At 41.4% G+C, this 57,671-nt stretch carries 54 protein-coding genes and 1 pseudogene (1 of these 55 running past the window's edge); 24 read left to right on the plus strand and 31 right to left on the minus strand.

The window, feature by feature from the left end; all coding sequences use genetic code 11:
• Positions 1–620: the 3' end of a flagellin B gene (locus LBC_RS07465; protein WP_221253816.1), read on the plus strand. The gene continues 889 nt to the left of window position 1, outside the view; only the last 620 of its 1,509 coding nucleotides appear in the window; its start codon lies off the left edge, out of view; it ends in the stop codon at positions 618–620.
• Positions 621–1,407: 787 nt separating this feature from the next.
• On the opposite strand, the gene LBC_RS07470 is transcribed toward LBC_RS07465, so the two are convergent.
• From LBC_RS07470 to LBC_RS07530, 14 genes and pseudogenes are all read right to left on the minus strand, one after another.
• Positions 1,408–3,324, minus strand: a complete 1,917-nt coding sequence (locus LBC_RS07470; protein WP_260173361.1) for a motility associated factor glycosyltransferase family protein — start codon at positions 3,322–3,324, stop codon at positions 1,408–1,410.
• A 165-nt stretch (positions 3,325–3,489) separates the two neighbouring features.
• Complete coding sequence (locus LBC_RS07475; protein WP_221253817.1) at positions 3,490–4,101, minus strand: MarC family protein; 612 nt, start codon at positions 4,099–4,101, stop codon at positions 3,490–3,492.
• Between the two features lie 15 nt (positions 4,102–4,116).
• Positions 4,117–5,055 carry a formate dehydrogenase subunit gamma gene (locus tag LBC_RS07480; RefSeq protein WP_221253818.1) on the minus strand — a complete coding sequence of 313 codons (939 nt, stop codon included), beginning with the start codon at positions 5,053–5,055 and terminating at the stop codon, positions 4,117–4,119.
• A 120-nt stretch (positions 5,056–5,175) separates the two neighbouring features.
• Complete coding sequence (gene fdh3B, locus LBC_RS07485) at positions 5,176–5,751, minus strand: formate dehydrogenase FDH3 subunit beta (RefSeq protein ID WP_221253819.1); 576 nt, start codon at positions 5,749–5,751, stop codon at positions 5,176–5,178.
• Positions 5,751–8,483, minus strand: a complete 2,733-nt coding sequence (locus LBC_RS07490; RefSeq protein WP_409240996.1) for a formate dehydrogenase subunit alpha — start codon at positions 8,481–8,483, stop codon at positions 5,751–5,753. The genes fdh3B and LBC_RS07490 overlap by 1 nt, the downstream gene beginning before the upstream one ends.
• 12 nt (positions 8,484–8,495) lie before the next feature.
• A pseudogene (locus tag LBC_RS09225) lies at positions 8,496–8,717 on the minus strand (twin-arginine translocation signal domain-containing protein); the annotation flags it as partial.
• A gap of 8 nt (positions 8,718–8,725) precedes the next feature.
• A complete protein-coding gene (locus tag LBC_RS07495; protein WP_221253821.1) occupies positions 8,726–8,932 on the minus strand; it encodes a Tat pathway signal protein in 207 nt (68 codons plus the stop codon).
• A 221-nt stretch (positions 8,933–9,153) separates the two neighbouring features.
• Positions 9,154–9,930 carry a UDP-N-acetylmuramate dehydrogenase gene (locus LBC_RS07500; protein WP_221253822.1) on the minus strand — a complete coding sequence of 259 codons (777 nt, stop codon included), beginning with the start codon at positions 9,928–9,930 and terminating at the stop codon, positions 9,154–9,156.
• Complete coding sequence (gene fliQ / locus LBC_RS07505) at positions 9,927–10,196, minus strand: flagellar biosynthesis protein FliQ (RefSeq protein ID WP_260173367.1); 270 nt, start codon at positions 10,194–10,196, stop codon at positions 9,927–9,929. The genes LBC_RS07500 and fliQ overlap by 4 nt, the downstream gene beginning before the upstream one ends.
• Positions 10,193–11,056, minus strand: a complete 864-nt coding sequence (locus LBC_RS07510; protein ID WP_221253824.1) for a menaquinone biosynthesis family protein — start codon at positions 11,054–11,056, stop codon at positions 10,193–10,195. The genes fliQ and LBC_RS07510 overlap by 4 nt, the downstream gene beginning before the upstream one ends.
• 128 nt (positions 11,057–11,184) lie before the next feature.
• Positions 11,185–11,811 carry a DUF2147 domain-containing protein gene (locus tag LBC_RS07515; protein WP_221253825.1) on the minus strand — a complete coding sequence of 209 codons (627 nt, stop codon included), beginning with the start codon at positions 11,809–11,811 and terminating at the stop codon, positions 11,185–11,187.
• Positions 11,812–11,909: 98 nt separating this feature from the next.
• On the minus strand, positions 11,910–13,130 hold the full coding sequence (locus LBC_RS07520) for a molybdopterin molybdotransferase MoeA (protein WP_221253826.1): 1,221 nt from the start codon (positions 13,128–13,130) through the stop codon (positions 11,910–11,912).
• Positions 13,127–13,573, minus strand: coding sequence for a molybdenum cofactor biosynthesis protein MoaE (locus LBC_RS07525; protein WP_221253827.1), 447 nt, complete (start codon positions 13,571–13,573; stop codon positions 13,127–13,129). Before LBC_RS07525 ends, LBC_RS07520 begins: the two co-directional genes overlap by 4 nt.
• A gap of 1 nt (position 13,574) precedes the next feature.
• Positions 13,575–13,796, minus strand: a complete 222-nt coding sequence (locus tag LBC_RS07530) for a MoaD/ThiS family protein (RefSeq protein WP_221253828.1) — start codon at positions 13,794–13,796, stop codon at positions 13,575–13,577.
• Between the two features lie 79 nt (positions 13,797–13,875).
• Between LBC_RS07530 and nspC the strand changes: the two genes are divergently transcribed.
• The 10 genes from nspC to selD all read left to right on the plus strand — a co-directional run bounded on the left by nspC (position 13,876) and on the right by selD (position 24,858).
• Positions 13,876–15,009: a carboxynorspermidine decarboxylase gene (nspC, locus tag LBC_RS07535; protein ID WP_221253829.1), complete on the plus strand. Its 1,134-nt coding sequence runs from the start codon at positions 13,876–13,878 to the stop codon at positions 15,007–15,009.
• A 491-nt stretch (positions 15,010–15,500) separates the two neighbouring features.
• Positions 15,501–17,501 carry an FTR1 family protein gene (locus LBC_RS07540; protein ID WP_221253830.1) on the plus strand — a complete coding sequence of 667 codons (2,001 nt, stop codon included), beginning with the start codon at positions 15,501–15,503 and terminating at the stop codon, positions 17,499–17,501.
• Entirely contained in the window at positions 17,498–18,019 is a 522-nt protein-coding gene (locus tag LBC_RS07545; protein ID WP_221253831.1) for an iron transporter, read from the plus strand. Before LBC_RS07540 ends, LBC_RS07545 begins: the two co-directional genes overlap by 4 nt.
• A gap of 40 nt (positions 18,020–18,059) precedes the next feature.
• Positions 18,060–19,412 carry a Fe-S-containing protein gene (locus tag LBC_RS07550; protein WP_221253832.1) on the plus strand — a complete coding sequence of 451 codons (1,353 nt, stop codon included), beginning with the start codon at positions 18,060–18,062 and terminating at the stop codon, positions 19,410–19,412.
• Positions 19,412–20,683 carry an FtsX-like permease family protein gene (locus LBC_RS07555; protein ID WP_221254995.1) on the plus strand — a complete coding sequence of 424 codons (1,272 nt, stop codon included), beginning with the start codon at positions 19,412–19,414 and terminating at the stop codon, positions 20,681–20,683. The genes LBC_RS07550 and LBC_RS07555 overlap by 1 nt, the downstream gene beginning before the upstream one ends.
• Positions 20,670–21,803, plus strand: a complete 1,134-nt coding sequence (locus LBC_RS07560) for an ABC transporter permease (protein WP_221253833.1) — start codon at positions 20,670–20,672, stop codon at positions 21,801–21,803. The genes LBC_RS07555 and LBC_RS07560 overlap by 14 nt, the downstream gene beginning before the upstream one ends.
• Complete coding sequence (locus LBC_RS07565) at positions 21,803–22,486, plus strand: ABC transporter ATP-binding protein (protein ID WP_409240981.1); 684 nt, start codon at positions 21,803–21,805, stop codon at positions 22,484–22,486. The genes LBC_RS07560 and LBC_RS07565 overlap by 1 nt, the downstream gene beginning before the upstream one ends.
• Positions 22,483–23,007: a TlpA disulfide reductase family protein gene (locus tag LBC_RS07570; protein WP_260173374.1), complete on the plus strand. Its 525-nt coding sequence runs from the start codon at positions 22,483–22,485 to the stop codon at positions 23,005–23,007. Before LBC_RS07565 ends, LBC_RS07570 begins: the two co-directional genes overlap by 4 nt.
• A gap of 118 nt (positions 23,008–23,125) precedes the next feature.
• Entirely contained in the window at positions 23,126–23,836 is a 711-nt protein-coding gene (yedF, locus tag LBC_RS07575; protein ID WP_221253834.1) for a sulfurtransferase-like selenium metabolism protein YedF, read from the plus strand.
• A 56-nt stretch (positions 23,837–23,892) separates the two neighbouring features.
• Positions 23,893–24,858, plus strand: coding sequence for a selenide, water dikinase SelD (gene selD / locus LBC_RS07580; protein ID WP_409240997.1), 966 nt, complete (start codon positions 23,893–23,895; stop codon positions 24,856–24,858).
• Positions 24,859–25,323: 465 nt separating this feature from the next.
• Here selD and LBC_RS07585 read toward each other — a convergent pair whose 3' ends face one another.
• From LBC_RS07585 to LBC_RS07600, 4 genes are read right to left on the minus strand one after another with little or no spacing between them, the layout of a single operon-like run.
• Positions 25,324–26,463 (minus strand): glycosyltransferase, encoded by a 1,140-nt coding sequence (locus LBC_RS07585; RefSeq protein ID WP_221253836.1) that lies wholly within the window; start codon positions 26,461–26,463, stop codon positions 25,324–25,326.
• Positions 26,460–27,542, minus strand: a complete 1,083-nt coding sequence (locus LBC_RS07590) for a glycosyltransferase family 9 protein (protein WP_221253837.1) — start codon at positions 27,540–27,542, stop codon at positions 26,460–26,462. The genes LBC_RS07585 and LBC_RS07590 overlap by 4 nt, the downstream gene beginning before the upstream one ends.
• Positions 27,539–28,591, minus strand: coding sequence for a glycosyltransferase family 4 protein (locus LBC_RS07595; RefSeq protein WP_221253838.1), 1,053 nt, complete (start codon positions 28,589–28,591; stop codon positions 27,539–27,541). Before LBC_RS07595 ends, LBC_RS07590 begins: the two co-directional genes overlap by 4 nt.
• Positions 28,588–29,517 (minus strand): glycosyltransferase family 9 protein, encoded by a 930-nt coding sequence (locus LBC_RS07600; protein ID WP_221253839.1) that lies wholly within the window; start codon positions 29,515–29,517, stop codon positions 28,588–28,590. Before LBC_RS07600 ends, LBC_RS07595 begins: the two co-directional genes overlap by 4 nt.
• A 64-nt stretch (positions 29,518–29,581) precedes the next feature.
• On the opposite strand from LBC_RS07600, the gene LBC_RS07605 reads away from it, so the two are divergent.
• From LBC_RS07605 to dapE, 6 genes are read left to right on the plus strand one after another with little or no spacing between them, the layout of a single operon-like run.
• A complete protein-coding gene (locus tag LBC_RS07605) occupies positions 29,582–30,622 on the plus strand; it encodes a glycosyltransferase family 4 protein (RefSeq protein ID WP_221253840.1) in 1,041 nt (346 codons plus the stop codon).
• Positions 30,623–30,641: 19 nt separating this feature from the next.
• A complete protein-coding gene (gene murC / locus LBC_RS07610) occupies positions 30,642–31,952 on the plus strand; it encodes a UDP-N-acetylmuramate--L-alanine ligase (protein ID WP_221253841.1) in 1,311 nt (436 codons plus the stop codon).
• Positions 31,949–32,317: a hypothetical protein gene (locus tag LBC_RS07615; RefSeq protein WP_221253842.1), complete on the plus strand. Its 369-nt coding sequence runs from the start codon at positions 31,949–31,951 to the stop codon at positions 32,315–32,317. The genes murC and LBC_RS07615 overlap by 4 nt, the downstream gene beginning before the upstream one ends.
• Entirely contained in the window at positions 32,307–34,514 is a 2,208-nt protein-coding gene (locus tag LBC_RS07620; protein WP_221253843.1) for an endonuclease MutS2, read from the plus strand. Before LBC_RS07615 ends, LBC_RS07620 begins: the two co-directional genes overlap by 11 nt.
• Before the next feature lie 46 nt (positions 34,515–34,560).
• Positions 34,561–36,534: an EAL domain-containing protein gene (locus LBC_RS07625; protein ID WP_221253844.1), complete on the plus strand. Its 1,974-nt coding sequence runs from the start codon at positions 34,561–34,563 to the stop codon at positions 36,532–36,534.
• Positions 36,521–37,687 (plus strand): succinyl-diaminopimelate desuccinylase, encoded by a 1,167-nt coding sequence (gene dapE, locus LBC_RS07630; protein ID WP_221253845.1) that lies wholly within the window; start codon positions 36,521–36,523, stop codon positions 37,685–37,687. The genes LBC_RS07625 and dapE overlap by 14 nt, the downstream gene beginning before the upstream one ends.
• Before the next feature lie 1,431 nt (positions 37,688–39,118).
• Here dapE and LBC_RS07635 read toward each other — a convergent pair.
• The gene (locus LBC_RS07635; protein WP_221253846.1) at positions 39,119–39,427 is read right to left on the minus strand and encodes a c-type cytochrome; all 309 of its coding nucleotides are present in this window, start codon (positions 39,425–39,427) and stop codon (positions 39,119–39,121) included.
• An 87-nt stretch (positions 39,428–39,514) separates the two neighbouring features.
• Between LBC_RS07635 and gmhB the strand changes: the two genes are divergently transcribed.
• The 5 genes from gmhB to LBC_RS07660 are packed head-to-tail and all read left to right on the plus strand — an operon-like array spanning position 39,515 to position 43,713.
• Complete coding sequence (gene gmhB, locus LBC_RS07640) at positions 39,515–40,030, plus strand: D-glycero-beta-D-manno-heptose 1,7-bisphosphate 7-phosphatase (RefSeq protein ID WP_221253847.1); 516 nt, start codon at positions 39,515–39,517, stop codon at positions 40,028–40,030.
• Entirely contained in the window at positions 40,027–41,016 is a 990-nt protein-coding gene (gene rfaD, locus LBC_RS07645) for an ADP-glyceromanno-heptose 6-epimerase (RefSeq protein WP_221253848.1), read from the plus strand. Before gmhB ends, rfaD begins: the two co-directional genes overlap by 4 nt.
• Positions 41,013–42,407: a D-glycero-beta-D-manno-heptose-7-phosphate kinase gene (rfaE1, locus tag LBC_RS07650; protein WP_221253849.1), complete on the plus strand. Its 1,395-nt coding sequence runs from the start codon at positions 41,013–41,015 to the stop codon at positions 42,405–42,407. The genes rfaD and rfaE1 overlap by 4 nt, the downstream gene beginning before the upstream one ends.
• Positions 42,394–42,960, plus strand: coding sequence for a D-sedoheptulose 7-phosphate isomerase (gmhA, locus tag LBC_RS07655; RefSeq protein ID WP_221253850.1), 567 nt, complete (start codon positions 42,394–42,396; stop codon positions 42,958–42,960). The genes rfaE1 and gmhA overlap by 14 nt, the downstream gene beginning before the upstream one ends.
• A gap of 15 nt (positions 42,961–42,975) precedes the next feature.
• Positions 42,976–43,713 (plus strand): tetratricopeptide repeat protein, encoded by a 738-nt coding sequence (locus tag LBC_RS07660; protein ID WP_221253851.1) that lies wholly within the window; start codon positions 42,976–42,978, stop codon positions 43,711–43,713.
• A 286-nt stretch (positions 43,714–43,999) separates the two neighbouring features.
• Here the strand turns inward: LBC_RS07660 and LBC_RS07665 are convergent, their stop codons facing one another.
• The 5 genes from LBC_RS07665 to LBC_RS07685 form a co-directional block, all read right to left on the minus strand.
• Entirely contained in the window at positions 44,000–44,716 is a 717-nt protein-coding gene (locus LBC_RS07665) for a M15 family metallopeptidase (RefSeq protein WP_221253852.1), read from the minus strand.
• A 7-nt stretch (positions 44,717–44,723) separates the two neighbouring features.
• Complete coding sequence (locus tag LBC_RS07670) at positions 44,724–44,990, minus strand: heavy-metal-associated domain-containing protein (protein ID WP_221253853.1); 267 nt, start codon at positions 44,988–44,990, stop codon at positions 44,724–44,726.
• A complete protein-coding gene (locus tag LBC_RS07675) occupies positions 44,983–45,291 on the minus strand; it encodes a hypothetical protein (protein WP_221253854.1) in 309 nt (102 codons plus the stop codon). Before LBC_RS07675 ends, LBC_RS07670 begins: the two co-directional genes overlap by 8 nt.
• Positions 45,288–46,379: a transglutaminase family protein gene (locus LBC_RS07680; RefSeq protein WP_221253855.1), complete on the minus strand. Its 1,092-nt coding sequence runs from the start codon at positions 46,377–46,379 to the stop codon at positions 45,288–45,290. Before LBC_RS07680 ends, LBC_RS07675 begins: the two co-directional genes overlap by 4 nt.
• Positions 46,380–46,761: 382 nt before the next feature.
• Positions 46,762–47,826 (minus strand): glycosyltransferase family 9 protein, encoded by a 1,065-nt coding sequence (locus LBC_RS07685; RefSeq protein ID WP_221253856.1) that lies wholly within the window; start codon positions 47,824–47,826, stop codon positions 46,762–46,764.
• 57 nt (positions 47,827–47,883) lie between these two features.
• Here LBC_RS07685 and LBC_RS07690 point away from each other — a divergent pair, with 57 nt between their 5' ends.
• Complete coding sequence (locus LBC_RS07690) at positions 47,884–49,203, plus strand: hypothetical protein (RefSeq protein ID WP_221253857.1); 1,320 nt, start codon at positions 47,884–47,886, stop codon at positions 49,201–49,203.
• A 270-nt stretch (positions 49,204–49,473) separates the two neighbouring features.
• Here the strand turns inward: LBC_RS07690 and LBC_RS07695 are convergent, their stop codons facing one another.
• The 6 genes from LBC_RS07695 to waaC all read right to left on the minus strand — a co-directional run bounded on the left by LBC_RS07695 (position 49,474) and on the right by waaC (position 53,998).
• Complete coding sequence (locus LBC_RS07695; RefSeq protein ID WP_221253858.1) at positions 49,474–49,725, minus strand: hypothetical protein; 252 nt, start codon at positions 49,723–49,725, stop codon at positions 49,474–49,476.
• 437 nt (positions 49,726–50,162) lie between these two features.
• Positions 50,163–51,245, minus strand: coding sequence for a putative lipopolysaccharide heptosyltransferase III (gene rfaQ, locus LBC_RS07700; RefSeq protein WP_221253859.1), 1,083 nt, complete (start codon positions 51,243–51,245; stop codon positions 50,163–50,165).
• Positions 51,242–51,937, minus strand: coding sequence for a glycosyltransferase family 2 protein (locus tag LBC_RS07705; protein ID WP_221253860.1), 696 nt, complete (start codon positions 51,935–51,937; stop codon positions 51,242–51,244). Before LBC_RS07705 ends, rfaQ begins: the two co-directional genes overlap by 4 nt.
• A complete protein-coding gene (locus LBC_RS07710; RefSeq protein ID WP_221253861.1) occupies positions 51,931–52,140 on the minus strand; it encodes a hypothetical protein in 210 nt (69 codons plus the stop codon). Before LBC_RS07710 ends, LBC_RS07705 begins: the two co-directional genes overlap by 7 nt.
• Positions 52,137–53,039: a lipid A biosynthesis lauroyl acyltransferase gene (locus tag LBC_RS07715; RefSeq protein WP_221253862.1), complete on the minus strand. Its 903-nt coding sequence runs from the start codon at positions 53,037–53,039 to the stop codon at positions 52,137–52,139. Before LBC_RS07715 ends, LBC_RS07710 begins: the two co-directional genes overlap by 4 nt.
• Positions 53,036–53,998, minus strand: coding sequence for a lipopolysaccharide heptosyltransferase I (waaC, locus tag LBC_RS07720; protein WP_221253863.1), 963 nt, complete (start codon positions 53,996–53,998; stop codon positions 53,036–53,038). The genes LBC_RS07715 and waaC overlap by 4 nt, the downstream gene beginning before the upstream one ends.
• 61 nt (positions 53,999–54,059) lie before the next feature.
• Here waaC and LBC_RS07725 point away from each other — a divergent pair, with 61 nt between their 5' ends.
• On the plus strand, positions 54,060–54,827 hold the full coding sequence (locus tag LBC_RS07725) for a polysaccharide deacetylase family protein (RefSeq protein WP_221253864.1): 768 nt from the start codon (positions 54,060–54,062) through the stop codon (positions 54,825–54,827).
• Positions 54,828–54,975: 148 nt separating this feature from the next.
• Here the strand turns inward: LBC_RS07725 and LBC_RS07730 are convergent, their stop codons facing one another.
• On the minus strand, positions 54,976–56,586 hold the full coding sequence (locus tag LBC_RS07730; RefSeq protein ID WP_221253865.1) for a class I SAM-dependent methyltransferase: 1,611 nt from the start codon (positions 56,584–56,586) through the stop codon (positions 54,976–54,978).
• Positions 56,587–57,671: the final 1,085 nt, after the last annotated feature.

The following is a 57,671-nucleotide window of genomic DNA, read 5'->3' on the forward strand; positions in this document are numbered from 1 at the left end:
TGGTGCTAACTAGCCGTGATGGTCGCGCTATACAAATAACTGGTACAGATATATCAAAAGGTCTAGGTGGCAAAGGTGTAGCTGCTGCTGGTAGCTCGCTAACAGCAGGCTTTATAGGTCGTCTAAACCTAGTGCGCCTTGATGGTCGTGATATAAAACTAGGTGGCACCAACTTAATAGGCTTAAGCAAGGCTTTCACAGCTGCTGGTGGCGCTCAAGAGTCTGTATCACTACGTGATGTACGTGGTCAGATAGATAAAGACAGAGCTACTGCTATGGGCTTTCAGCGTATGAGCAAAAACATGAGCTCAAACCAAGCTGCTGGCGTAATGACACTACGTGGTGCTATGGCGGTAATGGATATAGCTGAGAGTGCACAAAAGACACTTGACTTAATCCGCTCTGACCTTGGTTCTGTACAAAATCAGCTTGTAGCTACTGTGTCAAACATCACTGTAACTCAAGTAAACGTAAAATCAGCTGAGAGCCAAATCCGTGACGTTGATTTTGCTGCTGAGAGCGCAAACTTCTCTAAGCGTAACATCCTAGCTCAATCAGGAAGCTATGCGATGAGCCAAGCTAACGCTGTACAACAAAACGTACTAAAACTACTTCAGTAGTTTAACTTAGCGCTCATCTTACAAGCTAGCCTTTGGGCTGGCTTTAGCCCCCTTTTATGGGGGCTTTTTAAATTTAATGATAGTACTTATGTGAGTAATGCTGCTACGCAAATATCATGAATTAAAAAATCCACATTAGGATTAAAGCTATTAGTTTTTTTAAATTTTAATTACAAAATTTAAGCCACTTTACAAGCTTAGCACTACTAATTTGTGTTAGAAACCTGGGTATTACCGTCATTACTTTACAATGTTGGCACTTTTTGATACTTTACAAAGCATGACATAAAAATCTGTGAAACGTCCTTAGGACGCAGTTTTCCTTGCTAGGCCACTGCTAAAGTCGACATAGCTAATTTTCTATGCTACTTTGTCTTTTTAGTCCATTTAACCTAGGCGCAGTAAGACAAAATAACATTACCAAACATATCGAGCAACTATAAGTATTGCCCTTTAAATTTAAAAGCTCTATTTTAAAAAGCAATGCTTTTGCACATTATGAAAATCTAGTATCACAAATTCGTGCAAGTAGCTTTTAATATTACTGATGCCACAAAGCAATATCTGCACGATTGATAGCTTACGCCAGACACAGCTAAGCAAGCCTATTTTTACTATGAGTGATAGATGTGTATTTATACACAAAATGAGATTATTTTTAAAATTTATAAAGTAATAATGCATATAGGGGGTGGGTAAGTTTAATAAAATTTGTGAAAAATAAAAAAAAGGGGGGGGGTTTAAATTTAAAAATTTAAACCAAAGACATCAGGAATACCAAAAAATCCTAAAGTACGCCGTATTTTTGCACTGCGCTGTCTAATATACCACGCACTTTCATAGCACGTTTTAGATTTTGCGACGCTTTTACAGTCGTTTCAATGTCTGCATTTAGCCCGCCAGCTATGCTAAAGAGCCAGTATTTATGCACGATGACCCACTCGAGCAATTTGTCCGTTTTCTCCTCTGCGGTGTCGCTTGGCGCGAGAGCTATTTTGGCAAGCTCAAGCTCTTGGTAAAAAATAGAAATTTGTACGATATTTTCTATATATTTTCGTAAGCTATCTTTAATAACCATAGCTTTGACTTTGTCTATTTTTTTGGATATGGTCAGGAGCTTGCTAAAGTGCTTTACGCTGACTTTACCCTGCTCTTTTAGGGCTATCATCTCATCTATGTGCGGTGCGACGTCTAGGAAAATATCCTCTATGCGTTGCTTCACTACCCTTTGTGTGGCTACTTTTTTTTGTATGCGTTTATAAGCTTGCATGAGGTATTTTTCCACATCGCTCTGTTTTAGCCTATTTATGTCTGGGAGTCTTTTGGGTTTTAGCCCATGTGTTAGCTCCTCTATAGTCTCTAAAAACGGCTTTTCTATTGCTCCATTTATCCTAGCTCCGCCCTCGGTGCAGTTATAAGTCGTTATGCCATCTTTTTTGGAATTTTCTATGTCTGCTTCGTATTGATTTTTAAATTTTTCCCACACGTAAGTAGTACGCACCTCGCCCTCGCCACCATAAGCTACAGTATAAAGATACTCATCAGCCTGAGCAAACGCATGCCCTGTAGCGTGACTTTTGCCATCTGGGGCATAGGCTAGGTCTTGTCCGATTAGGATTATATTTTTATGCCCTAGGACGTAGGCTAGCTGGAAGGCTTGATTTGCCGTTGAATGCCCTATCCCCAGATATCCAAAACGGCTCATATCTAGCATTAGCTCCTCGGTTTGTGGGCGCATAGTTAGAGTTAGGCGGCGGTTTTTTAAATTTTTCACAGTCTGCTTGTGAGTAACTGAAGCAACAATAAAATACGCATCAGCGTCTATACTTTTATGAAGCGGCTTAAAAAAAGTAGAAGTCGCCTCAACACGCTCTATAGATGTAACATAATCAGGCTTTATGCCGTGCTTAGCCAAAATCGGCAAAGACGCATCAAGGCTAATAACACTAACATATGGGGCATATTTTTTAAGCGTATCTAGCTGCTTATCTAAGCTTGGCCCAGTCGCTACTATAATGGCAGTATCCATTAGCTTATGGCGCTTTTTGATTAGGTCTCTGTATGGATAGCCCTCTAGCATAGCAGGGATATTTTCAGTGTGCTGCCTAGTGCCTAAAAGCACGTCGTCTATACTGTTGCCGTGTCCGACAACCATCTGAGCTATGGCTGTCGTGAAGTCTTTGTTTATGCGTTTATAATCATCTGCAAAATTATCATAAAAATCGGTATGAATATGAAGCTCATAAGTCCTAGCAAATATCGTATATTCAGTCTTTGAAACTAGATGATAAAGCTGTGCGTAGGTCGTAAACTTAGAAGCAAATAATACTAAACGCTCATTAATTAGCTCCTCATACAAATCAATAAAATGTAACACAATATAAATTATCTCTATATTTGGCTCCACTACGACTATACGCTCATGGGTTTTATTATGCAAAAGCCCCTTATAAAGCACACCGTTTCCTAGCCCATAAAAATACATCACAGGGTAGCGCTTGTACTTATCCTCTATGCTTTTTAAAAGCTCCTCGACTTCAGATACTGCGTTGCTGTATATGCTAAGCCCACTTTTTTTATCAACTATATTTATATCGATAGGGTCATCGCCCAGTCTAACATCAAAATACCCCTGAGAGCTCATACCAAAAAGCTTTGCAGCTAGAATTTCATCTTGCTGAAAAAGCGCCTTTAAATTATTCATAAAACGCTTTTTCCTTGGATCATTGATGTGCTTTATATTGTGGCTACTTTGTGCAGCTAATATATTTAATTCTTTTGTAATTTTGTTATAGTCTGTGTTTTTCATATGCGTTCCCTGCATTAAATTTAAACTTGCTAAAGCAAATTCCATTCCCTATTATAAAGACTACGAAATACTAAACGCTCCTTTTATGCCAGCTATAACCATCTGTACGCCTATAACAGCTAGGATTAAGCCCATCATGCGAGTTATGACACCCATTACGCTCTTGCCTATTATTGCAGTAAGCTGTTTAGCGCATCTAAAAAGTGCGTACGTAATAAGACAAAGCAGTCCAAAAGAGGCAATAGTGCTAATTGCCGCACTAAATCCAGAGCTTGATAAATTTATAGCCGTAGCTATCGTACCAGGCCCTGCCAAAAGTGGCGTACCGAGCGGAGAAATAGCCACATCGGTAACGTCGCTAGCACTAGCCTGTACGCCTTTATTTACTGGAGAGTGGTTGCCATTTAGCATATGAAAGCCTATCATAAACACCAAAAGTCCACCAGCTATGCGAAGTGCGTCTATGGTGATACCAAACATAGTAAAAATATAACCCCCTGCAAGGGAGAAAATGCAGACTATGATAAAGGCTATGGTTAGCCCCTTTTTGCCTATCGATTTTGCCGTTATCTCATCATCAGCTGAGGTAAGAGACATGTAAACAGGTAGACTTGAGACTGGGTTCATAATAGCAAAAAAGGCCATAAAAGATAGGAAAAAGTGAGATAACATGCTTGCCCTTTAAATTTAATGCCCCTTATTCTCAGTAGGAGAGTATGGCTCTATCTTGCCCTCTTTTAAAAGCTCCTCATACCAGTAATGGTGCAGGTAATAAACCTCCTCCTCCTCTTTATAGCCGCTTATCATCGAGTGTATCGCGCCTTTAATAGCAATGGCTGACATATAAATATGCACTAAGAAAAATATAGCACAAACCACACCAAGGCTACTATGCACTATAGCGCTTAGCCTTAATAAATTTATCTGACTCATATCAAGACCAGCACTAACCACGCCAAAATCTAAAAAGTACATGGCAGCACCCGTGGCTATCATCACAAGCCCTCCTGGTATGGCTATCCAGTACCACATTTTCTGTCCTGCGTTAAATTTACCAGCTGGGACTGTGGCTTTTTTCTTGCTTAAATAGCCGCCGACTATGATAAGCCACTTTATATCATAAATTCGTGGAAGCATCCTGTAAAACCAAGAAAAAAGCAGAGGCAAAACAGCGACGGCAAATATTATTGTCGCAAGTCCGTGCATATTCTTAGCCCCCCTTATAAACGCACCTCCGCCTAGCACATCTCCCCAAAGCATCATCACTCCAGTTGGCACTAGCACTATCCAAGAAATCGCAGCCAAAGCATGCGCCACACGCACGATTAGGCTAAATGCGAATATTTTCTTTCCATCATGGCTAAAATGCTTCGGCCCTACAAGCAGGTAATGAAGTACAAAAGCACCCACTACAAGCATGGCTATACTAAGCACGCCGTAGCTAAAAATTCTCTCGCCTTGTAGTTTGGTAAAAAGCTCTCCAAGTCCTGGGTTTTGCCCCCAAGTGGTAATATTTTCCACTCTTTGAGCTGCCCAAATCGCACTATCATACTGATTAGTACCAGCAGGCTGTTCTATGCCAAAAGCAGACATCAGGGTAGCTGCTAGCAATACTAAAAATTTCATTCATTTTTCCTTATGCTTTTATCCGCCCTTGCTAGCATAGTCAAAGGCTACTATAATATAGCGCTTGAGTTTGCTAGAAAAGGGCAAAGTGGGCAAAACGCCCACTAAAATAAGCAGGCATTATAGCCCTACATCGCCCTTTCTAATAGCGGCATTGCGTCCTAGCACGCGCTTGCGGTAGACATTGCTTACCTCATCTGCGTCACCGACAAGCAAGGCATTGCTAGAACAAACCGCAGCGCACATAGGCACTTTGCCCTCTGCTATGCGATTTTGTCCGTATAGTTCGCGCTCCTGTGGACTATTTGTAGGCTCTGGACCACCAGCGCACATAGTGCATTTATCCATCTCGCCCTTAATACCAAAAGCCCCATCTCGTGGGAATTGTGGCGCGCCAAAAGGACAAGCGTACAAGCAGTATCCGCAGCCTATACACTTAGCCTTATCATGAAGCACAATGCCGTCCGCTCGGATATAAAAGCACTTTACAGGACAGACTTGCTCGCAAGGAGCGTCGGTACAGTGCTGACAGGCGAGCGTTGTGCTTACCTCTTTGCCGACTATACCGTCATTTAAAGTGATGACTTTACGGCGATGAGTGCCGACTGGAAGCTCATGGGCGCTCGAGCAGGCTACCTGACAAGCAAAACAGCTCGTGCAGCGATTTGTATCTACGAAAAATTTCATTCTAGCCATTATACACTCTCCCCATACTCTTTAAAAAACTCTGTCTTAAAGCCCATATCATCGGCCTTTTCTATGCGGCAAAGCCCTGCGTTAAACTCCGAAATTTGAGTAACTGGGTCAAAGCCATAGTTTGTTATGGTGTTTGAGCTTTCGCCTATCACATAAGGCTTAGTGCCCTCTGGGTAGCGCGCGCTTAAATCCACGCCCTGTAGCACACCAGCGAAGTTATACGGAAGGCAAATTCTATCTGGCGTTACGCTGTGGCTGTGGTAGCATTTTACCTTGATTTTTGTGCCTTGTGGGCTGTGAATCCACATCATATCGCCATCCTCGATGCCGTATTTTAGGGCTAGTTCTGGGTTTACATTTGCAAACATCTCTGGCGTAATGCTGCTTAGATATTTGCTCGTCCTTTCAATCATGCCAGCACCGCTTAAATTTACTAGGCGCATTGAGCTTACGATTGTAGGGAAGTCCTTGCTCCAGTCTTTTGCTGTTTGCTCACTGATAAATTTAGTAGCCACACGGAAGTTTCTAGATTGATCGTCAAATGTAGGGTATTTTTCCACCAAATCCTGACGAGGGCTGTGTATAGGCTCACGGTGCTTTGGAATTTGATCGATAAATTCCCAAACTATCGTCCTTGCCTTTGCATTTCCATAAGGCACTACGCCAGCTTCTCGGCATTTTTGCACGATAATACCGCTATAATCCATAGTCCAGCTAGAGCCTATTTTTGCCCTTTCATCGTCTGTTAGAGTAATACCTAATACTGCTTCAATGTTATCTTTTGTGATTTGCGGATAGCCACCTTTTATCTTTGAGCCTTTGATGGTTACACTCTCATCGGCTAGCTGACTTACGCCGTCATGCTCTAAGCCAAAGCGATTTCTAAAGCCGCTTCCACCCTCGGCAAATGGCTTGCTCGTATCATAAAGTATAGCAGTGCCTGGGTGCTTCTCGTCCCAGCAAGGCCACGGAAGTGAGTAATATTCGCCCTTAACATCGCCTGCGATACCCATTTGTGTGTCTGGGTCGAAGTTCTGCCAGTTGGCTTGATGCCGACGCAATCGCTCTGCGCTCCAGCCGCCAAGTCCGATAGTCTGAGCTATCCTAGCCATTTCGCTAGTCGCGTCATCAGGCCAGACAAAGCTATCTTTTACCTGCTTTAGCTCGCCATCTACGCGTGATAGCTTCATACCGCGCGTATACTCCTCATAAAAGCCAAATTTCTTAGCAAATTCAAACATAACCTCATGATCGCCCTTGCTCTCATAAAGTGGCTCAACAACTTTACTACGCCACTGTGCAGCACGGTTTGTCGCTGTTACTATGCCCTCGTTTTCAAACTGCGTAGCTACAGGCAGGATATAAATTCCATCGCTTCTATCATTGAGTATCGCTACCTCATTTACAAAAGGCTCTGCGATAACAAGCATCTCAAGCTTGCCTAGGGCTTCTTGAATTTTAGCCACCTGGGTCATCGAGGTAATGCCAGTACCTTGTACCCAAAGCACACGTAGCTCGCCACTTGAGAAGGTATTTTCCTCCTTAAGTACGCCCTGCCACCATTTTGAAAGCGAATAGCCCTTTTCATTGCGCCAGTTTCTATCCTCTGGATTTTTAGGATCGTGGTAAAAATACTCTTTGAAATTTGTCCCTTTTACACTCTCTCCGCCTTGCTTTGGCTCTTTTACTGAGACTGCAAAACGCTTTACAAACTCATCAAAGTTAACGCCCCAACCAGTACAAAAATGCTGCCACGCCGCATCACCTAATCCGTAATAAAACGGCAGTGTATCGGCTAGGTTACCCATATCAGTGGCACCCTGAACGTTGTCGTGTCCGCGGATTATGTTAGTACCACCGCCTGGCTTGCCCATATTTCCAAGGACTAGCTGAAGGATAGATAAAATTCTCGTATTTGAGCTACCAACTGAATGCTGAGTAACACCCAAAGCCCATGCCACCGTAGCTGGCTTAGTGTTTGCAAATATAGTAGTGATTTCTATAAGCTGATCAACTGGTACACCAGTAACATTTGAAGTTTCTTCTGGAGTCCACTTTTTAGCCTCGGCTATAATTTCGTCCATGCCGTATGTACGAGTGCGGATAAATTCCCTATCCTCCCAGCCATTTTTAAAGATAATATGAAGCATACCATAAACAAATGCTATGTCAGTACCAGGGCGTATGCGTACGTAGTGATCTGCGTGCGCTGCCGTTTTTGTAAAGACTGGATCAACTACGATTAGTTTGCAGTTGTTTCTATCCTTTGCCTGCAACATATGCTTAAAGCCGATAGGATTTGCTACGGCTGAGTTTGCGCCTATTAATAGGATAGCTTTTGAGTTTGCTGTTAAATCACCAAAGTGATTTGTCATAGCGCCATAACCCCAAGTATTCGCCACACCGGCGACTGTTGCGCTATGTCAAATTCTTGCTACGTGATCTATGTTATTCGTGCCCCAAAAGGCTGCAAATTTACGAAAATAGTAGCTCTGTTCGTTGTTAAATTTAGCCGAGCCTAAAAACTCCACGCTATCTGGGCCGTGCTCCTCGCGTACTGCTAGCATTTTATCACCGATTTCATCAATAGCCTGCTGCCAGCTTATGCGCTTCCACTTGCCGCCCTCTTTTTTCATTGGATATTTTATGCGTTGCTTTGATTTGGTTAGATCGATCTGATCTATACCCTTACAGCAGTGGCTGCCTTGGCTTATAGGGTGGTGTATAGCCATATCTTGGCGTACCCAAACGCCGTCTTTGACTTCCGCTTCTATGCCACAACCTGCTGAACAGATGCTGCATATAGTTCGTACCATTTTTGAGCCTGGATACGGATCGCTCGCCGTATAGCTCTCGTCTTTTTTATCAAGCACCTCGTTTTGTGTAGACCCAAAAAGTGTCGCACCGCTTGCACCTATTGCCGCAAGCTTTAAAAACGAGCGTCTGCCTACTTTTGCTTCGCTCATACTCTCTCCTAATACGCTATTTTGTAGTATTTTTCCCAAACCTTGCTCTTGTGATAAAGGATCTCTTTTTTATTAGAGTGTCCCAAAACCACGCCATTGCCGTCAGCTTGGTGTGCTGGAGCTATGCTAGCACTGGCATTAGTGCCAGCAGCCACGCCCACTACGGCCGCACCTTTTAAAGCTTTTTTTAAAAAGCTTCTCCTATCTTGCTTCATCTCTCTCCTTTTTGTCTAGCTATCTAGACGAAATATCGAAACTTTAGCACAAGAATTTACAATTATTTTTAAACTTTTGATTTTAAATTTAATACTTAAAGAAATATCAAAAATATTATATTTTATACTTTAAATAAGAAGTGGCTTTTTGCCGATATTTAGGAAATTTTAATGAATTTTTACTATGTGATAATAAATATTTATATAGCCGATAATGTTACTTATTGTAACACACAAACTTCAGTTTCAAGCTCTATACCGAAGTTTTCTAAAACTCTTTTTTTAGCTAGAGATATTAAATTTATCGCATCAAAAAAGCTTGCATTATTAAAATTTATCAAAAAATTTGCATGCGTTTCACTAAATTTAGCTCCACCTACAGTCTGCCCTTTTAGTCCCACAGCTTCTATAAGCCTACCAGCAAAATCGCCTTTTGGGTTTTTAAAGCAGCTCCCAAAACTAGCCCCTCTTGGCTGGTTTTTACGCTTATTTGACAGCTCAGTGGATAAGGTCTGATTAAATTTATCCTGCAATAAAAATCTAGCAGCAAAAACTGGCTCAGTAATACCGCTATGGCGGTAGCTAAAGCTAAACTCGCCTTTATCCATCCAGCCCCTTGGGGTTAAAACCTGCACTAAAGTATCGCTCATAGATAGCCCCATAAGCCCTGCATTCATAAACACAAGTCCGCCTATTTGCCCTGGAATAGAGCGGATAAACTCAAGTCCGCCTAAATCATTTGATCTCAAATAGCTAAAAAGCGTGGCTGCTGATGTGGCAGCGCCTACTTCTAGCATGTCCTCATGCTTTTTGATATAATCAAATTTTTTCGATAATACAGCCACAGCTGGTGGATTTGGCGAGACTAAGAGATTACACCCAGCCCCTATGATGCGCTCATTTTCAGCCAAAGCGCAAACCTCATCAAGCACCCTAGCCTCGATTACGCCGCCTATTCGCACGGAGGTGTATTTAGCAAAATCTATCCTGCATGTCATCTTACAAACTCTGGGATAAAATTTATCATCTTTGTGGTAAACTCAACCATAAGCGAAACCATCCATGGCATCAAAAATATTATAACCGCAACGACAAGTATTATCTTTGGCACAAAGCTTAGGGTGGTTTCGTTTATCTGCGTCGTAGCTTGGAAAATGGATATTAAAAGCCCCGCTATAAGCCCACACAAAAGCATAGGCAAGCTTAAATAAAGCGCAGTCTTAAAAGTCTCAATACCTAAAGAAACAAGCAGACTTTGCATCAAGCATGCCTAAAATCAAGATATTCAGTTGGGATAAAATTCTCCTGAGCTAGGCACGGCTTTGAATAAAATCCTCTATCATAGCCTATCTTAAATAGCGTATTTAAAGAATTTATAGCAACATCATCCATTAAAATAGACCGCTCATTTGCATACATACTTAGGTATGTTTTAAGTTTTTCTTTATCGACGCGTACAAGATTTCGCTCAAGAAGCATATGCGATAAAAAAGGCTTATGAGAAGTCGCCACTCGCACAGCTTCGGTTAAAACCCTCTCCGCTTCAATCGCATCAGTTAGCACCATACTGCGCCTAAGAACCATCCCTCCAAGTGGTAGTGGCATCTCATTGCCCGCTAATTCACACCACACGTCCCATATCTCACGCTCCACGCACAGGCTGCTATCGACGCTTAAAATATCCTCATGTATCAGCACTCCAGCGTCGACTTCGCCGCTAAGAACAGCTCTTTGAATGTCTAAAAAATTATAATATTTTACCCTAGCCTCTGGATATGCCATGCGAAAAAGCATCGCATTTGTAGTATGTGCGCCACTTAGCGCGACCGTGAAATTTCTACGTAACTTAGCGCCATTTTTTTTAATGAGCTTTGGTCCATATCCCTCACCAAAGCTAGCCGCACACCGCAAAAGCGCATAGTCATCTTTAATCAGCGGATAAAGCCCAAACGATATAGCGCTCACGTCATAAATCCCACAAATCGCCTCATCATTTAGCGTCTGAATATCAAGCGCAGTGTTAGAAAAACTTAAAGTATCGCTACTTACCCAGCCAAATTTAATAGCCATATACATAAAAATATCATCTGCGTCAGGAGAGTGCGCGACACTTATATTTTTCACGTGCGTCCTTTGATTGAATTTAAAGTTCTGATTTTGCTAATGGCGGATTATAATTTAACTCCAAAGCTATTTAGGATAATTTTATCAAATTTGTTTTAAATTAAGCCAAAAATGGGTAAAAATGTGCGTTAAAATATCGAATCCCTAGCCGATGCTTTGCGCGACATCGGTCTAGGCTGAGGGACTTTTTCTATATTTTTTGCCTGCTTCATTAGCTCTTGCTCTTTTTGACTGCGCTCATTTAAGATTTTGGCATTTTCATCTCGTGCTTTTGCCAAATCATCGACTGATACACTCTGCCAGAATTGATTTTTCCCACGCAGTTTTGAAAATAGTCCTCCAGTGCTTTCTCCCCGCACTTTTAGCTGGCTTGGCGCACCATTTGATGGTGGGATATAATCGATATTGCACTCATAGACTTTGCCTGTGTCTGGGTCTATTAAATAGCCATCACTCCAGCTGCCCTGATGTACTAGCTTTAGCCCGTATATAAATGGAGTGCCTATTAGCGGGATTTGCTTGCCCCTTGTATCGTATGGGAAATTTTCATAATAATCATCGCAGTTTTTACACACGCTTGACTCATCAGCACCTATCATCAAAATAAGCTCTCCATAAAGCCTAAAATCCCTTTCATATATAGTCCAAAATCCAGTTTCTTTCCTACTTTCATTCACGCTTTTCCACATACCTATGACTGGGTCTGCGCAAAAAGCCGAGATAGCAAAGATGAGCAGGCTTAGTATTACTCTCATCAAAAGTCCTCATAAGAAAATATTAAATGCAAATATACCCTAAAATTGCTTATTATAAGCTTCTGCACCTGATTTTATTGTTTTAAATTTATAATATTTTAAATCATTTTTATTATCTGCACGCTTTCGCCTACTTTAATATCGCGCTCTAATACGCAAAGCCAAGCTTCATTTAATAAATTTACGCTCACTGCAGATGAGCCGATTTTTTTGTCCTTTGTAGAAGCAAAAAGCGTGCCTTTTTCATCGCATCTAATGCTACAAGGGATAAATTCAGTCAAATCTCCCCTTTTTTTGCACTCATCCTCAAGCACCGCATATGTCGCATTCTCGCTATTATGGCTTAAAATTCTAAGTAGTAATGGGCGCGCAAAAAGTACAAATGTAACAAGCGCAGAGTAAGTAAACCCAGGCAGAGCAAAAAGCAGCCTATCGCCAGCATCAAAGTCTATACTATCGCTTTTGGCATTGTGGCTTATTTTTGATATTTTTATATGTCTACCTGGTTTTATAGCGACTTTATCTATAATAGGCTCAAACTCCCTAGCAAACTCGCGCATAAAATCATAATCCCCCACACTAACCCCACCTGTACTAATAACAACATCAGCCGAGGCAAGCGCCATATCTAGGGCTTTTTTTAGCTTTACTGGGTCGTCATTTACAATAGGCAAAAGCACGCTCTCACAGCCCATTTGATTAAGCATAGCAGCTATTGCTACGTGGTTTGAGCTATGAATTTGTCCCCTATACTCAAGGCTTTCTCCTAGATCTTTTATCTCGCTCCCAGTAGCTAGCACAGCTACTTTTGGGCGGAGCTTGACGCCTACATTAGATATGCCAAGCTCAGCAAGAACTGCGATATGCGCATACGTGATGCGCTCGCCAGCTTTTATTAGCACATCGCCCTTATGATAACTCTCCCCCACATTTCGCACAGCAAAACCCTTGCGCACTGGGCTATTTATCACTACTTTATCGCCGTTTATGCTCACATTTTCCACTGGGATTAAGGTATCACTGCCATCACTCATAATAGCGCCAGTAAATGTCTTTACGCACTCGCCAAAACCAAGACTAAAGTTCTCACTACCCCCAGCAGCCAGCTCGCCAACCAGCCTAAGCTCGCTTAAGCTCTCATCAAATTTAAAAGCATACCCATCCATCGCCGCAGTATCGCTCTGTGGGTAGTTAAAAGGCGCTATAATATCCTCAAAAATATACCGCCCAAGAGCTTGCGTAAGCGCCACTCGCTCGCAGCGATTAAAGATAGTTTTAATCCCATCTATACGCGCCCTAGCCTCTTTATAGCCTATCACGCATCATCCTTTGCCAAAAGTCCAGCCGATCTTAGCGCGCTTGAGCGTGTAGCAGCATAAATTTTCTCGCCGTTTATTATGTCATATTTCCATATCGGCGCAGAGGCTTTAAAATCCTCCACAAACTCATCAATCATCTCAAGCGCAACTCGTCTTTTTGGGCTTTTTACCGCGGCTACATACGAGCTTTGCCCTATTAGTACATCGCCTGTTGAATGGGCAAAAAACACCTCAGCTCCCCTTGTTCTAGCACGCTCTTGCCAACCTTTAAACCACGCCTTTAAAAGCGGCTTATAAATTTCAAAGCTAAGCCCACTAATGCCACCCTCATCGCGAACTATGCCAACAAAACTAACAAGCGCGCCGCTTTTACCATCGCAGCTTTTAGCATACCAGCTGCTTAAAATTTCATCTACGTTTAAAGACCCACTATAAATTTGCACCCTAACCCCCACACACAGGCGGCAAAAGGCTCACCCTATCGCCATTTTTTAGCTCAGTGTCAATATCGCTTACTAGCTCATCATTAACAGCCACAGCACAGCTTTTTAGCCACTCTTTAATCTCGCTATCTTTTGCTAAAATATCACGCAGCTCACGTAAATTCGCAGCCTCCACGCTAATGCTTTCTCGTGCTATGGGCCCTAAAAACTCAACTGTTACCATTATCTCTCCTGAAAATTAGCCCACAATTGTAGCAGATTAAATTAAATTTGATACAATTGCAAACATTAAGGAGTAAATAATGAAAGAACACGAAATTCCCACCCCAGCCTACGTATGCGAAGAAAGACTCCTACGTAAAAACCTAAAAACCCTAGCCAAAGTTAAAGAAAAAAGCGGCGCAAAGGTTCTTGTAGCACTTAAGGGCTTTGCTTTTACTGGCGCCATGGATATAGTTAGCGAGTATCTTGATGGTGCAGCTTGTAGCGGACTTTGGGAGGCGGAACTAGCCAAAAAATATGTAAAAGGTGAGGTGCATACTTATAGCCCTGCGTTTAAGGATAGCGATTTTACTCGCATAGCGCAGATTAGCAACCACGTAGTCTTTAATAGCCCAGCCCAGTGGCATAAATTTAAAAGCGTCGCAGATAAGCACGGACTTTTCTGTGGACTTAGACTAAACCCACAAACTTCGCGCTCACCAGTGGATACTTACAATCCTTGTGCGCCGTTTTCTAGGCTTGGCACGACGGCTGAGAATTTAAAGCCTAGCGATTTAGAGGGGCTTAGCGGGCTTCATTTTCATGCGCTTTGCGAGGAGAGCGCAGAGAGCCTTGAATATGTACTAAATGGCTTTACGGATAAATTTGGAGAGTATTTTAGTCGCATGAAATGGATAAATTTTGGCGGCGGACACCACATCACTCGCGCTGGGTATAACGTGGATTTGCTAATTAGGCTTGTAAGCGATTTTAGCCAAAAATACGGCGTGCAGGTCTATTTAGAGCCAGGCGAGGCCGTGGGCTGGCAAACAGGCTATCTCGTCTCAAGCGTGCTTGACATAGTCGAAAATGGTGAAAAAACGGCGATTTTAGACATTTCAGCCGAGGCTCACATGCCTGATACTTTGCTAATGCCATATCGCCCAGCTGTGCGTGGGGAGAGCAAAAATGGAGCATATGCATATCGATTTGGCGGCAATACCTGCTTAGCTGGAGATGTGGTAGGGCTAGAAGCTGGCGAGCCAGTGTATAAATTTGATACACCATTAGCGGTTGGAGATAGAGTGATTTTTGAGGATCAAATCCACTACACCATAGTAAAAAATACGACATTTAACGGCATAATGCTGCCAGATTTGATACTTTTAAAGGAAAATGGAGAAGCAAAATATTGCCGTAAGTTTGATTTTAGCGCATACGAGCTAAGAAATTAACGTTAAACCATAGCCTGCAAAAGTGGCTTAGAGATAATAATTTTGAACTCTTTTAAATAATAACGTCGTTTTAATTATAAAAATTTAAGCCATTTTGCAAGCCTAATACCACTAATTCTTGCCATTGGCTTTTAATATTACCTCCATTGCTCTGTAATGTTGGTACTATTTTAGCACTTTGCAAAGATTGGCGTAAAAGTCTATGGGGTGTCTACAAATTGTTGGATTTGGCAAGTCTACTGCTAGGCTTGCATGCCATAAGCGAAACTAGATGTTAAAGAGCATATGACGACTACTCATATGCGTGTGTAGGGCTAGTTTTTATTGTTTAAAGAGCCAATAAATTTTATTTCCATTCATACAAATATCTGTAAAAAATAATAAATTTTAGCTTTTTAAATTCAATTAGTTATTTAGTTGATAATAGTTTTTATTTTTTTAAGGTTACAGATAATATACTTTCACAAACTTTTAAATTTTTCGAGGAATGAATGAAAAAACTTTTAATATTATTTTTACTGCCTTTTATGCTTTTTGCTAAAAGCGAAGACATGGAGCAGACTATATCGGATATAAAAAATGCGCTAAATACGGTCGTAGCAGAGTATAAAGCAGGAGAAGCAGACAAAGCTAGGTCTGAGGTACAAAATGCGTATTTTGGACTTTTTGAGGATGTAGAGGGCGCTATACGTATAAATATATCGTCTAAAAAAGCCTACTCTATGGAGAAGCAATTTGGCGATATAAGAAAAGCGATAAAAAACGGCGAGAGCGTGGAGCAGATACAAGATAGGGTCGATAATCTAAGTCGCGAGCTTGATGAAGTCCTACCTATAATACAAAGCGGTCATAAGCTAGTAGGCGAGTATCAAGACGGTAGCCAAAAAAGCCTAAAAGAACACGCCTCTCAAAGCTATGAAAACTCAGCAAACGTGATAAATTCGGTAGCTAGCACAGAAGCTGATACAATAAAAATCCCACAGTGGCGCTACGTGATGGATAAGATTACAAATAGCCTAAATACAGCAAAACAATCATACGCCTTAGGCGATAGTGAAAACGCAAAGCGTGCTATCGAGGAGGCTAAATTTGTAAATTACCGCAACACAAAGCTTGAGCGTGCAATACGTCAGTATGTAAACGACGGTCAAAATATAGATGCTCAAATACAAAATAAAATGGGTAAGGCAATCACCCTAGTAAACGAGCAACCCCCAAAAGAGGAGATTGATGCTAAGATAGATGAAATTTTATCACTCACTAAAAGCGCAGTACTATCCCTTGGCGAGCAAACTGCTAGCATAGCTGAAGTAACCCTTCCTGATAGCTACCTAGCAAGCGAAAATAGCGAGCAAAATGGGGCTGATTATAAAACAGTAGTAAGCAACATAAAAGATAAAATGCTAGCCGTATTAAAAGCATACACAGATAAAAATAAAGAAGGCGCTATGGGTGATGCGCAGGATATTTATTTTGATGAATTTGAAGCTAGCGGCATGGAAAATAGCGTAGGCGCAATCGATATAAATTTAAAAACAAGCATAGAAAGTAGCTTTAGTCATATAGTAGCGCTTATGAAATCTGGCGCAAGTGAAAATGAGGTAAAATCCGCTATGGGCGAGCTAGACACAAAGCTAGCAAAAGCGCTTGAGACGCTTGATAAAAAATCAAGCGGAGGTGGACTATTTTTATTCATCTCAGCTCTTACTATCATACTGCGAGAAGGTTTTGAGGCGCTTATCATAGTTGCGGCCATTGTCGCATATTTGCTAAAAACAGGAAATGCAACCAAAATCCGCACAGTAGTATATAGCTCGGTGGCTGTAGCTGTGGTGCTTAGCTTTGGTGTGGCTTGGGTGATGAACTTAATCTTTGAAAATGCTGGACAAAAGCGGGAATTACTTGAGGGCATTACCATGCTTATAGCCGTTGGTCTACTATTTTACGTGGGATTTTGGCTACTATCAAACTCAAATGCCAAAAAATGGACTGCCTATATAAAAGAGCACACAAACGAAGCCTTAGCGCAAAATTCCATACTAGCACTTTGGTTTACGGTGTTTTTAGCCGTATTTAGAGAGGGTGCCGAGACTGTATTATTCTATCAGGCTTTGATATTTGAAGCACACACAAGCAGTGAAATAGGCATGGTACTAGCGGGGCTTGTCGTGGGTATCGCAGCACTTTTAATAGTTTACTGGATATTTAAAATTTTTGCTGTAAAAATACCTATAAAAGAGTTTTTCATAGTAACCTCAGCCATTATATTTTACATGTCTGTGGTATTTGTCGGCAAGGGCGTTATGGAGCTAGTTGAGGGTAAAGTATTTGTCCCTACTATAATAAAAGGGCTAAGCTTTCCTAGCTGGGCTAGCGACTGGCTAGGACTTGTGCCATATTATGAGAGCTTGGTGCCACAAGCTTTAATGATAATAGCGCTCATCTTTGGCGTGATATATATAAAAACCAAATCTTATAAGGAGAAAGTATGAATAAATTCATTAGTTCTGCGTTAGCGCTTGCGCTAGCTAGTAGTGTAGCATTTGCTGGAGAGCATCCCATAGGCGAGCCAGTTGAGATTAATGGCATGGAAATAGCTGCGGTTTATCTTCAGCCAGTTGACATGGAGCCAAAAGGCATAGATCTAGCCCCTAGTAAATCAGACATTCACCTAGAAGCTGACATTCACGCTATTAAAGGCAACAAAAACGGCTTTGGCGAAGGTGAGTGGATACCGTACCTAAAGATAGGCTACGAGCTTAAAAACCTAGACAACGGTAAGGTAAAAACAGGAACTCTAATGCCTATGGTAGCTGATGATGGTCCTCACTACGGTGCAAACGTAAAAATGGACACAGGCGTGGGTAATTATGAGCTTAAATTTAACATCCAAAGCCCAGAAGCAAACGGCTTTGGTCGCCATGCTGATAAAGAGACAGGCGTGGGCAAATGGTATGAGCCATTTACTACAACTTATCAGTTTGCTTGGACTGGCGCACCAGTTAAATAATCCCAAACGGCGGACTTGCTCCGCCTTTTTTAGGTAAATTATGTCTATATATTTCGTTCACATTATCCTAGCATTTTTTGCTATTACTCTATTTGGCGCCCTAACAGCCAAAAGGCAGATTTTTCTACATACCTTTGCACCAGCCGTACTTGGCGCAATCATCGGCTTAGTCATATTTAAATTCGCAAGATACTATCTACTTGATGCTCCAGCTAGACTATTTTTTGATGGGCTTGGAGTAGTGTTTTTACTACTTAGCTTTAGTGTAGTATTTTTTGAGTTTAAATTTAAATGGCTCATATTTGGCTTTTTAGGCATTAGCTATGGAGCAAGTTATGGAGCTATTAGCGCACTGTTTCCTCTTTTTGGTGCAGAGCTTTTAGATACACAGTCTATAATTAGCGCATTTTTGCTTTTATTTGCAGTTATTATCCTGATAACTCTATTTTTTGCTGCTAATTTGCTAGCGCAAAAAATCCCACCAAAAGCCATTAAAACGCTATCTCTTTTAACACTTTTAACTATGCTTGTATTTAAGCTTAGTGGATTTATTTTAGAGCTTATGAGAAGTGGAGCTATAAACACAAAGCCTGAGCTTCTTAGCCTAGTGGCAAAGGGAATGTATATATCGATCTTTGCACCATATATTTTTAGCGCCATTTTAGCCGTACTTTGTATTATGGCGATATCTTACCGTCCAAAAGCCCTTAAGAAAAAAGACGGTCTAATACCTTATAGATTTAATCTAGCCTTAAGACGCCTAGTACTATCTGCTAGCACGTATGCTTTGCTTGGAGTTAGTGCCATTTTAGCCTTTTCACTCTATTATGATTTAGTAGCTTCTCGCCCACCGACTCTAAGCGAGCCTGTCTATCTTGAGCCTAAGAATGATAAATTTATCATAGACACAGAGGTGCTAAAAGACAATGACCTCCACAGATATGCCTATATCACTGATGAGGGGCGTGTGATTAGATTTTTCCTCATTAACCGCTACGAGGACAAACCCTCAGCCGTAGCAGTCTTTGACGCTTGCTCCATATGCGGAGATGTGGGCTATGTAAAAAATGGCAGCGAGCTAATCTGCGTCTCTTGCAACGTGCGTATATTTTTACCTTCAGTTGGCAAAGAAGGCGGCTGCAATCCTCTGCCATTAGAGCATACATACGACGGCAAGACAATCACCATAAGCCTTGATGCGCTACTTACTGGAGCAAATCAGTTTAGCACCATAGTAGAAAAAGAGGTACTTGATATAGTAGGTGGCGAAAAAATCAGCAATAAAAGCAAATTTAGCTACAGGTACAACAACCGCACATACTTTTTCAAATCCAAAGAAAACCTAGAGCGTTTTGAGGCAGATCCAGATAAATTTATAGGAGCCGTAAAATGATGAATGCTAGAATGATTACTCGCTCCATAGCTGGTTCTAGCGTGCAAAAAATAATGGCATTTGCCACTATTGCGCTAGCTAGCATGCTTATAGCCTGCATGCTCAATATCACGCTAAAAATAGGCGACGAGATAGCCTCAGAACTTAGAAGCTACGGCTCAAATATCATCGTACTGCCACGTGGAGAGAGCCTAAGCATAGAAATAGACGGACGAAGTTTTACTCCGCTAAAATCCCAAAATTTCCTACCTGAGAGCGAACTTTATAAGATAAAAGAGATATTTTGGCGAAATAATATAGTTGCGTTTGCGCCATTTTTAGATGGGCTTGCACGAGATGACAAAGGCGAGCAAATCGCAGTAGTGGGTACATATTTTGATAAAAATATAAATTTAAAAGATGAACCTGATTTTACAACTGGGGTAAAAAATCTCTACGGATACTGGCATATAAACGGACGCTACGCAAATGATAATAAAGATAATGAGGTCGTGCTAGGCGATGAGCTAGCTAGCAGACTTGGTTTAAATTTAGGCGACACTTTAAGCCTAAACCAGCACACCCTAAAAGTCGTAGGCATAGTAAGTGGAGCTGGAGATATGAGCAAAAAGGCTCTTATTCCGCTTCATTTAGCCCAAAAGATGTTTAATCATGATGGAGAGTATTTTAAAGCCGAAGTATCGGCTAAAACCATACCGGAAAACGACCTCTCTCTAAAAGCACGCAGAAATCTTGACGAGCTAGATAGCGCAGAGTATGACCAGTGGTACTGCTCGGCATATGTCGGCTCCATCGCATTTCAAATAGAAGAGGAGTTAAAAGGAGCAAGCGCAAAGGCAAGTCTGCAAGTAAGTGACGCAGAAAGTGGTATAGTAAAGAAAATTCAAAGTCTAATGGGCATAGTAAGCATAATCGCCCTAGTAGTCTCAGCCATAGGCATAACATCTCTAATGACAAGCGAAATTCATCGCCGCAAAAAAGAGATAGGGCTACTTAAAGCCCTAGGAGCTAGCAATCTATCAATCTACGCACTATTTGCTAGTGAGTCCATGACAGTAGCATTTGTGGCTGGCATAGTAGGCGCAATACTAGGGTATGGGCTAAGCGAGCTTTTAGCTATAGCGATATTTGGACATAGTATAGGAGTGGCGATTATTGTGCTACCTCTTAGCTTATTTTTTGCGCTATTAATTAGCTTTTTTGGCTCACTTATGCCTATGAGAAGTCTTGTAAAACTCCTACCAGCAGAGGTGCTTTATGACAGAAAATAGACTATTTTTTATAAATTTAATCCTAAAAAGCCTAAAAAACGGAAGCGCTAGAGTAGCCGTCATAGCCATATCTATAATGCTAGGCGCTAGCGTATGTGCGGCGTTTATAAACGTCTATCTTGACATTGATGCAAAGGTAAGTCGCGAGCTAAAAAGCTATGGAGCAAATTTAGTCATCACTCCAGCAAATGGTGGAGAGTTTATGAGCGAGAGTGGGCTTGATAAAGATATGAAAAAAGTTATTAAAACGGTGCTAGGATATAGTGGGTATTTATTTACTCAAGCTAGTATAGGCACAACTGAAGCTATAATCATGGGAGTTAAATTTAGCTCACTAAAAAGAACAAAACCGTTTTTAGAGATAAAAGAGGGAGATTATATAAACTTTGACTTTGATGATAAAAACGTCCTAATAGGCACGGATTTAGCCAAACAATCAGGCTTTAAAGCAGGCGATGAGATAGAGCTCAGAGCCCTTGGAAGTAGCGACGTGATAAAGGTGCGCATAAAAGGCATAGTAGCAAGTGGAGATAAGGAAGATGCGCTACTTATCACCTCCTTAAACTTAGCTCAAAAGCTAGCCAAAAAGCCAGATATGATAAATTATGCAGACGCCGTGATACTTGGGGATTTTGACGAGGTAAAGGCAATATCTCAAAAGCTAAGCAATAAAGAAATATCAGCCAAAATAATAGCCAAAATAAGCAAACAAGAAGGCTATGTCCTAGCCAAAATCAAACTCTTAATGGCGCTAGTATCGTTTGTGATACTGCTTATTACCTCACTTTGCGTTAATACCACGCTAAGCGCCATACTGCTAGCTAGAAGTAAAGAAATAGCCCTGCTTCGCGCGCTTGGAGCAAGTAAGAAAAATATATTAAATTTATTTAGCGCAGAGATTTTTATGCTAGCTTTTAGCTTTGCGATTATTGGTTCTTTGCTAGGATATGGGCTGGCGCAAATTTTAGGAGAGGCTATATTTAACGCCCATATTGATTTTAGATTTATGTCCGTGCCGATAGCTACGATACTAGCACTTGGCTTTGCTACTTTAGCGGCGATTTATCCGCTAAGGCGCGCACTTAAATTAAATATGGCAGATATTTTAAGAGGTGAATAATGAACGCAATAGAACTTATGAGCATAAAAAAACAATTTGGCTCAGTTATCGCACTTGATGAGATAAGCTTTAATGTAAAAAAAGGCGAGTGGGTATCTGTGATGGGGCCTTCTGGCTCAGGCAAATCAACGCTAGTAAACATCCTTTCGCTTATGGATTTTCCCACAAGCGGCAGATATATCCTAGGCGGAGATGACGCAAGCGCGCTTAGCGATGAGGATACACTCAAGTTTCGCCGAGAAAAGATAGGGCTAATTTTTCAGCAGTTTCACACAGTGCCATATCTAAATGCCCTAGAAAACGTCATGATAGCCCAACACTATCATAGCTGCGTAGATGAGGAGAGTGCTAAAAAAGCCCTAGAGTTAGTTGGACTTTCTCACAGGCTAGATCATCGCCCTAGCCAGCTAAGCGGAGGTGAGCAGCAGCGCCTTTGTATAGCAAGAGCACTCATAAACGACCCAGAAATCCTAATCGCAGACGAGCCAACAGGCAACCTAGACGAGGCAAATGAGCGCATTATACTAGAGCTATTTTGCAAGCTAAAAGCCGAGGGTAAAACCATACTTTTAGTAACACACAACCCAGACTTAGGCGAGTACGGAGATAAGATAGTCTACCTGCGCCACGGTAAACTTGAAACGATAAAAGAGATAACAAATCCAAAAAGAGTAGAAAAATGATTAAATTTAAAACCACACTAAAAAAATCTCAACTTTTTATATTTTTTATGCTTTTTGGCGCCATGCTAGCTGGCTGTGTAGACCCGCTTAGCAGGCATCATATCGCCTTAAATGACGAAAAAGGCATAGATACGCGCTTTGATCCAAAGCAAAAACAGCTAAAGCTAGCAAGTGATGAGCCTTTTGTGCTGTTTTTTTATGACACAGACTGCGGAGCTTGCAAAGCCCAAATCCCAGATATAGAAGCGCTAAGCCATGAGTATGCAGGTAGGGTTAAATTTATAGGCATTTTAGGCGGTACGCAGGGCTTTGATAAGGATATGAAGCTTTTAAAAGAGCATAACGTAAGCTTTATAACCATATCAGACCCAGTTTCAGTGCAATATTTTGACACGGCTGTAGGCGGAGTAAATGGAGTACCAGTAACCTTCATATTTAATAAAAATGGAGAGCAAGCAGGCAAGACTCTAGGCTATACCCCACGAGCTGCGATAAATAAAAAAATTCTATCCGTTTTATAGTTTTTAAGCTATAATTGTAAAAACGCTTTGCTAAAATAGTGGTATAAATTTATAATAAACCCACCTGGCAAAGCCAAAAGCTTTAAGGTTTAAAGAGTAAAAATTCTAAAGGCAAAATATGAGGATTGATTGTAAAGGGCTTGAGTGTCCCCAACCAGTAATACATACTAAAAAAGCTCTTGAGGGCATGGCTGTTGGCGAGTGGCTAGAGATTGAGATAAACTCCAAAATAGTGCTAGAAAATGTGCTTAAGTTTATAAACTATTCTGGCTATGAAGCAAGCGTAGATAAAGTAGATGAAAATAGCGAGATTTGTATCATAAAAGTGCAAAAAACTGATGGTACAGGGCACACCGCTCCACTATCGGCTAAGCCATCAGAAAAATCAAACATATCCACCCAAAATAGGCTAAATAGTGATAGCATAGACCTAACCCTAGCACCACACGAAGAAGTCAGCCTAGAGCCAAAACCTCAATCAAAGCTAACCCATAGCGCAAGGAAAAAAGTCATCTACCTAAACGATGATAGAGCAGGAAACGGAGAGGTCGGACTTAGCTTGCTTGCAAAGCTGCTTAGCTCGTTTGCTTTACTAAGCGAGCATATAGAGGCGGTCGCTTGCGTAAATAATGGCGTTTTTGTAAGCACGACACGCTCTCACCCAGCCCTAGCCTCACTAAAAGAACTAGAGCAAAAAGGTGTGCGCATAATAAGCTGTGGTGCGTGCCTTACAAGCTATAAATTAACTGATAAAGTCCTAGTCGGAGAGATAGGTAACGCCTACGAAATAGCGCAACTTTTAGTCGAATTTGATGAGATAAAGCTATGAATTATCGCAACATGGGGCTACTTAAGCACGTACGCACCTCTGGCTGAGCTGCAAAAATAGACCCGTCGGGTCTTTACAAAGCCGTAGCAGGGCTAGATATGAGCCACCCTAAAATCCTAACTGGCACCAAAAATAGCGAGGACGCTAGCGTATTTGCCATAGATGACAAACTAGCCATAGTCCAGACGCTTGATTACATCACGCCAGTTGTGGATGATCCTTACATCTACGGACAAATAGCCGCAGCAAATGCGCTAAGTGATTGCTTTGCCATGGGGGCAAACGCCATAACAGCGCTGAATATCCTAGGCTTTGATGAGTGCCATTTTGATAGCGAAATAGCAAATGAAATAATGGCTGGAGGGGCTAGCAAAATACGCGAGTGCGGGGCTGCGCTAGTAGGCGGACACAGCACAAGCTCACCTGAGATGTTTTATGGCTTAAGCGTAACAGGGATAGCCAAAAATGGCAAATTTTGGGCAAATAATACCGCTAAAATCGATGATGTATTAATCCTTACAAAGCCGCTTGGATTTGGCGTGCTAGCCACTGCGATAAAGGCAGGACTCGCCAAAAACGTACAGATAAAAGAGGCAAGTAGGCTAATGAGCCAGCTAAACTACTACGCCCTAGCTGCGCTTAGTGAGATAAACGTAAACGCTTGCACGGATGTTACAGGCTTTGGACTGTTGGGGCATCTTTACGAAATGACGCGAGATGAGATTAGCGTAGAATTAAGCTTAAAAGATATTCCACTGCTTTTAAGCGCACAGGAGTTTAGCGCCATGGGGCTAATCCCTGAGGGCAGCTATAAAAACCGAGAATTTGTAAGCGAGTTTGTAAGTGGCGAGGCCGACATGCTACTTTATGACGCACAAACCTCAGGTGGACTACTAATTGCAGTATCACAAAAAGACGCTAACATCGCACTAAAAAAGCTAAAAGAAGCAGGCTACGAACATAGCGCAATAATCGCCCACATCACAAAAAGCTATAGCAAAGAAAAAATACGAGTGGTTTGAATTTAAAGCTAAGTTAAAAATACCAAAAAGCCACAATTTTATAAAAAAACCAAATAATTTTTGTAGCTTTTATTATCCTTTAGTGTCTATAAATTCACGATAATTAACTTTATCTTTTAGCTAACTATTAAATTTTATCTTATTCTCGAGCCTTTTTATAATGCACTTTATCTATAATTTTAAAGAGATATACTTTTTATCAAATGAAATCATTTTAAAACAGTGTCATTTAATATTATTAAAAGCTGTTTATTTGGGCTTTATATACTTTTAAAACAACATAAATTTAAAAGCTTTTGGAACATATTTAGGATAAAAACGGACATTTTGGGATTATATGGATTTTTTTATTTAAATTTTACTACGTTTCTTAATTATAAATGGTCTTTAATATTATTAGACAAATTGTTTAAAAATAACATATTTTTTAATATTTTCTCAAGAAAGCTAGTTATAAAACTCTATCTAAGCCAGTCCCAAATCCTTATAAACTCTAACAACCCCATCTTTATACGTACGTAGGCTAAAAGCCTCTATGACACCCTTATCTGGTGATTTTATAAGTGGCTTTAGGGTGCTTAAAAGCTCACTTAAGGCTTGCGAAGTTCTTTTACATAGATGAAATTTATCCTTATTTGTGCAAAGTGCACGTATCTCACGAGCCACTGCAATGTCTGAAAACACTACACCAAGTCCACAAGAGAGCGCCTCAATCACTACCCTAGGCAGCCCCTCATCGCTAGAAAATCCAAGCAGATAATCAGCCGCCTTGTAAGCCTCGCTCATATCACTCACAAAGCCAAGCTCTCTCGCTACGCCAAGTTCTTTTAGCTTACTAAGCTTTGCTTCTGCGCTAGGGCTTAGTTTTCCACTGCCGGCTAAAAGCAGGAGTAAATCGTCTCTTTTGCATTCCAAAAATGCCTCAAAAACCAGCTCGTGTCCCTTTAGCTCGAGATAGTTTGCCGCCATTAAAAGCGTGATTTTGCCGCTATTTGCACACTCTTTTGTGGCTGTGGTGTCTTGGTTAGATTTTGTGTCTTGGGCTAATATTGCTGGGTTATAGATGACGCATTTTGGTATTTTTATCTGTGCGTTGTAAAACTCATAAGTCGCATTTGAAACGCAAATAGGCATAAATTTAAGCCCACCCAAAATCTCAAGCTTAAACGGCTCAATGGTAGCGTTTTTGCGCAAGTGCTGAATTACTGGTATATCTAGCACATTTGCGGCACTAAGGTAGGCTAGGTTTGTGCTAAAGTGATTGTTTAAATGCACCGCATCTGGAGAGATTTCACGCAAAAGCGAGAGCGCAAATTTAAAATCAAGCTCATATTGCGCTTTTTGCACCGCTTGTTTGTTAACAAGGCGCAAAATCTCTTTTTTAAATTTATTAAGTTTTGGCTTTGGTTTAAAGCGTATAAACTCCACTCCAAGCTCAGTTAAAACATCACTTATTTGCCTATTTTCTGGGGTTTTGTAGTCATTTTCAAAGTATGCAAGCAGTCGTACCGCCCCCCATTTTCTTAATTCTGAAATTAGCGCAATTAGGCTTTTGCTCCCACCGCCGAACTCAAGTCCAGTATCTATAAAAAACACACTTTTCATATAAATTTAACCGCCTTCTCATATACCTCTGCCGCGCTAATTTGCAGCATACACTCTGCGTATTTACAGGATTTTCCTATGCAAGGAGTGCAGGTTCTTGGCTTTTGCACGTAGGGGTGGATGTCCGGATTTAGCGGTGGGTTTGTGCTTTTTGGTTCACCAGCCACAAAAAGCCCAATTGTCGGCGTATCAAGAGCCGCCGCAATATGCAAAGGACCAGTATCAGGCGTGATTAAAAGATCAAGGCTTCCTATTAGCGCAGCAGCTGAGCGAATATCAAGCCTGCCAGCTGCGTTTAATACTCTATCTTGTGCGCCTTGCTTTGCTAGTTCACGCTCTAATGGCTCAGTGAGAATGCGTTCTTTTGGGCTCCCTGTTAGGACTATTTTTACATTTTTATGCTCTAAAAGCAGCCTAGCTAGCTCTATCCAGCGGCTTAAAAACCACTGCCTTGATATCGTGCTAGCCCCCATTTGCAACCCTACTAGCTTTTGCCCTGGCTTTTTGTCTAAAAGCTGTGCCGCATTTTCATACTCTTTTTTACTTAAATAAAGGTGCATTTTTACATCATCAGAGCTAATGCCTAAAAAATTTAAATAAGCCAGCTTGTTATAGACTATGTAGCGTTGAGTGGGCTTTAGCGGCTGGTGTGCGCTGTGCCAGTGGTTAAATTCATTTTTTACTAGCTTTATTATGTATTTTGCGCCACTTAATACGGCTAATGGAGTGGCTTGTGGCTCGTTTGAGTGCAGGATAAAAACAGCATCTATTTGCATTTTTCTTAGCTTTCGTGCTGCGTTTATAAAGCCTTTCCAGCGTCCGTTGTAAAGCACGATTTCATCGATATTTGGGTCATCTTTAAAAAGCATAGCATTTGCTGGATTTAAAATGGCTATGATTTTTATATCGGGGCGAGCGTGCTTTAGCGCATACCAAACAGGTGTGTTAAAAAGCGTATCACCGATTGCTGTATTGCTAAGGCAGCAGATGGTTTTTACGCTTTGGGGTATTTTGCCGTCTAGCTTTTTTACCTTGTGATTTTTGATTAAAAGTTTTATTAGTTTTTCTCTTATATTCACTTTTTAAGCCCTTTATAAAGCTCGGCTGTTTTATTAGCCATCGCTTCTATGCTAAAGCCCTCTTTTACGTACTCTCTGCCAAACTCGCCCATATTTTTGCGAAGTTTCTCATCATCGCAAAGCCTCTTTAGCGCCGTTTCAAGCCCCTTTTCATCGTCAAAAAGCAGTCCACTCTCGCCCTCTTTTATCGCCTCTGGTATGCCGCCCACTCTCGCTCCCACGCAGGCTACACCGCAGCTTGCAGCCTCAAGTAGCGCAGTGCCAAGCGCCTCCATACGAGAGGGCAGCACAAATATATCAAGGCTTCCCAGCCAGCTTGCCACGTCGTCCCTGTTTCCAAGCATATAGACGTTGCCTATTTTTTGGGCTAGCGGCTTTAAATTTGGCATTTGTGGGCCATCTCCGGCTATGATTAGGGCGGTGTTTGGGTTTGTTTTTGCTAATGTAGCAAAGACGCTTACTAGCATACTCACACGTTTTGCTTCTCGTAATACCGCCACGCAGCCTATGGCCACGCAGTCGCTTTTTAAGCCAAGCTCCGCTTTTATGTCGTGCGTGAAATTTGGCGAATATTTTTGCGTGTCAACGCCGGTGTGAATGACGCTAATCTTATCCGCCCTTACGCCTTTTTGCACAAGTGCGCTCTTTGTTGCACTACTAACGGCTACGACGTGGGTGCTTAGGTTATAGCTTAGAGGGTTTGAGATGGGGGTTTGCAGATGGCGAGTGCGCACGACTGGCGTGCGGGTAATGAGCCCCACAATAGTGCCTATTATGCCGTCTTTGCCTGAGTGCGTGGCTATTAAATTTATGCCATTTTTGCGCACAAAACGCGCTATGCAAAAGATTTCTAAAACGTTATAACTGCGCTTTAGATTAAATTTAACAAACTCACACTTTACCGGCTTTTCAAGGCTCTTTGCGCCGTCATTTAGCCCGTAATAAAACTCAAACTCCCCGCTTTTTGCAAGCTCGTTTATCACGCGCTCGGTGCGGTGTTCTTGCCCTCCAAAGCCAAGACTGCTTTCAAGTTCTAGCACTTTTATCATTTAAATAGCTCCCTAGCAGTTTTTAACACATCATCTACGCTAACATCATTGGCCACGTGGCTATCGGGCTGTAATACTTGCATATTTTTACCAAGCGGCTTCCAGCGAATTTGATTAGCAAGCCCAAGTATCACAATAAGCGGCAGCATACCGCCACGAAGTGCCGCCCCAGCGTGCATAAGTCCACCATCTAGCACCACAAATCCCCTTGCGCTATTTAGGTAGCTAGCCAGCTCAAAAAGACTCTTTGTCGCCAAAAACTCGCCACCGCCAAGCCTAGCCACCTGCTTGCCAAACTCCGCGCTTTCTGCCGTTATTATAAGCTTAAACTCGGCCGCCAAGCCCTTTGCTATGGCGGCGGCTTTTTCTAGGCTTAGCTGGTCTTTTTCTAGCCTAGAACCGGCGTGAAAAAAGACGTAATCTTTAAATTTATCGCTCTCGTTTTGGGGGATTAAAAGGCTATTTTCTCCGCCATCTTTTGCCCCAAGAGGAGCTAAAAGGGCGTAGCAGATGTCTCTTTCGTGAATGTTTTTTACAATTTCAATCTGATGATTTACTGGGCTTGGCGAGTTTTTTATGCCTATGCATAGCTTTGCCCCAGCCGCCCTAGCCCAAAGCCCAGCGTGACGAGAAAATCCAGACCGAAGTATCACCGCAGCGTCGTATTTTTCTTTTCTTATTTTAATTAGCAGTTTTAGCTTATTAAAAAGTGCTAATGTTTTTTTAAAGATGCCTTTTACGTGCTTGCTTTTTGTGTAAACTAGCACGTTATTAACAAATGGATTTTTATGCATTACGGGCGCATTTAGCGAGTTTACCACGATGTCTATTTGGGCGTTTGGGTTTGCCTTTCTTAGCGCCTCGATGGCCGGGGTGGAGCAGATTAGATCACCGATATTGTCATTTCTTATTAATAAAATTTTCACAGTTTTTACCTTAAAAATGGTTGATTATAGCTTTAATTTATTGAAAAATAGGTAAAATTATGCCATGCAGAAAAAAATAGTATTTTTAAGACTAAATCCAAACGCAACTGGTGGGGCGGAGCATTATTTATTGCGGCTAAAAGAGGCTCTATCTCAGGCTAAAACAGCCTCAAGCATTCGCAGATATAGCGGCAAAAAGTGGCTTTCAAGCTGGATAAAGGCTCTGATTTTTAATGCCCAAGCAAGGCGGGCAAAGGCAAATGATGAGCTATATTTTAGCCTTGAGCGCATTGATAGTGCGGATATTTACAGGGCAGGTGACGGGGTGCATAAAATTTATCGCCAAAGCAAAAAGCTGTGGTGGCTAAATCCCCTAAACTTCGTCTACCCCTACCTTGAAAAACGCTGCTTTAACAATGCTAAAATAATAATTGCAAACTCAAATTTCATCGCTCGCCAAATCACCGAGGCTTACGGCATAAGCAGGGAAAAAATAAGCGTAATTTATAACGGCGTAAAGATACCTAGTGCGGTGGATAAAATGGGCTCAAAAAAGGCTCTTTGCGATGAGCTGGGGCTAGATAGTGAATTGCCTATTTTGCTTTTTGTGGGAAGCGGCTTTAAACGAAAGGGTGTAAGCGAGTTACTTTTTATTTCAAAAGCCCTAAACGAGCTTAAATTTAAGCATAATTTAATAATAATCGGTAAGGATAAACGCTTAAAAAGCTATGAAAAAATGGCAAACAAGCTTGAGGTAAAGGCTAAATTTATGGGCGAGCGCAAAGATGTCGCACGCTTTTATGAGGCTTCTGAGGCGTTTATTTTTCCTACGCTTTATGAGCCGTTTAGTAATGTAATTTTAGAGGCTTTAAGCTATGGCTGCATAAGCCTAAGCACCACGCAAAATGGTGCCAGTGAAATACTACCTAAAGAGTGGGTGTTAAGCGCGGATAGCCTTAATGACGCTAGGTTAATAATTAAGGCTCTAAGCGAAAATAAAGCGCAAGAGGCGCAAGAAATAGCAGCAAAATACACAATAGAAAAAAACGCTTTACAAACTTTAAGCCTCATAAACGACGTGCTTAAGGCTAATATGTTAAAATAGCTATTAAAAAAGGATAAATTTGAGTAAAAAAGTACATTTTATCGGCATTGGCGGCATTGGCATATCCGCTATTGCTAGATTTTTAAAAGAAAAAGGCTACGAGATAAGCGGCTCTGACATAGCCCAAAGTAGCACCACAAAAGAGCTAGCCACTAGCGGTATAAAAGTCATCACCCCGCACGACGCAGATTGCGTGGCTGGGGCGGATATAGTGGTGTATTCAGCAGCAATTAAGCCTGATAATCCTGAGCTAGTGCGTGCAAAAGAGCTAGGCATCGCCACCCTAAGCCGCAAAGAAGCCCTGCCTATGGTGCTTGAAGGCAAGCGAGTTTTTGCCGTAGCTGGAGCTCACGGTAAAAGCACCACCTCAGCTATGCTTTCAAGCCTGATTGAAGGCTCAAGCATAATAGGCGCGATTAGCAAGCAATTTGGCTCAAATATGCGCTACGAGCCCAGCCCAAACGTCATCTTTGAAGCAGACGAGAGTGATAGCAGTTTTTTAAACTCAAACCCCTACCTAGCTATCGTAACCAACGCCGAGCCTGAGCATATGGAGCATTATGATTACGACATAGAGCGGTTTTATGCGGCGTATCGGGGCTTTATCGAGCGTGCGCAGGTGCGAGTGATAAACGCTGAAGATGAGTTTTTAAGCACGCTAAAGCTTGATGCTATTCGCCTTTATCCTAGCGTGGATATTACCGATGTGGCGATGGTAGTGCGTGATTATGAGCCTTACACTAGCTTTAATCTCAAAGGACTTGGGCGATTTGAGGCGTATGGTATGGGCTGGCATATCGCCATTGACGCTAGCCTTGCGGTGCTAGCAGCCCTAAATGAAAAGCCCCTGCCTGCCGTGCGAGAGGCGCTTGCTAAATACCGCGGCATAAAAAAGCGATTTGATATTTTAGCGGCTAGTTCAAATTTTGTCTTAATCGATGATTACGCTCATCATCCAACAGAGATTAAAGCCACGCTTAAAAGCGTCTTTGAGTATGCTAGGCTTGTTGGCATTACACACGTTACGGCGATTTTTCAGCCGCACCGCTACACACGCTTAGCGGCTAATATTGAGGGCTTTGTAGAGTGCTTTAATGGCGTGGATAGCCTTGTTATCCTGCCTGTTTATGCCGCTGGAGAGACGCCTGTGCAAATTGATTTAAAGGATAAATTTAAAGAGTATCACCCTATCTTTACTGAGCGTGTGATTAGGAGCGAGAGTGGGGTGGAGTTTAGCGATGAGTTTGGCGTGATAAACCGCCTAAATGACGGCATAGTCATCGGCTTTGGCGCTGGAGATATTAGTGCTATGCTAAGGGGCGATAAATGATACGCTACGCCTTACTTGGAGCTGTTGGTGCGGTTTTATTTATCCTTCTTTTTGCCATGCCACATGAAAAGTTTAGTCTTAAGGGTAAAATTTTTGCGTCGCTTTTTGTGATTTTGCTTATATTTTTTGCTGGCTTTTTTGAGCGGAGTAATGACAGCGAGGCCGCATTTAGACGCGATTTGCTCTTAAAATTTGAACAAGGCGGCAATATAAGATGCGATAAATTTATAATAAATTCTAAAACTTTCAACTACGAATACGGCACCGCTAGCTTTGTAGCAAAGGATAAAAATCACGGCGGAGATGAGGGGTTAGCCGGGGTGAGCGTAGATATACAAAGCTGCGAGGCACGAAGTGAAAAATGAGCTTTTAGGCCAGCTTGATTTAGGCGAGTATTTAGAGCGTTTTAGCTCGTTTTTGGCTAGGCAAAAGGAGCTTTTTATCCCTGGAGACAGCAAGATACACTTTGAGTGTATACTCGAGCTTTCAGAGCATGATTTTAATCCGCCAAATAAGATAAAAGCCCTAAATGATGAGCTAATGCGCCTTAGTAAAAATGGCGTACTTCATGTGAGTGAAATTTATGAATTTGCAAAAATTATCAGCTATTTTAGCTATCTAAAAAAGCTTAAATTCCAAGGCTCGCTCTCACGCTGGCTAGATAAGATTATCCTGCCTGAGGATATGCTACAAATCGCCTCTAGCTTTGATAAAAATGGCGAGCTAAAGGACGAGGTTGACGCTCGCCTTGTTGATTTGCGCCATGCGCTAAAATTAAAAGGCGAGGAAATCGCCACTGCGCTTCGTCAAATAGCCTACTCAAAGTCGCTTTCAAGCTACCTTGTCGATACGCAAATCCACTACATAAATGAAAGTGAAACCCTGCTCGTACGAGGCGGCTTTAACCACGTGCTAAAAGCAAGTATCGTCGCACGCAGTAGTGGCGGACATTTTTACGTCGAGCCTGAGCGTATTGCTACATTAAAGCGTGAACAAAGCAGGCTAAATGATGAAAAGCAGATGATAATTTATGAGCATGCAAAGGCTATGAGTGAGCGCATGAGTAAAGCTTTGGCTTTTCTTAAATTTATAAACGGCGCCTTTGATATTTTTGACGCTTATAGTGCACGTGCGTTAATGGCTAAATCCTTGGATTTGGAGTTTGTCCTGCCAAAGGATAATAGCCGCATAGTGCTAAAAGATTTCGCACATCCAGCACTTAAAAATCCAAAGAGCATAAGCCTTGATTTTAGCAAAAAGGTTCTGCTAATAACAGGCGTAAACGCAGGTGGAAAGTCCATGCTGCTTAAATCAATCATAAGCGCAGCCTTAATGGCAAAATATCTCCTGCCTATGCGAATTAACGCACGCCAGTCGCAAATAGGGGCTTTTAAGGAATTTGACGCGATTATTGAGGATCCACAAAATGTCAAAAACGATATCTCTACATTTGCCGGCAGGATGCTGCATTTTTCACGCCTTTTTAGCAAGCGAGGGCTGCTAATTGGCATTGATGAAATTGAGCTTGGCACTGATTTTGAGGAGGCCGCTAGCCTTTATAGCGTAATAATTGAGCAATTAATCAAAAATGATGTAAAAATAGCCATAACTACCCACCACAAGCGCCTTGCGATGCTGCTAGCCAAAAACGACGAGGTGGAGCTAGTCGCTGCACTTTATGATGAGAGCACTCAAAGACCTAAGTATGAGTTTTTAGAGGGTACGATAGGTAAAAGTTATGCCTTTGAAACTGCTGCAAGATATGGCATAGCGCAAAATTTAGTCGCTAAAGCAAAGGAGCTTTACGGCGAAAATAAGGAAAATTTAAACGAGCTTTTAACAAAAACGATAAATTTAGAAGCCGATTTAAAAGAGCGTATTAAAAGAGTGCAGGCTAAAGAGAGCAAGCTAGATGAGCTAATCTCTGCCCAAAAAGAGGCAAACGAGAGCGAATTTGAGCGTACCAGAGCGATTGTAGCAAGGCTAGAGCGAGAATATAATGAAGCTATAAACGAGGCAAAAAAGGCGATAAATTTAAACAATACCAAAGATAAACAAAGAGCCATAAATGCAGCGAATGAGCGCAAAAAATCGATTGCTAAACCAAAGCAAAGCCTAAATCAAAACGAGCCTATCGCAGTGGGCGATAGCGTAAAATATGGGCTATCAAAGGGCGTGGTGCTAGCTATAAATAAAAAAGAGGCGACGATAAATTCAAACGGCATAAGCCTAAGAGTGCCGCTTTATGCGCTTAAAAAATACCACAATAACGCCCAAAAGCCAGCCCCTAGCGTGAGACTTAGCGTACAAAAGCCAAAAAGTGCTAGCGTAAGCTTAGACCTACACGGACTTAGGGTAGATGAGGCGCTTGAACAGCTAGATAAGTTTATCTCTGATGCACTTTTGGCTGGATTTAGCGAAGTAAGCGTGTTTCACGGTATGGGCACAGGGCGGCTTGCGCGAGCTGTGAGCGAGTTTTTAAAGGCTCATCCAAGTGTAGAGAGCTTTAGCGATGCACCTGCAAATGCGGGTGGATATGGGGCAAAAATAGTCAGGCTTTAAGTAAAAAATGGCTATAATCTTAAAAATAAGTATCGAGTAGGTCATAATGACATCAATCATCAAAAGCACATCTGATATAACTATCACACTTATTACGGCGGTTTTTATATATCTTGCTGCTATGGACGGCGTTATATTTTATTACAAGTACACAAATGCCCTAGACCCAAAGGCCGCCAGCACAGAAGCTGAGGTACGCTTTTACCTTGATAATTACAAAAAAGAGCTAGAGGACATCATAGATAGTAGCTCTCAAATTAGCGATAAAATAGTGGCATATGATCAGATAAATGATAAATTTGGGGAGTATCTTAGTAAATCAGCAGTGAGCGATGTGTACTTATTAAAAGCAAGCGATGGCGGAAATATGAGCGTTATCTCAAGCTATGATAAGAGCATGATAGGAGAGGACGCGAGCTTTCCTGAATGCGGAATAAATACAAGCTCAGACATACTAAAGCTAGCCAAAGGTGGAATGTATTTTTACAAGCAAGTACTGCCTGAAAATCACGTTTTTGTCTGCGCTTTTGAGCCTGTTAGGGGCTATATGCTGGGTATTAAAAATACCTTTAACAAATCATTAAAAGGATTTAGTGACCCTGATTTTAAAGACTGGTTTGTACAAAATTTAAGCCTAACTCTAATAGCCTCAATAATCGGCGTACTTTTAAGCGTTAGCGGATATTTTTGGATATTAAATCGATACTTAAAGCAGCAAAGAAGCTTTGAAAAGACAAAAAAAGAGGACGATGAAAAGATAAGAATCTCAAACACCATGCTCTATCTTGACGATGCTACAGGGTTACTAAATCGTCGTGCGCTTGATAGGGATTTGTCAAATTTTAAATACCCACGCATAGTTATTATTAGCATTGATGATTTTAACAGTATGCAGGAATATTACGGCGATGAAATATGCGATACTGTGCTAGCAAAAATGGCTGAAGTGCTAAAAGAGCTTGCCAAAGAGCACAAAATGAATGCGTACCGCATAGAATATGATAAATTCTGCCTAATGGAAAATACCTACATAGTATCGCTTGATGATTATGAGGAGCTAGCGCAGATGATTATCGACCGCTTTAAAGGGCGCATAATAAATATAGAAAAAGACGACCTAAAAGCAGAGGAGATTGAGGTAAATACCACAATAGGCATGAGCTTAGATGACACGCATACTCTCTTAAAAGCTTACATAGCACTTAAATATGCGACCAAAAACCGCAAAGATTTCGCCTGCTTTTTTAAAGGGCTTAGCAACCCAGATGAGTACATACACCAGATAAAATATAGTAGCATGATTAAAAATGCTATCTTAAATAATACCATATCGCACTTTTATCAGCCTATTTTTGACGCAAACAAGGAGCTTTTGCGCTACGAGCTTTTAGTCAGGCTTGATGATAGCAATGAGCCTGTGCCGCCTATGGAGTTTTTACTAGTGGCTCGTAAAATAAAGCGATATGAGGATTTGCAGCGTTCGATGATAGAGCAGCTAAAGGCAGATATGCTAGAAAAAACTGGGCTTAGCTTTTCTATAAATTTAAACATAGACGACCTGTTTTTGCAAAATATATCAAATGATATTTTAAGCCTAGCAGAGATTGAAGGTGTAGGCAAAAGACTCTTTATAGAGCTAGTGCTAAATGATAAAATCTCCGATATGCCACGCCTTTTAAATTTTACAAACCGCCTAAAAAGCAGAGGAGCGCACATAGTTCTTGATGATTTTGCTGGAGAGTATGGCATGTCTCTTTGGGATATGGCGCTTTTAAAGCCAGAAATCATAAAAATCTCTAGCGTGGTAACTAGAAATATTGATACCGAATTACAAAGCAAGGATATGCTAGGAAGCATAATCAAATTCGCCCACTCAAGCGGTATCCGCGTCGCAGTAAAACACATACACTCAAAAGATGTCTTTGAGGCTTGCAAAAGCCTTGGCGCAGACGAGTATCAGGGCTTTTACCTAGGGCTTGCCTCAAATGGTATGCAGGAGAAAAAATATGGACTTAATTAAAATTTTAACCGAGCTTTTAAGCCGTCCTTCCATAACTCCAGATGATGCTGGTTGCCTTGAGTTTATACGGCGAATTTTGCCATCTTATGAGGCTAGATATGTCGATTTTACAGGCAATGAAAAAGACTACGGTGTTAAAAATTTATGGCTTAGACGCAGGTATGGAAGTGGCGCACATATCGCATTTGCGGGGCATGTGGACGTAGTGCCAGCAGGAAGTGGCTGGGATAGCGAGCCGTTTAATCCCATACAAAAAGATGGCTTTATCTACGGACGCGGCGCACAAGATATGAAAAGTGGGGTGGCGGCTTTTGTCGCGGCTTGCGAGCAGCTTGAAGGATTTATAGCAAGTGGCAAGAGCGAATTTGACGGAACCATCTCGCTTATTCTTACAAGCGATGAGGAGGGCGAGGGCAAGCACGGCACGCTTGAGGTTTTAAATTTAATGAAAAGCGAGGGTGCTTTGCCAGATTTTGCCGTCGTGGCTGAGCCAACTTGCGAAAGCGTACTAGGCGATAGCCTAAAAGTGGGGCGTCGAGGCTCCATAAACGGCAAAATAAGCATAATCGGCAAGCAAGGGCACGCCGCCTATCCAGAAAAATGCGCTAACCCAGCCCACGCCCTAGCCTTGATTTTTGATAAATTTGCCGGCGTGGATTTAGATAGCGGGAGTGAGTTTTTTGCGCCGAGCAAGCTAGTTATTACCGATATTCGCGGCGGCATGGAGGTTACTAACGTAACGCCTGAACGCATTGATATTATGTTTAACGTACGAAACTCAAACCTAACAGATACCGATAAGGTAAGGAGCTTTTTAGAGGCGATTTTAAAAGATTTGGATGAGGGCTTTAGCTATGATTTAAGCTTAAGGGCTGGCTCAAAGCCGTTTTTAACTGATAAAAACTCACTTATAGTGCGTGCTATGAGTGATGTTATTAAGCGCACTTTAGGCGTAACGCCTAGTCTAAACACCAAAGGAGGCACGAGCGACGCGCGCTATTTGTCGGCTTTTGGGGTAGCTTGCGTGGAGTTTGGGGTGATAAATGACCGCATACACGCTATAAATGAGCGAGTAAGCGTCAAGGAAGTAAACGGCTTAAAAGATGTATTTTTAAATTTATTAATCTCGATAGGGCAAAAAAAGCTTAAATAGCGTCTTTTGCTTTTATTTGGTTTTTAAACCAGCTTATCTTGCTTCGCTATTGCGTTAAATTTAAAATTTACTCAGTCGTTACCCATATGATAACTTTAGTCGCAAATTTTAAATCCGCCTTGCCTAGATTTTGCTTCGCTACGCTTGCAACCCGCTGGGTGAGATATTTCGCATTATCCGTTTAAATTTATAAAAACCCTAGCAATTGCAATTTAAAATTTGACGCAGGAAAATTTTAAATGCTAACGATACCGCGGCTTTGAGATTGTTAAATGGAAAGGAGCGACTTCATAAAACAAACGCAGTGCAGTTTCTTAGTGATTTAAACCCTTTCCTCAGCGTAAAATAAAAAGCCGTAACATTAAGTAAACTTAGCCTTTAGTGTAAAAATAAAATTAAACTCAAGTCACAACCCCAACTACGGTTTTACCCCTTTTAACAGTAAAAATAAAGCTTAAATTTATACTACCATACTTCACATATAGCCAGTCAGCACGGAGGAGTCGCCAACTATCGAAATTTAAATTTGTTATAAAACGAATGTAAATAATAGCAATCCATTAAACGTATGGGATGGGGGGGTGGCAGGCGAAGCACGAGATAATTGATTTTATGCGGCTTGCATTGTGTTGCAACTGCTAGCACTACTTACTTTATGTACGCATGGCAACCTCTTACCCTGCTAAGCCGCATACACTCCTGTGTCCTAAATAAAAACGTAGCAAAACTTAGCGAGCATATAGCACCCAACAGGCTACTAGCAAAGCAAAGTAAAAAGCAATGCGAGAGATGGGTAAATATAAAGATAAAGACTTTGTGAAACAAGGTGTAGCCGCAGTTTCTGTGAAAACGAAGTTTCTTCAAAACAAAGTTTATTTAAAAACAAGCGAAGTAAGGTTTATTTAAAATAAGGCGTATCCGCAGTTTTTTACAAAAGCCTTGCTTTATGCACCACTTCGTGATACAAACTCGCCCAGTCTAGGTAAAGCAAAGCGGAAATAAACGCGAGCGAGCATATCGATTCTTGCTGCACAAACCGTTGAACGTGATACGAGCGATGGATAAATAAAAGGAGCAAGATGGCTTCAAATTCTAGCCCCCTTCTTCTTTTTTCTTGACGCAAAACAAAAATCGTATACGAAAATAAAAGCCATAGCGTAAAAATAGGCTCAAATTCAAAAACTAAAAGTGTCTGCGGTTTTACCTATTCTTAAATAACAAAAAGTAAAAATTTAAATTTATACTGGCACGTGTGGGAAGTGTCCGTGGACGAAGTCTAACGGATACGGTACTTATGCAGCTTGTATTGCGTGGCTTAAAGCAAGAACTACGCATTTTAGCGGCTTTTAATTATCCGAAAAATCAAAATGTAAAAATAGAAATTTAAAAAGTATAAAATCAGTAGGAAGCCCCAAAACTGGGGCTAGAGAATTATTTTAGAGTTTGGATATACTCAGCTATAGCTTGCATTTTAGCTTCGTCTAGTCTACCAGCTTGAGCTTTCATCACGCCGCCAAGACCATAAGCATTCTTGCTTCCTGTTTTATACTCGCTTAGAGCTTTTACTATCTCCTCTGCGCTTAAGCTGCTTAGTGCAGGAACTTTGTTTTGGTACTGTTTTTCAGCTTTTGCGCCATGACAGGCTACACAGCTTTTATATAGTTTAGAGCCGTCTTCAGCAGCCATAGCAGCAGTAGCAAACACCCCAAGAACCAATGCAGATGCGATGATTTTTTTCATCTTTTTTTCCTTTAATATGAGTTGATGTTTTGTGATTATAGTGTATTTTTTTAAAAAATTTATTTAAAATAGGTTATAATTTAATCTATGAAAGAAAATTTTAAAAAACCGGCACTTTTCCTAGACCGAGACGGCGTGATAAATAAAGACCTAGGCTACGTTAGTAAGATAGAGGATTTTTGCTTTTGCGATGGAATTTTTGAGGCTTTAGCGGAGTTTGCAGCGGCTGGATATATGCTCGTTGTTGTTACAAATCAATCAGGTATCGGCAGGGGTTATTATAGCCTTAGCGATTTTAACGTGCTAAATGAATATATGCTTGATAGTTTTTGTCAAAATGGCGTAAAAATAGAAAAAGTTTATTATTGTCCGCACTCTCCAGATGAGGCGTGCCAGTGTCGCAAGCCAGCTGCGGGTATGCTTCTTGCAGCCCAAAATGAGCTTAATATAGACATGGCTAAAAGCGTCATGATAGGCGATAAGCAAAGCGATATAGTAGCGGCTACGGCGGCTGGGGTTGGCAGGGCTTATTTGCTTGATAAAAACCCATATGCTAGCGTAATGGATGTGCTAAAAGATATGAAACAAAAAGGAATAATATGAACGCAAAACGAGTGCTAATCACTGGCGCAGCTGGCTTTATCGGCTCTGCGCTGGCGCACCATTTTGATACCCATTATAAAGATATACGAGTGCTTGCACTGGATAAATTTAGAAATAACGAACGCTTTAGTAATGGCAATCTAAAAAGCTTTGGGCATTTTAAAAATCTCCTAGGATTTCGTGGCGAAGTCATAGAAGCTGATATAAATGACCCTAGGACGCTTGAGGTAATTAAAGACTTTGCACCCGATTTAATCTATCACGAGGCGGCGATTTCAGACACCACTGTAAGCGAGCAAGACGAATTAGTCCGCACAAACGTAAATGCGTTTTTAAGTCTTTTAAGCTTATGCGAAAAACTAGGCGCGCATATGGTCTATGCTAGCTCTGGGGCGACTTACGGTAGCGCAAAAGCTCCGCAAAAAGTGGGCGAAGCCGAGGCACCAAATAACGCCTATGGCTTTTCAAAATTAGCCATGGATAACGCCGCTTTAAGCTGGAGTAAACGCACCGGGGGCGTGGCTGTGGGGCTTAGGTATTTTAACGTCTACGGCAAAGGCGAGTTTTTCAAAGAACGTACCGCATCTATGATACTTCAGTTTGGCTTGCAAATTCTAAGAGGCACAGAACCAAAACTCTTTGAGGGAAGTGATAAAATTTATAGAGATTTTGTGTATATTAAAGACATCATACAGGCAAATTTAAAAGCTGCAAATGCCACAAAAAGCGGAGTTTACAACGTAGGCACTGGCGTGGCTAGAAGCTTTAGCGATGTGGTTGATATTTTACAAGCTGAGTTTGGCACAAATCTAAAAAAGAGCTTTATTAAAAATCCTTTTAAAAGCTCGTATCAGTTTCACACCGAGGCCGATATAGCGCCTACTATCCTAGAGCTAGGCTACGCGCCTGAGTATACGCTAGAGCAAGGCATAAAAGACTACGCCGATGAGATACGTAGAATTTATGCGCAGGAGGTGCTTGCATGAGAGTGCTTGTGGTGGGGGATTTGATGATGGATCACTACATTTGGGGGAGTTGTGAGCGCATATCCCCTGAAGCTCCAGTGCAAGTTGTCGCCACTCAAAAACAGAGCAAGCGTCTAGGTGGGGCTGGAAATGTGGTGGCAAACCTCATTGATCTCGGAGCCAACGTAAGCGTAGCTAGCGTGCTAGGCGATGATGCGGTTGGTGATGAGATAGAATCTATGCTGAATAATCTAGGGGCTGATACATCGCTATTACTGCGTGAGAAGGGGCGCATAAGTGGCATAAAAAGCCGTGTGATGGCATCCCATCAACAGGTGGTACGCATAGATAGCGAGAGCGTGGCGGATATTTCTAATGCTAGCGAATTTTGCGAGGCTGTGGCTAAAAGCATTGATAAATTTGATATAGTCCTACTAAGTGATTATGCAAAGGGAGTACTAAGCAAACCAGTTTGCACTGGAGTGATAGCGCTGGCTAAAAAAGCTGGCAAAATGGTGCTAGTTGATCCAAAAGGCAAGGATTACTCAAAATACCGTGGCGCCACGCTCCTTACGCCAAATCGCAAAGAGGCAAGCGAGGCAAGTGGAATAAAAATCACAGACGAAGCTAGCTTAAAAAGTGCGATTACATGGTTAAAAGATGAGATAAATTTAAAATACGGACTTATCACGCTAAGTGAGGAGGGTATAGCCTTGCTTGATGATAAGCCCCACATTTTCCCAGCCATAGCAAAAGAAGTCTTTGACGTAACGGGCGCTGGAGACACCGTCTTAGCGACGCTTGGGTATATGTTAGCTAGTGGCGCAGACATAAAAGAGGCCGTCAGGGTGGCAAATCTAGCTGCAGCCGTAGTCGTGGCAAAGGTAGGCTCAGCCACAGCTAGCTTTAGCGAGATAGAGGAGCTTTTACGAAGTCAGGCAAGCGCTGGCTTTGAGCGTAAGATAAAAAGTGTCACCGAGCTTGAGGCGATACTGGCTCACAGGGGGCAAAAGCGCGTGGTCTTTACAAATGGCTGCTTTGACATACTTCATCCAGGGCATGCACGATATCTCTCAAAAGCACGTGATTTTGGGGATATTTTAATAGTTGGGCTAAACTCAGACGCAAGCGTAAAGCGATTAAAAGGCGAGGCACGCCCTATAAATTCGCAAAACGATAGAGCCTGCTTATTAGCCGCACTTGGCTTTGTGGATTATATCGTCATTTTTGATGAGGATACACCACTTGACCTAATTGCAAAACTTCGTCCAGACGTGCTTGTAAAGGGTGCTGATTATGCTGGCAAAGAGGTCGTGGGAAGTGAGATAGTAGGCGATGTGAGGCTTGTGGAATTTGAAGATGGCAAAAGCACAAGCGGAATAATACAAAGGATAATAGATGCAAATAAATGAGATGATAAAAAATGAAAGAATGGCGCATATAGCGGCCTTTGAAGCAGCAAGCGCACTTGAAGGCGAGCTTATTAGGGCTTGTGAGCTGGTGACGCAGACGCTAAAGCGAGGCGGCAAGGTGCTAATATGTGGCAATGGCGGAAGCGCAGGAGACGCACAGCATTTTGCGGCTGAGCTTACTGGGCGGTACAAAACAGAGCGTCAAGCTCTTGCTGGCATAGCATTAAGTACTGATACTTCAGCTCTCACCGCTATAGGCAACGACTATGGCTTTGAGTTTGTCTTTTCTCGTCAGGTCGAGGCTTTGGGGCGTGAAGGCGATCTGCTCGTCGCAATATCAACAAGCGGAAATAGTCAAAACGTCATTAAAGCCATAGATAGCGCAAGAGGGCTAAAAATGGGTGTTTTAGGGCTTAGTGGCAAGGGTGGAGGCGCGATGAGCGGGCTATGCGATATAAATTTAATCGTCCCAAGCTCTGACACCGCGCGAATACAGGAAAATCACATATTTTTTATCCATACTATCTGCCAAGCGGTAGATATGGCATTTTAGAACGAGGTTTGTGCTATGAGGGGTATTATTTTTGCATTTTTGGCTATCGGCGGCTTGCTATTTGCTGGGGATTTTGAGGAGGCATTAAAGGCTCACGATAGCAAAGAACATCAAAAGGCGGCTATGCTTTTTTCCAAAGCTTGCGATGAGGGCGTAGTGGGGGCTTGCTATAATTTGGCTATACTTTATTACGAGGGACAGGGAGTAGATAAGGACTTTAAGCAAGCAGCCGAGCTTTACAAGAAAGCCTGCGACCTATCAGACGCTGATAGCTGCTATAATCTAGCGCTTTTATACACCACTGGCGAGGGCGTGGAGCAGGACTTTAGCAAGGCAAATGACTATTTTAAAATGGCTTGTAAAGACAATAAAACCGGCGACTGTGCGAAGCTAGGACAGCTTCACGAAAAGGACAAGACATCCCCTGAAGAACATAAACGAGCAGCCGAGCTTTTTAACCATGCTTGCAACGAGGGAAATCCTACTGCATGCGCAAATTTAGGCAGATATTACTCTTTGGGGCTTGGCGTGGCACAAGATGACAAAAAAGCCATGGCTCTATCTAAAAAAGCCTGCGCAAATGGGCATGGAAGCGAGCTTGGATGCTATAATGTGGGGGCAATTTATTACACGAAGTTAAAAAATAAAGACTTGGCTAAAAAATACTTCTCATACGCTTGTGATTTAGGATTTACGCAGGGCTGCGATAGGCTAAATCAGATCGAAAGCGAGCTAAAATCCCCTAGAAAATAGGGGTCATTTTGGCTATAAATTTAAGCCTAGATAGTTAAATTATAGACAAAAATATCAATTTTTACCCCTCCCCATTCTTTTGCAAAATAAGTAAGCAAGCGTCTATTTTAGAGGCTAAATTTAAAATAATTAAAGCTTCTATTTCAAACAAAATTAAATTTTAACTAGTTTTTACACATATTAAGAGATAAACAAACACTTTTAGCTTTAAATTTATTCCATAAAGCTTACTATATTTTAGAGATATTTTAATGAAATTTACACTATTTGCTTAGTACAAGAGTAGCTAAAAATATTCTGGGCGGTACTCAAAGTGCATGGTGTCAAAGTGCTTCCACCTGCCTCCCCAGATAAATTTATGCCGTTCAAAAGCATGCACTATAGCTTGCGGGATCTGGTTTTTGTAGCTTTTACTCCAGCGCCAGTAGCTGCTATATTTGACGTTTATATCGACTGCAATTGCATAGCTATGTGCACTTAGCTGATTTGTGCCAGCTATCTTGCGCCATTTAAATGTGCCACCTATATTTTGTAAAAACTTAGCAAACTCTGGGTTATTTTGCACTAGAGTTTTTAGCTCATTAGCGACCTCTTGCAAGGCTTTGCTGGCGCCATTATTTTTATTAAATTCCACCATATGCCCCAAAAAGTCAACCTTGACCAAATTTGCCCTAACCTCAGCCTCGCTTTTACCATATACTGCGCCTAAAAGCTCGTAGTTTCGGCACCTAGTACTATCATCTAAAGGCGCATTAAGTCCAGCTAGCGCACTGTATGAATTTGCACTCATCATAGCCATTATACTAGCGCTATTTTGACATCCCTCGTCTTGTCTTGTTTTTAACGGTGGGTTATCGCCTAGATTTAGCATTATTTTTTCGCCATTTATTAGTGCATATTGACCTATAATTTTTGCATTATAGCCCTTTTTTAGGGCATTTATAGCTAGATTTTCTGCGTTTAAGCATAGGGCACAGATAAGCAAAATAGCTATTTTTTTCATATTTTCCTCATGGTTGCTTTAGTACAGTTGACTCATATCCAGCTTTTGCAGTTGCGTTTAGTATGTCATTTATATTTGCACTTTTATCTATTATAACTGTTGCGCTTTTTGTTTTTAAATCGACTTTAACGCTTTGTACGCCTTGTAGTTCTTTTATCTCATCTCTTACGATAGCTATGCAAAGAGGACAATGAATAGCTGGTATGCTTAGCCTTAACTCATCGCTAAAAACAAAAGTGCTAAGAAATGTCAGTGCGATTATAAATTTATTCATATAAATATCCTGCTATGTAAGGGAATAAAATTACCCCTAATACAAATATTGTTACGATTGTGTAGCCCAATGCTTTAAATGGGCTTTTAGAGCAGGTTTTTTTAAACATGGCTCTAAAAGCAAGCACCAAAAAGCCGACTGATAAAATAGCGAAAATTATCCTAATCCAAATAGGCACATCAAGCGCATTTAAAAAGCCTACTGCTATGCCAAAAAACATATAACTCATCGCCCCAAGGCAGCAAAGGCTCGCTAAAAGTGCGCTAAAAATCGAGCTTATTAAAAGCCAGTATGACTTCAAAAAATCTCCTGAGAGACATACTCATATCTAAAGCGTTTTGCGTTGTAGTAATTCACCACCTCGCCGTCAACCTCTGCGTATGGATAACCAAAGTTATTTAGTGGCTTTACGGCCGGTTCTGGCTTTAAGACAAAGTCTCTGCCGCTATTATAGCCTATCCAGCAGCCTTCCCACGAGCCAAATAGATACTCTTTTATATTTTTGATTTTTTCTGAATTATTATCTAGCTTTTCTGATAGTCGCACCTTTGTTACATCAGCTGGATCTGCGCCAACCCAGCCTATGCCACGCGCGTAAAATTCCACTCTGCAGTGCTGTGCGCCAGTTATATCAGCTCCGCCATCCTCGTCAGCTTTGCCTATGGCTGCAGATAGAGCGGATTTGCCCACACGTATACCAAAAATCTCTCTAGCAGGCACGCCCACTGCACGACAAAGTGCCACAAACACAGAGCCTATATCAGTGCATTTGCCCTTTAGTATGCCACTTTTTATAATAGCTGCCGCATCGCCCACACCACAACCTATAACGCTTTCATCACGCTGCATATTATCAGCCACCCAGTCATATATAGCGCGCGCTTTTTTAAGCTCGTCATTTTTATCAATACCTTTTACAATCTCCTGCGCTTTTGCTTTTACCTCTGGGCTTAGGTCTATGTGCGTGCTAGGATTTAATGCATCCATAGCCTCGTAGCTAAACTCGCCCTTTGGCTTATATTTGCTAAAATCCGCACTACGGTCTTTTGTCGCGATATTAAAGCTTAGGTCAAAAAATGGCGATGGCTCATTTGGTGCAAACTCAGCATAAATCGTCGGAATATCTAAATCCGAGATGAAGTAGTTTGTCGCATTTGTCTTGACTTTAAAATTTGTAACTAGATTCTGATAGTCGCTATTTAGCGGTAGTGGCATCCAAAAGCGCACCTGTTTACCCACTGTTAGGATAGTATGGCGCAAATGCACCTCAAATTCTCTTTGTTTTTTGCACTCACCTTTATCATGTGTATGCTCATGCGCACTTAATCCATTTGCACCCAAAACCGCCGCCGTAGCCGCTGTGAGCTTAAAAAAGTCTCGTCTTTTCATTTTAAAGTACTCTCTTACAGATTTTATTACTTAAATTAAGTCTCAAATTTACAGTTTGTGGTATAAATTTATGCTTAAATTTATAAAAAATTAAAAGTTAACTTTACAATAAATAACATTTATTTTGTATTAATAAAGCATGCTGTACAACTTTAAATACCGAGTATTTAAAGCATAATAACACAACTAATTGAAAAACTAGCGACGTTAAGCAAACCGAAAATGGCGGAGTAGTACTCCCTTTTTAGCGAAATATTTTCTTAAAAATCCCCAGTCTTGTTTTTAACCTTTAAAAGCAAGACTAAATTTTAATCCCAATACACCCATAAACCCTCAAAAGTCTTTTATAAGCTAAAATTTTAGTAAATTAACACAAAAACCGTCAAACATATTTACCAGTGCAAGCTCTCACAAATTCCTCAATCTCTCCTATGTGCTCATCATCAAGCTCGTAATACTCAGGGCAATTTCTATCAGTAACAGTGGCAAAAACTGAGGTAAAAGGCTTTAGAGATTTTACAGGCGCAACAATAAGAGTATCGCCCACCCCACGTTGCTCGCTAGCAAAGCAAGGCCCCATAAGCACAACCGTACTCACTCCCATGGTATCAGCGATGTAGTAATTGCCCGTATCAGATGAGATATAAAGCCCCATTTTACCTATTTCATATGGCAATGCCTCAAGCCCTACTCTGCCAACTAAAGATATTAAATTTAGCCCACTAATATCAAGTTCCTTTAGCATTTTATCATCATCTTTTACCCCAAATATATATATCTCACACTCAATTTTTTTTAGTATATCAAATATAATTTGCCAAGTTTTAGCTGGCGGAGTTTTTATCTTGTTTGCAGCACTAAAGCTTATGCCGACTCTAAATTTATCGCTATTTTTTATAGGGCTATCCTGTGGTATAAAAAGCGGTTTTTGCAGCTGTTTTTTATATTTTAGCTCAGTAACACCCACCATTTTAAGGTAGGTTAAGAGGGTGAGATTTTCAGTACTGTGCGGGATTTTTTGCATACCTAGGCTTAGGATTTTTACGCTTTTGCTTGCACCTTTTGGATATACCGTTACCACCCCTCTACGCGGCATAGCAAAGCGAGCTAGGAATAAATTTAAAGAGTTTGGCAAAAGCACATAAACCCTCTCATACGAGGCAAAATAGAGCATAAAAGCCAGCCTAAGCTTTGCTAAAAGCCCCTTTTTATAGCGATTTATCGCTACTGCTTTATTTATTCGGCTATCGTGATTAGCAAAGGCTAGATTAACCTCATCAATTACCACATCAAGTCCGCAAAGCGGCTCAAAAAGCACGCTAGAGTTTGCATAATCACCTATTTTAGCACTCTGAATTACCAAAACCCTAGATGATTTAGTACGCCAAAATAGGCGCAAAATGCACAAAAACGGAAAAAATACCGCATAAATAAGTAAATAAAGCAAGTTATAACCTTTGATAAATTTAAAATATGCTATCATCAAAAAACGTGAAAGGATATTATGACAAAACTTAGCTTTACCTGCGATTTAAACGCAATTATCACCCTACTTTTGGGGCTTTTTTTGATATTTGAGCATTTGCCACATATGGCTGCTTTAAAAAATATCGCACTTTATTTAGCACTTGCAATCACATTTTATAGGCTTTATAAAGACACACAGATTAAGCGACGCTTTAGCATAAATTTAAAACAAAATATAGCCATAATATCCCTACTTTTACTATTTGTGATATACTCGCTAATAATTTCAACAGTGCCGTATTTAGCGGGCGTTGGCTCGTTTAAAGACGCATTTAGCGAGCTTGGCAGGGGTGTTAGCTTTATGATTATCGTACTAGCTTACGCCACAAATATTGCACCTAAAACAACACAGTCTGGGCACTTTTATCTCTCGCTCTTGCTAGCTTTTATCGCCGTAAGCGCTTATTATTGTACGCCGCTTTTTACCCAGCTAAAAGACGCATGGGGAGGTGGCGAAGTAGAAAGCGGACGGATAATATCAAGAGCATATGCTGATTATGTGGATAGGTTTTTGCCATTTGCACTTTTTGGCGTGATGATTTTTACAAAAACATGGCAAAAAATATTAATATTTTTACTGATTTTATTATCTCTTTCTATGGATATACTAAGCGGCACTAGGGGAAGCTGGCTAGCAGTGGGTATTAGTGGGGCTTTAGCGTTTTTTATGCTGCTTTTTGCTGGCTTTGCTAGCGCATTAAAAAAGCAGGCTAGGCTAATTGCTGGCTTTGCCTTAATTTTGGCACTTGGGCTTGGATTTATAGGGATAAATTCATCGATTTTTAACTTCAAATACGCTCAAGGCGCAGACTCATCAGGCAGAGGACTTATCATATCTCAGCGTGCGCCGCTATTTTTATCAGGTGATAGGGCGCTTTTGGGGCTTGGATACGGAAAGGAACAGTACGATGAGTTTTTGCGGCGAGAGCTTGATAAGGGCGCAAAAATCGACATGATGCAAGTGCGCGCTGATGGCACTAGATACTGGTTTAACGACGAGCCATTCTGGCTTGGGAAGTTTTACTACTATGGAGTAGTAGGTACTGGCGCACTATTTGGAGCGTATGTGCTTTTGCTTTTTTGTGCGTTTAGAGAGTTTTTAAGGAAAAAACAGGACAAGCAGAGGCTACTTTATGCGGCTATTTTCGTATCGCTTATTAGCTATTTTGGCGTTAGAGGGCTATTTGAGAGTATAAATTTACGAGAGCTTTATCTATTTTACATGGCTGGATTTTTTATTATTCTAAAAGCAAACTTAAGCCAAAACGAGCTAAATCTCACTCAAAAAAGTAGCTAACCTCTAACTCTAGCGCTTCATAGCTAAGCTGGCTTTTTAATATTTTTTCGCCTTGCAAACCATACTAAAAAGCTCATCTTTATTAAAAGAACAAATTCTATCCACATCTACTGCGACATCATCTCCTATAAAAATGCACTCCTTTTATCAAAAAGCTCGCAACACTCCTTAACAACCAAAGTAAAAACCGCTATACCACAAGCACAATAATCCATAACCTTTGTTATGTAAAACCTATTTAAAGGTACGAAAATACGCCTAAATCTATCATCAGGAGGTAAAATTGTACTGCGCAGTCATAATCAAATGTAAAAATATCAAAGCTAAAATCACTTTTTGCACGGCTAAATTGATTAAAAATCCTCCAAGATACCCATTTACATCAACAGTGCCTATATAAAGCGCATTTTCGCTAGATTTTAGCCTAGGTAGGATAAATTTATCCACGCCCATAGGCATAGCTAGATGTGGAATTTTGATTTTACTAAAAACCCTTCTACCATTAAATTTTAATATAGGCAAAAGCTATCACATTAACAAAACTAAATTTATCCATCCGCTCCCCTTTTTTAGCCACTAATATGAACTTAAATTTAAACTTTTACTAAGTTTTATGGTGCTAATTGAGATATTGTAAAATCATAATTTTACCGCTCATTGTATTGGCTACTTGCAGGGCATTTTTCTATCGATTCGTTTTATGCAAATAACGCTCCACCCCCCCCCCCTGTTGCCTCTGATGGCGCCGTCTACAAAGCTATGCTCTCTGCCAAAGCCTTTATCGCTAACCAGTAGCTTTTAGCATACCGACCTTATCTTGATGTTGGCATTATTTTTAGCATTTTGCAGAAGCAGTGCAAAAATCTGCACTAATCTACTCGTATATGTGGCTATGCCTTTCTTTTAAATTTATAAAAGCAATATTTTATTTAAAAATGTAAAGTCAAATCAAAACCGCTCTAAACCCCAGCTTTTAGCCTTATCTCTGCCTTTATCTGCTCTATCTCATCGGCGCTAAACTCGACTAAGCATCGGCTTATCTTACTGCCATCACAGCCGTCCTTGCCACACGGTACGCACTGCCAGCTTTTTTGAAACACCGTGTGTTTGCCCATTTTTTGCACTCCGTTTCGTGCTTTGTAGCCATTTTCGCTTAGCTCATTATCCCATGCCCCCCACTCAAAAGCCCCGCTAGGCCCAAAAAACGCAACCACAGGCGTATTTACAGACGCTGCCACGTGCATAATAGCCGTATCAACCCCCACAAAGCACCTTGCACGCGCAGCAAGTGCGGCGGTTTGCTTTAGGCTTAGTGTGCCGTTTAAATTTAAAGGCTCACTTTTACAAAGCGCTAAGGCGCTGGCTATTTTTGCACTCTCAGCCTCGCTGCCATCGCCACTTAGCACCACTTTTATACCAAGCTCAAGCTCGCAAAAATCAATAAGCTCCGCCATAATCTCATCTTTTACGCATTTAAAAAGCCAGCGACTTGTGATGTGAAAATGAATAAACTGCTCTGGTAAACTCACGCCATCAAGTGCTGAGTCTGGATAGTATATCTGCACAGCCTTGCGCTTTGGTATCTCACATTTTAGCGCACTTAGCGTAGCTAGATTGCGCTCTATGGTGTGTGGGACGTATCCTAGATTTGGCAGGCTTATAGGGTGGGTTACAAAGCGTGCTAGAGTGCGATTTTTAGGTAAAAAGCTCACTATACACCCTGCCTTTGCGTAGCGTGCGATAATCACGCCCCTATCACCTGAAGTGGTCTGAATGATGATGTCATAGCGCTGCTTTTTTATTGCATTAATAAATTTAAGCTCGCCCCAAATCCGCCCAAAAAGCCCCTTTTTACGCAGGCTATCTCGCTCATAGACGTGGATATGGCTTATGTTTGGATTGCCTTCTATCATCGCCTGCGTACCAGCATTACAGGCAAAGTCTATCCTAGAGTGCGGATAGGTCATTGCAAGAGCGTCAATAAGCGGCGTAGTAAGTAGCACGTCGCCTATATTTCTAAACTTCATCACTAAAATTTTCATTTTACATATTTCCAAAATGTGTATTGAGCATAAAGGCGTGCGATGACGTAGCCGCACCAGCCCTCCTTGTAGCCCCCGCGCAGAAAATATAGCCGCACAAACGTCCAAATGGGGTTAAAAATCGCCTTTAGGCGGCTTTTTTTTGCACTTAGGCTTGAGTAGCGATTTTGCTTAGTGATAAACTGCTCCACACTCTCATACGCATAGTGTAAAAAATGCTCCGCTAGCTCGCCCACATCGCCATTTGCTATAACTCTCTCATGCACCGCATCATCGCTAAATCTAGCGTGGTGTTTGCTAAAAAGCCGCACGCTAAAATCTGGATAAAGCCCCATATTTCGCACAGGCTTGCCAAAGAAATAATTAAGCCGTGGGACGCGGTAAGCGTTAAATTTAGGGCTTTTTAGCACGCTTTTTACCTCCGCTTCTAGCTGTGGGGTAAAGACTTCATCGCTATCAAGCACGAAAACCCACTCATTCTTAGCCGCATCCACCCCAAACTGCTTTTGCGCTCCAAAACCAAGCCAAGGCTGAAAAATAAGCCTAGTGTTTTTATGCTCGCTTATAATTTTAGCCGTATCGTCTGCGCTACCGCTATCTATGCAAAGCACTTCATCTGCCCATGATACCGATGAAAGCACTTGGGTGAGGTATTTTTGGCTATTAAATGTAAGTATTACAACACTTAGCATAGCGCACCCTTTTTACCAAAGCCCAAAAAAGCGTAAAAAGCGACGGCTTTAATGGGGCATGAGTGAATAAATTTATAAAAATCAGTCCATGCGCTTATTGCGAACGCTAGCAAATATCTTTTTTCACCTTTAATGGCGCAAAAGCTATCATTTTTGGCTTTAGGATTAAAGCTTTCTGGATTTAATGGCGCAAAAGCTATCATTTATAAATTCCTTCATAAAAGTGCTTAAATCGCTTGTGAAACCAAAAATACTCGCTAGGAGCTCGCCGAATCGCCGCTTCACAGCTGCTAGCCTGCTCCTGCGTAGCCTGCAAAATCGCCTCATCCTTACCCAGACTTTGCGTTAGAACCGCCACATCAATAACCTCATCAAACTCTATCTCGCTCCTGCCACTGCCTACGCTTTTAATGTAAGCTGGCACGATGAGAGCACCACTTTTTTGTGCTAGCACACTAGCTGCTGGGGTGTGAAGTGCTCTATGAGAGAAAAACTCCACCTCCACGCCCTCGCTCTTAGCGGTGTTTTGATCGACAAGTATGCCCACTAGCCTGCCGTCTTTTAGAGCCCTTAGTACGCCACGAGCTGCGCCACTTTTTTCTATGACTTGTATGTCAAATTGATGACGATTTTTACTCAAAATCGCTTCCATAGCCATATCATCAAGTCGCCTACCAACGACAGAAACTGCTCCAAATTTAGCCGCCATCGCTAGGCTAAAAAGCTCCCACTCTCCATAATGCGCCGTAACTACTATCACACCGCGACCGCTATTTATAGCGCTAAGCAGCCGCTCGCTGTGCTTAAAGTCAACTCTTTCAAGCACGGACTTTTTGGTTGTGTTTTGATTTTTTATAAAATTTGCACCCAGATAGACGGCAAATTTCTCATAGCACTCCTTGGCGATTTTTAGCTTTTCATCACTACTTATGCTATCACTAAAGGCTAGGTTTAAATTTGCTAGCACGTTGTGTTTGCGCTTTTTAGCGATTAAAAAATAAACCCTAGCCAAAGCCCTGCAAAATGCCGCACTCACCGCACTAGGTAGCAGCCACACGATAAATTTTAAAAACCAAAATCCAGCCAAATAAAGCTTACTCATAAAAGCCCCCTAGCACTTTGTATTACATTTTTAGCAGGTATTTCACACACGCTAAAATCGCTTTTGTCTATCTTTCTTGCGTCCACTTTTTTACCCGCATCAAGAGTTAAATTTTTATCCGTCCTAAAGGTGTTTCGCTCGCTAGGGCGGTTACCAAAAAGCGTGATTGAGGCGACATTTTGCGCCCAGGCTAGGTGCGTTACGCCACTATCATTGCCAATAACTAAATCGCAGCCTGATATAAAGCTAGCTAGCTCGCTTAGGCTTTTTGGCGCAAGCAGCTGCGCCTTTGTGCCGCTTATTAGCTTGGTGGCTGCTGTTTTTTCATCCTTGCTACTATAGCACACAAGCAGGCTAAAATCATCACAAAGCCCCAAAATAACGTCCCTAAATTTATCATAGCACTTGCTAGGCTCGCTCGCAAACGGCGCAATTAGCACTAGCTTTTTATCGCCCTTTTTAGGTAGTGTGTCGCTTGAGATTTTAAAGCATGGCGCTTTTTGCTCTATCTGCTCTTTACTCACGCTAAAGCCCAGCGCAAATGCCGTTAAATAGGCATTTCTCATTATTACATTTTCATTATAATCAATCACAAATTTGCGCGCATAAAAAAGGCTAGCTATGCCCTCTTTTGCGCTTTTAAAACTAAAGCCGCAGCTCTTGCCTATAAGCCAAGAGACGATAGCTGATTTAACAAGCCCTTGCAAGTCAATGACTATATCAAATTTACCCAAAGTCCGCAAGGCTTTAAAAGCGCTAAAATAGCGCCTATCTTTTAGCTCAAGCTCCACGACCTCATCTACCCCAGCGCAAGCACGCACGAGCTGGGCAAATCTAGCATCAACCACCCACGTGATATGGGCGTTTGGCATATGCGCACGCACGAGCTGGACGCATATGCTAGCGTGGATTATGTCGCCTATGGCGGAGAGTTTTACTAAAGCGATTTTTTGTTTCATTCTTAACTTTAACTTTAAATTTGATAATATTTTATAAAAATTTGGCTTTAAAAGAGATTTTATGAGTGTACCTGTTTTGATGTATCATCACGTTTTGCCCCAGTCTGGCTTTATCACAAGTAGCGTTATGGAGTTTGAAGCACAAATGCGCTATCTAGCAAATAACGGCTACCACACGCTTAGCGCAGATGAGTTTTTGGCTTATAAAAAGGGTGAATTAAAGGTAGGTAAAAAAAGTGTGCTTATCACCTTTGATGATGGCTGGCGGGATAATTACGTCTATGCTTTTCCTGTGCTTAAAAAATATGGGCTTCGTGCAACTATATTTTTAGTAACTGGCTGGATAGAAGCCGCTAGCGAGCAGGTGGGGGCTGAGTTTATCCCTGCGCCACACTCTAAGGCAAAAGCGATGGCTAGCCAAAATCCTGGTGCACTGTTTTTAAACTGGGACGAAGTGGGCAAAATGAGAGAGGCTGGCATAGACTTTCACTCTCATACGCACGGACATAGCGATGCGTACTTTGGCACGCTTAGCCTAGAGCAAGAGCTAGCAATGTGTAGGCAAACGCTAAAGCGGCGCCTGGGATTTGACGATACTCACCTGTGCTGGCCTAGGGGCAAATACGATAAAGCAGCCATAAATGCAGCAAAGCAAGCAGGATATGAGATACTTTATACCACAAAGCGGGGCATAAATAGGGCTAATGGCGAGCTTGAGGCGATAAAGCGCATAGGCGCAAAGGGCGATGAGCGCTGGCTAGCAAAGACGCTGGCTATATATTCAAACGATATTTTGGGTGGAATTTATAGCCTTTTAAAGCCAAATTAGGCATTTTAAGCGCACTTTAGGGTTAGCTTTTAAAGGCTTAGTAAAATTTACCCACTATGGTAGTACACCTAAAAACTCGCATTTTCTTGCTATTGCGCCCACTATTAACGCCAAACTCTCGCATAAATTTAGCCATACCAAAACCCAATCAAAGCTCCTCAAAAAGATACATACTACTAGCCAGTCTCTCTAGTTCGTCTAAATACTGATTCGCCTTTGCCCTACTCGCACCAAACTCACTCGCTATTTGCCCAACTATCTGAGCCTTTGTAGCCTTGCCGTCAAAGCGTAGCAAAATCTCGGCCTCTTTTTTGGTGATTGATACTACGTAATTAAACGCATCCGCAAAATCAATAAAAGGCTCGTTCGTGCTTGCGAAATACTTTAAATACCCCTCATATCTAGGGTTTATACGAGTTTTATATGGCTCGTACTTAATGGCATTGCGCGGATTAATATCGACCTTTATCCCCTCAGTAACCGCCTCTAGCATTTTTATAAATCCAGCATACGCCTGTAATCTGTGCGAAGTATCACTAAATAAAGCAAGCACCTGCGGCAAGCTAATAGAGGCTGGACTAACCTGCCCAGCTAAATCATAAAGCCACCCATACTCAGCATCTAGCCGCCTTTGCATATTATCCACATAGCCATTTTCCGTCTTAGTGAGGATACTGCAGATATGTAGCTTTGAGATATCCGCCACACCTATATCTTTATTGGCAAGAGCTTTGATATTGCTTGCGTGGGTTATAAGGCTTCGTCTAAAGGTTCTATCACTAAAAATATCAAGCATAAGCTCACTGGCCACATGAGATGAAAAGTGCGCACGGATAAAATCATCAGCCTGCTTGTATGCTAAATCTGGGGAGAGAATATCGCTTAAATCAGCCTCGCACAAATAGCCAAGCTCATGGTGCGCTAGACTTGCGCTAAATTCATCAAAATAAAAAGCATCATTTACCTCAGATAGCCACTCATGTCTTATATAGTGATCTGACGCCTCCTTTATACGGTCTATAAGTGCTATTTGGACGGAATTTGGATGGCGTGTGAGCAGATAATGCCTGTAAATATCTAGCGTTTGCTTAACAAAGGAGATGTTTGAATGTTGCTCGTATGCAGCAAGCATTAATCGGCGCAGAGGCATTCTGGCGTGCCAGCCAGGCAGGGCATTAAAGGAGATATAAGCCATGCCAAAGGGTGCTAGATGGCGAGCAATCAGCGACAAAATCGCTTCACGCACATGAGCTGGCACCCAGCTGTATACACCGTGAGCAATTATATAATCGTACTTAGAATTTGCGTGTACAGCGGAAAAATCCGTAATATCAAGATGTTCTAAAACAAGATTGCTAGCACCGCAAAATTTGGCTATGCGCCTACCCTCGCTAATCTGCGAGAGCGAAAGGTCTATGCCATGCAAAGTGGCGCTTGGATCATGCAGTGCATATGAGATGAGATTTCCGCCAAAAGAACAGCCAAGCTCCAGCACGCTAATTGGGGTGGCGTTTTCTAAGCTTGATTTGTCTGATATATGCTGGCTACTAGGGCTAGCTGCCGCAGAAAAGCTCTTGACGTCATTAAGGCATGGATTGGATTGCGCATTGCTTTTAGCTAGATCGCTAAGCCCCAAAATAGCGGAGATAGAGCGCAGAAGTAGCGGACTAGTCGCAGTAAATGCACTAGAGTGATAGGGTATTTTGTCGTACGGATTTGGCTGGTTTTTACTCGATGGTGCGGCATTATTTTTTAGCAATGTTTAGCTTTCGTTTGGAATTTCAAAAACAGTCTAGCAAAGTTTGACTAAAAATTTATTAAAGCCAAATCGCCAAATTTTCCAAACACTACCATAAAAATCTACTAAAATAGCTCTCAAACTAGCCATAATATCGCAAGGCTAAAATCCATAAAACTCTTGAATTTTACGCATTTATAGGCTATGAATTTAAATTTATCACTATCAGCAACCTTTTGCAAAACACTAAAACTAAAGCGAAAAATAGGGAAATTTAAACTCAGCGCATTTGCTCTACTAACTAATGTAGTTTTATTAAGCGATATTAAATATAAATTTTTATAAATTTTAAAGGCAAGTCCTGCGCCAAATATAAATAGCTTATTAATCGCTTGTATAATGTGGTAATGCACTAGCTTGCGTGCGGTTTTGCTTCGATCGTTTTAAAAAGCTTCGCTTTCACTTAAGACACAAGAAAGCATACAACCCATACAATGGCTTAATAATACAACTGCTTACTGCGCGCGCATAAGTTAAAGCGCAGCTTCTTTAAACGGTCGGCGTAACCGATATTTATTTAAAAAACAAACGGAGCGAAGTTTATTTAAAATAAGATATAGTAGCAGTTTTAAAAACCACGCCTTACTAAAGGCTCTTTTTCCTACTCCACTTTGTGATACAAGCTCGCCCAGCCTAGATTAAGAAAAGTAAAACTGGGCGAAGGAAAGCATATCACCTACGACACAAGCCACATAAAAGCAGTGGTCTTAATAGGCTAACTCTTGCCGATATTCCCCAGATTTTTATATCAGACTTTGCAAATAGATAAAAATCGCACTAACGCCGCAGGATAATGACTGTGACATCAAAGCAAGTGGCACGAATTAGTGGTGTTGAGCTTGCAAGGTGGCTTAAATTTGTAATTAAAAACAACACTATTCTTTGAAGGAGCCATAAATTTATTAAGCCATATTTTTATGAATTTAAAAGCTAGATGTGTTACCAAATATCATTGACGCAATATCCTCTTGCAGCAAAATTTACGGTAGAAAAATCTGAAATAATGTAAAAAATATTTTAAATAGTGGAAAATTTATAAAAATCCC

The sequence above is a fragment of the Campylobacter sp. 19-13652 genome (assembly GCF_019702925.1).
Lineage (GTDB): Bacteria > Campylobacterota > Campylobacteria > Campylobacterales > Campylobacteraceae > Campylobacter_A.

Coding starts and splice junctions, on each gene's coding strand:
- LBC_RS07545 (WP_221253831.1), top strand. CDS start 17,498: ATGAATAAATTCATTAGTTCTGCGTTAGCGCTTGCGCTAGCTAGTAGT.
- rfaE1 (WP_221253849.1), top strand. CDS start 41,013: ATGAGAGTGCTTGTGGTGGGGGATTTGATGATGGATCACTACATTTGG.
- LBC_RS07670 (WP_221253853.1), bottom strand. CDS start 44,990: ATGAATAAATTTATAATCGCACTGACATTTCTTAGCACTTTTGTTTTT.
- LBC_RS07570 (WP_260173374.1), top strand. CDS start 22,483: ATGATTAAATTTAAAACCACACTAAAAAAATCTCAACTTTTTATATTT.
- dapE (WP_221253845.1), top strand. CDS start 36,521: ATGGACTTAATTAAAATTTTAACCGAGCTTTTAAGCCGTCCTTCCATA.
- LBC_RS07710 (WP_221253861.1), bottom strand. CDS start 52,140: ATGATAGCTTTTGCGCCATTAAATCCAGAAAGCTTTAATCCTAAAGCC.
- LBC_RS07585 (WP_221253836.1), bottom strand. CDS start 26,463: ATGAAAAGTGTGTTTTTTATAGATACTGGACTTGAGTTCGGCGGTGGG.
- LBC_RS07515 (WP_221253825.1), bottom strand. CDS start 11,811: ATGAGAGTAATACTAAGCCTGCTCATCTTTGCTATCTCGGCTTTTTGC.
- LBC_RS07470 (WP_260173361.1), bottom strand. CDS start 3,324: ATGAATAATTTAAAGGCGCTTTTTCAGCAAGATGAAATTCTAGCTGCA.
- LBC_RS07595 (WP_221253838.1), bottom strand. CDS start 28,591: ATGATAAAAGTGCTAGAACTTGAAAGCAGTCTTGGCTTTGGAGGGCAA.
- LBC_RS07625 (WP_221253844.1), top strand. CDS start 34,561: ATGACATCAATCATCAAAAGCACATCTGATATAACTATCACACTTATT.
- nspC (WP_221253829.1), top strand. CDS start 13,876: ATGAAAGAACACGAAATTCCCACCCCAGCCTACGTATGCGAAGAAAGA.
- LBC_RS07615 (WP_221253842.1), top strand. CDS start 31,949: ATGATACGCTACGCCTTACTTGGAGCTGTTGGTGCGGTTTTATTTATC.
- LBC_RS07635 (WP_221253846.1), bottom strand. CDS start 39,427: ATGAAAAAAATCATCGCATCTGCATTGGTTCTTGGGGTGTTTGCTACT.
- LBC_RS07705 (WP_221253860.1), bottom strand. CDS start 51,937: ATGCTAAGTGTTGTAATACTTACATTTAATAGCCAAAAATACCTCACC.
- LBC_RS07605 (WP_221253840.1), top strand. CDS start 29,582: ATGCAGAAAAAAATAGTATTTTTAAGACTAAATCCAAACGCAACTGGT.
- rfaD (WP_221253848.1), top strand. CDS start 40,027: ATGAACGCAAAACGAGTGCTAATCACTGGCGCAGCTGGCTTTATCGGC.
- LBC_RS07555 (WP_221254995.1), top strand. CDS start 19,412: ATGAATGCTAGAATGATTACTCGCTCCATAGCTGGTTCTAGCGTGCAA.
- LBC_RS07665 (WP_221253852.1), bottom strand. CDS start 44,716: ATGAAAAAAATAGCTATTTTGCTTATCTGTGCCCTATGCTTAAACGCA.
- LBC_RS07550 (WP_221253832.1), top strand. CDS start 18,060: ATGTCTATATATTTCGTTCACATTATCCTAGCATTTTTTGCTATTACT.
- LBC_RS07480 (WP_221253818.1), bottom strand. CDS start 5,055: ATGAAATTTTTAGTATTGCTAGCAGCTACCCTGATGTCTGCTTTTGGC.
- LBC_RS07495 (WP_221253821.1), bottom strand. CDS start 8,932: ATGAAGCAAGATAGGAGAAGCTTTTTAAAAAAAGCTTTAAAAGGTGCG.
- waaC (WP_221253863.1), bottom strand. CDS start 53,998: ATGAAACAAAAAATCGCTTTAGTAAAACTCTCCGCCATAGGCGACATA.
- LBC_RS07660 (WP_221253851.1), top strand. CDS start 42,976: ATGAGGGGTATTATTTTTGCATTTTTGGCTATCGGCGGCTTGCTATTT.
- LBC_RS07565 (WP_409240981.1), top strand. CDS start 21,803: ATGAACGCAATAGAACTTATGAGCATAAAAAAACAATTTGGCTCAGTT.
- LBC_RS07725 (WP_221253864.1), top strand. CDS start 54,060: ATGAGTGTACCTGTTTTGATGTATCATCACGTTTTGCCCCAGTCTGGC.
- yedF (WP_221253834.1), top strand. CDS start 23,126: ATGAGGATTGATTGTAAAGGGCTTGAGTGTCCCCAACCAGTAATACAT.
- LBC_RS07690 (WP_221253857.1), top strand. CDS start 47,884: ATGACAAAACTTAGCTTTACCTGCGATTTAAACGCAATTATCACCCTA.
- LBC_RS07560 (WP_221253833.1), top strand. CDS start 20,670: ATGACAGAAAATAGACTATTTTTTATAAATTTAATCCTAAAAAGCCTA.
- gmhA (WP_221253850.1), top strand. CDS start 42,394: ATGCAAATAAATGAGATGATAAAAAATGAAAGAATGGCGCATATAGCG.
- LBC_RS07715 (WP_221253862.1), bottom strand. CDS start 53,039: ATGAGTAAGCTTTATTTGGCTGGATTTTGGTTTTTAAAATTTATCGTG.
- fdh3B (WP_221253819.1), bottom strand. CDS start 5,751: ATGGCTAGAATGAAATTTTTCGTAGATACAAATCGCTGCACGAGCTGT.
- gmhB (WP_221253847.1), top strand. CDS start 39,515: ATGAAAGAAAATTTTAAAAAACCGGCACTTTTCCTAGACCGAGACGGC.
- LBC_RS07530 (WP_221253828.1), bottom strand. CDS start 13,796: ATGGTAACAGTTGAGTTTTTAGGGCCCATAGCACGAGAAAGCATTAGC.
- rfaQ (WP_221253859.1), bottom strand. CDS start 51,245: ATGAAAATTTTAGTGATGAAGTTTAGAAATATAGGCGACGTGCTACTT.
- LBC_RS07500 (WP_221253822.1), bottom strand. CDS start 9,930: ATGACATGCAGGATAGATTTTGCTAAATACACCTCCGTGCGAATAGGC.
- LBC_RS07680 (WP_221253855.1), bottom strand. CDS start 46,379: ATGAAAAGACGAGACTTTTTTAAGCTCACAGCGGCTACGGCGGCGGTT.
- LBC_RS07475 (WP_221253817.1), bottom strand. CDS start 4,101: ATGTTATCTCACTTTTTCCTATCTTTTATGGCCTTTTTTGCTATTATG.
- LBC_RS07540 (WP_221253830.1), top strand. CDS start 15,501: ATGAAAAAACTTTTAATATTATTTTTACTGCCTTTTATGCTTTTTGCT.